This window comes from Hymenobacter negativus, assembly GCF_017571495.1.
Taxonomy (GTDB): Bacteria; Bacteroidota; Bacteroidia; order Cytophagales; family Hymenobacteraceae; genus Hymenobacter; species Hymenobacter negativus.
The window spans coordinates 1-57,671 of sequence record NZ_JAGETZ010000002.1 but is presented as its reverse complement, the minus strand read 5'-3'; the positions used below and the strand labels follow the sequence as shown (position 1 = coordinate 57,671).

Below are 57,671 nucleotides of genomic sequence, written 5' to 3'. Positions count from 1 at the left end.
CGCGAATTCTAAGGTAAAGCCAATTGGTTCTATCGTTTGTCCGGTCGGTTATATGGCGGTGGCGGGCCGCTGGCTTTTCTCTGTATGATGATATCTTTTTTTTCTACTTGTGCGCGCCAGGTGCTAGGCGCGGTGCTGCTACTGGGTCCGGTGCTGGCCCATGGGCAAGGCCGAACCACCGTAGTAGGCGCAGCTGCCAAGACGGCAGCAGTAACGGCAGCGGCCGAAGGTGGCACAGCTACTCTTACCGGACGCGTGAGTGGTCCCACCACCGATTCGGTGGCGGTATCCCTGCGTGAAAACCCGTTGGACCCCAAGGAGAAAGTCTTTCGGGTGCCGCTAAATGATAAAGGCGACTTCAAGGTGGTAGTGCCAGTGAGTGGCGCAACTAAGGCCGACCTGGTGTACGGCGACGACGTAGCACCGCTCTTCCTTGATGCCGGGACCGATATGGATGTGCGCTTTAAGGGCAGCGACATGTCAGGTACCCTGAAATTTAAGCCCAACGACGTGCCTACGGGCCTCGCCACCAAGCTGCGCAACCGTGCGAACCTCACCGAGGAGCAGCGCCACCGCCAGCAGGCTGCCAATGCCAACAACTACTTGGTAGAAGCCGATGCCCAGTTCGTGGAAAATGACGGCTTCCAAGTGCTCCCCGATAACATTCAGCTCTACGAAGCCCCTTTCCTTTCTTTCCTGGAATACCGCCGTAAGCATGAGTTCGAGTTTCTGGAAGACCACGCCGCCAAGCAGTCGTTCACGCAGGAATTTTATAACTACGCCCACGCCGAGGTAGTGTATGCCTACGCCAACGACAAGCTGACCTTTCAGGACCTGCGCGAGCAGGTGGTGAATACCGAAGGTCGCCTGAAAATGGCCCCCGACTATTATAACTTCCTTCGGGAGCCCGGTCTACTCAACGAGCCCAACGCCTTCCAGAGCGAGCTGTACCACGAGTTCCTGCTCAACTATGTACACTTCTCGGTGACGCAGGACCATCACCAGCGCTCCGACCCTGACTTTTACCCCGCTTGTTATGCCCTGGCCAGCAAGAAGCTCACTGGTCCTACGCGTGCCATTGTGCTGGGCCGGGTGCTGCAGGAGTCGTTCCGGTTTGGACACGTGAAGCAGTCGGCTGCCATGCTGGCCGATTTCCGTAACTACGACCCCAAGAACCAGTTTTACCCCACGCTCCAGATGGATTTCGACCGGCACAAGGAGTTTGCCATTGGCGCGCCGGCCCCCGATTTTACTCTGCCCTCCGCCACCGGCGACACCGTGCATCTGCACGACTTTCAAGGCAAGCTGGTGTACATCAACTTCTGGAAAAGCACCAACGGCCTCTGTCTGCGCGACCTGGCCTATGCCCAGGAGCTGATGCGCAAGTTTGAAGGCAAGAACATCACTTTTATCAACATTGCCCTCGATGAAAATGAGCAGGCCTGGCGCTCACTCGTAACCGTGAAAAAACTACCAGGTGTGCAGGTCCGCGTGCCCGGTGGGGGGCTACGCTCGGCTGTGGCCAAAGACTATGCCCTGCAGGAAGTACCCACCTACATTCTGGTGGGGGAAGATGGTACCTTCCTCAACACCAAACCCAAGCGCCTGAGCAGCCGCGCCGCCGTAGACGAAATCAATCAGTCGTTTGGCAAAGCCAGCACCTATACCAGCGCCATCGATTTCCCAGCCACCAAGAAATAATCGGGAGTCACCGCACTTATCATCCTGAGCAACGCGAAGGACCTTATCACGTCGGAGAAGCCGTTAGAACAATTCTAGCGTTAGCTGTTCTCCCGGGGTAAGGTCCTTCGCTGTGTTCAGGATGACCTATTTTTAGCCTTTTGCTGCCTTTCTCGCTACTTTATGTCCGTGCTCACTGATAGCCTCAATGTTTTGTCGAAGGCCACGCCCCTGCGGGTCTGGAACGCCACGCAAATCATTAGTTCCTACATTCTGAGCAAGCTCACGGGCAAGGCGCGGCTGCGGGGCATGCCCATGGCCCTCAGCTTCGAGCCCACCACCAGTTGCAACCTGCGCTGCCCCGAGTGCCCCAGTGGCCTGCGCTCCTTCACGCGGCCTACAGGCATGTTGCCCGCCGATTTATTTAAGCGAACCATTGATGAGGTCGCGAGCCGGCTGTGGTACCTGATATTTTATTTTCAGGGCGAACCTTACTTGCACCCGCAGTTTTTGGAACTGGTGAAGTATGCGGCCGACAAGGGAATTTACACCGCTACCAGCACCAACGCCCACTACCTCAACGACCAGAACGCCCGCAAGACCGTAGAAAGCGGCCTCGACCGCCTCATTATCTCGCTCGATGGCACCACGCAGGACGTATACCAGCAGTACCGCGTAGGCGGCAAGCTGGAAAAAGTGCTGGAAGGTACCCGCAACGTTGTAAAGTGGCGTGAGGAGCTAAAGTCGAGCACGCCTCGCATCATCTTCCAGTTCTTGGTGGTGCGACCCAACGAACACCAGATTGACGATGCTAAGCAGCTGGCCGAAGCTCTGGGCGTAGACGACGTATGGTTCAAAACTGCTCAGATTTACGACCATGAGCACGGCTCGCCGCTCATCCCAACCATCGACTACTACTCGCGTTACCAGAACAACGCCAACGGCACCTGGAGCCTGAAAAATAAACTGGTGAACCACTGCTGGAAAATGTGGCATTCCTGCGTCATCACCTGGGACGGCTTGGTAGTGCCCTGCTGCTTTGACAAGGACGCGGAGTATCGCCAAGGCGACCTCAAGACCGAAACCTTCCGCCAGCTCTGGCGCGGCCCCAAATACCAGCAGTTCAGGAGCAGCCTCCTCAAAGGCCGCGACCAGATTGAGATGTGCCGCAACTGCTCCGAGGGCACAAAGGTGTGGGGGTAAAGGAGGGTTGAGTTAATGCTTTTCCATTAAACCCTCAACTCTCAACCCTTCTCTCCGCTCACGTGCTACTACTAGGAAGCCGTAGCCAAATACGAATAAGTTAAGACCGATTTGCAGACTGAACGAGTCGACGACCAGCATGGCAGTGGCCTGTACGATGATGAAAAAGCAGACGGCTGGGTCGCGTCGGAGGTTGGGGTGGGTGAGAGGCCAGAAGAGAAGTATTAGCAGCAACCCTAGGCCAATTAGCCCGCCACCTAGCAACGCCTCCAAGTATTGGTTGTGCACCTCAATGCGGTTGGCCATTTTCAGGCCAAAGTCATGCCACTCGTATTGGCGCATAAGTGCGGCATGGGTATCGGCTGGGCCTACGCCCACCAGCCAGTGTTCTTGGATAACACTACCAGCGGTTTCCATGGCCGCGAGCCGGCGAGCCAGCGAATAGTTGTTGATGTCCTGGCCATGTGTGTATTGTTCTACATCCCATACCGTAGTGTTCCACCGCTGCCGCACCGATTCGAGCGACTGATAAGCCAACCATGGAGCCACCGCAATCAACAGTAGTAGCCCAAGCCCAATCGCCCGATGTCGCCGTGCCAATAGCCACGCAGCATAAGCCAGCAAGCCAGTATAGAACACCAAGAGCCCCGTGCGATAAGCCAGGATATGCAGCGTGAGCGCCGTGGCAATGGCTGCACCGAGCAGCCCCGCGCGCAGTATGGGGCCCGCTAAGGCATCGCGCCGTAGCAGAAGTGCCCAGAAAAAGGCATGGGCCAACATTATCCCAAATGGAATATGAAAAATACGGGTGATGGCCTGCATGTTCTGGCCAATTCGGATGGCTTCGTTGGCACTGGCAGGGTCCAGCAGGTACTGGCCCATAGTGGCTAGGCCCACGGCTGCGGTACCCAATACAAAGAAGCTGCCCACCACGAGCCGCTGCCAACGTGCCAGCGGCACCGCCAGCGTGAAGGCCAATGGCACGCCCAGCCACGTCAGGCTGCGGTATAGCTCATGGCGCCACACGCCCCACTCACTGGTATATAGGCTACTGATGAGTAGAAAAAAGACGATAGCCACTGCCCGCATGGCCGCTCCATTGCGGTAATAAAGTGGCAGGTCGCGCCGCAAATCGGGGTTCGTCAGCACTGCTAATATGCCAACGATGGGTGCTATGGCCACTAAGGACCGGGCCGCCAGCAGTCCCGCCACACCCGCCAGCGCGGCCAGCCACAACAGATACTGCGAGAGCCGACCGGAAAAATAATAGTGCACGAAAAGAAAGCGAAAAGGACGAACCAGAAGCAAGCAGCATGCCTTGCAGGCATCCCACAAAGTAACCCTCTAAAAGCAAACGGTCATGTTCCAAAGCGGGTGTTTAGTGGAATTGAACGATTTAATTCCACCAAACACCCGCTTTGGAACATGACCTTTGCAGCGCAATCCTAAGCCTGCTACTTGTGGTCCTTGGTCAGGTTCTTACCTAGGTCTTCTACCTTGGTCAGAAACTCCAGCGTATCGGAATCTGCATACACGCCATAGGCCGAGGAGATGGTGCCTTTTACGCCATCGTTGGCTTCAATGGCGTAGAGGATGGACATGTCGTCCGGGTCGCTCTCGCCCTCGAAGCGGTAGAAGTCTACAATGGTTACCTCGTCGGGTGCGTAGCTTTTGTTCGAGTCGTTGCCAATGGTTTGCAGGCGGCCGTCCACGACGTTGAAATCCTGGGTGAAGCCGTCCTTGTTCAGTTTGTTCTCAACGTTGACAAGCGAACGTTCTTCTTCTTTGTCCTGCATAGCGGTGGGGTGTTTGGAATAATGTGAAGCGGAGCGGGTGGGGCTAATACCGGCCGCCCCCGCATCGGCTATACGGAGCCGGGGCGGGGGCGGGTTATATCAAATTCATATAAAAAACGCAGAGGTGCTATACCTCAGCCCAGCGGGCTATTTGGCGGCTGCCCGTGCCTCAATGGTTCGTTGCAGCTGGTCCACATCGAGTTGGCCGCAGGCCCCGCCGCAGCCCTTGGCACAGCCCGCCGCCGTCTTGCTGAAAAATGCCCGGTAGAAAATCCGGCCCACGTAAAAGGCCGCTGCCACAAACAGCGCTCCGATAAGGAGGTATTGGATTTCGACGGAAGTAATAGCGAGCAGCAGCATACCGGATAAACTGCGAAAAGAAGGGAAAAGTTTGGTGTCGCTACTGCCAGAATTCGCCGATGGTCTGCTGCACTTCGGCGTGGATAAGGCGGTTGCTGGCCACTACTTCGCGGCCAAACAGTGGGTCGCCGTCCTGCAAAAATTGCGTAACCTGCCCGCCCGCCTCACGCACCAACAGAATGCCTGCTGCCACGTCGTACGAATTCAGATTAAACTCAAAAAAAGCCTCAAACCGCCCTGCAGCCACATAAGCCAAGTCGACAGCAGCCGAGCCCAGCCGGCGTACGCCGTGGCTGCGACTCATAAACGCGCCGAGGAGTTGCAGGTAACGCTCCATCTTGCCAAAGTCCTTATAGGGAAAGCCGGTGGCAATGAGCGAGCTGTTCAGCTCCGCCACATCGGTGACGTGGATGGGCTGGTCGTTGCAAAAGGCGCCGCCACCGCGCACAGCCCGAAAGCTTTCGTCGCGGTTCACCTCGTGTACCACGCCCACTACTAGTTCGTTGTGGTGCAGCAGCGCCACGCTGATAGCGTACACCGGCAGGCCGTGCACGAAGTTGGTGGTGCCATCGAGCGGGTCAATTATCCAGACAAATTCCTCGGTATGGGTATCGGGTCCAGCAGTGCCTTCCTCGGTAATGAAGCCGGCTTCGGGGAGCAGCTGGCGCAGACCGGTCACAAGGCGGCGCTCGGTTTCCTGGTCCACATAGCTTACGAGGTCATGCAGGCCTTTATGCTCCACTTTGGCGCGGTCGAAAACAGCGGCCTCCTGGCGGATGAACTGCGCGGTGCTGCGGCAGAGGGCAGCAAGGTCGAGGGAGAGTTGGGTGAAATCCATATTGCGCGGCTTCGCAAGGTTAGAAGAGGTTTCGCAAAGTTAAAAATGTCCGTTTTCCCATTTCCGTGAGTCTAGCGAGCCTTAGAATCCTTGCGCACGAAGCCCAACACAACGGCTGCCACCAGCAACAGCACCGCCAGCAGCTGCGCGCCGCGCCCAATCAACTCACCGAAGCGCACGTAAAATGTTGTCTCGTCATTCAAGTGCACGGTGGCGCGGCTGGCAGTCGGAATCCAGGCGGTTTCGCGCTGGATGATTTCGCCCTTCTGATTGATGAAGCCGGTAAAGCCGGTATTGGCCGAGCGGGCGAGGTCGCGGCGGGTCTCGATGCAGCGCAGCTGGCCGTAGCTCAGCAGTTGCCGGTAGCCGGGCGAGTCGTGCCACCAGGCATCATTGGTAACGAGGCCCAGTAACGTGGCGCCGTTATGGGCGTATTCGGCAATGAAGTCGCCATAAATGGACTCGTAGCAAATGACCGGGGCCACGCGCAGGGCCGGCGCATTGGCCGGGGCCAGATACACCGTGCGTTCGGTTTGGCTGCCCACGCTGCCCACGGTGCCACCCAGGTCGATGTGCGAGATGAGGGAGGCCAGCACCGGCGGAATCTTCTCTACACCGGGCACCAGCCGCGACTTGTGATAGAAGGCAATAGGCGCGGTGGCCGAGGCAAAATAAGCCCCTGCGTTGAAGATGTCGTAGTAGCCCAGGTCGTCGCGGTGGCGGGCCGTTTCGCTGGCCGCCTCCTTGCTCGGATACGAGTTGATGGTGGTGATGCCTGTGAGCAGCGCCACGCCCGGATGCCGCGCCAACCACTCACGCACCCGGCGAATTTTGGGGTTGGTTTCGATGGTGTTTTCCCACACCGCTTCCTCTAGGGCCGTCTCGGGCCAGAGCACCAGTCGTGTCTGGGGCGTGAGGTGCTGCTCCGAGAGTTGGAGCATGCGGGTCAGCTGTTCTTCATAAGGGATGAACTTGGGGCCGCCCTCAAACTTCTCCACGTAGGGGTCGAAGTTGGGCTGAATCACAATGACTTCAGCCGTCGGGCCCTTTTCCTGGTATCGGGCCCCAATGAGGTAGGAAATTCCAATGGGCACCACAATGAGCAGTGCGCAATACGCGGTGAACAACGGCCGTCTGACCGATTTCCCCAGAATGGTTAACTGCTCATTATTCACTGCTAACCGGAAGAGCATCAGATTCACAACCCATACCCACCCCGAGCCACCCAGAAAACCGGTGTACTCGTACCACTGCACCCACTGCGGCGCGGCTGCGAAACCGTTGCCCAGCGTGAGCCAGGGCCAGGTGATGTCCCAGTGCAGGTGCAGTTGCTCAAACGCAAGCCAGTAAATGGGCAGCGACAAGTAGCCCCAGCGGTTGCCCAGTCGCTTTTTGGTCTGGCGGAAGGCCATGAGCGGCAAGCACATAAGTAGTGCATTGAGCACCACAGCGGCGATGCCTGCAGCTAGCTCCGCGTAGCTTACCCACCAAGTGGTGAGGGCATTCCAGAGCACGAGCATCAGGTAGGTGCTGACAAATACGCGTCGCTTGCGGGCCCCTTCCAGCGTAAGCTGCCGCTCCATGAGCAGGTAGGGCACCCAGCCGATAAACAGCAGCGGCACCAGCCAGACGGTGGGCCACGGCGACCAGCCACCGGAAAGCAGCAACGCGCCTAACACCGCTAAAATCAACGGTTGCTGGTACCAGCTAGTCGTCGCCGTCGAGGTCGTCGTCGTCGGCAGCGCGGCGGTATCGGTCATCGCGGCCGGGACGGGGCTCGCGGGCAGGTGGGGCAAGGTTTCCTTCGACGACAACGACAATTTCTCCTTTAATAGCGGGCCGGGCCGCGAAGTCAGCCTCCAGGCTGGCCAGCGTACCGGTCACGGTTTCTTCAAATAGTTTGGTAAGCTCGCGGCTGACCGAGGCCGGCCGCGTTGGACCCAGCACTTCGGCCAACTGGCCCAGGGTTTTCACAATGCGGTGCGGCGACTCGTAAAAAATCATGGTCCGGGTTTCTGTGGCCAGTTGTTGCAAGCGCGTTTGCCGGCCCTTCTTCACTGGCAAAAATCCTTCGAATGTGAACCGCTCGGCCCCAAAACCAGATTTTAGCAACGCCGGAACGAAGGCGGTTGGCCCGGGCAGGCACTCCACGCCCAAGCCCCGCGCCAGGCACTCGCGCACCAACAAAAAGCCGGGGTCGGAGATTCCCGGCGTGCCGGCATCCGACACAAGGGCCATGATTTCACCCTTTTCCAGCCGGTCGAGCAGGCGCGGTACCTGCTGGTGTTCATTGTGCAGGTGATAGGAGAGCAAGGGCTTTTTTAGGCCCAGGTGCTGCATCAGGCGGCCACTGGTACGCGTGTCTTCGCAGAGCACAGTACCCACTTCGCCCAGTACGCGGATGGCCCGCAGCGTAATATCTTCCAGATTGCCGATGGGCGTGGGCACGAGGTACAGAACCGTATTAGGCATGGCACAAAGGTAGACGCTTCCCTAACTCTTTATTCCTTGTCCAGCGCAGCATACCGCGTTGCTACTGCGTCAATGGCCTCGGCGAGCCGGTGGTCGCGTTTGGTCACGGTATTGCCGGCATCGTGGGTGCGCAGGCGAAATTCCACCACGTTGTACTCATTGCTGAACCATGGGTGATGGTCGAGGCGCTCGGCTTCGTCCGCTACTGCGGTGAGGAAGGCGAAGGCCGTTTTGAAATCGGCGAATCGGAAGCGGCGGTGGAGGCTGTTATCGGTTTCAATCCACATGGTTTTTGCTATATTTAGCAGCGCTGGATGGACGCGTTGGGAGCCGGCTGATAAAACCCAAACGGGAAATCCAAAGTACACCTTTTCCCGGCTACCTCTTGCCCTCATACCCTTTTACATTCCCATACTCTTAGTAAAATGGCCATCGACCCCAACAACCGCCCTATCCGCGTCATCAACGACGACACCACCAACGAAGAGATGGAGGCCGGCCACCACATTCCCAACGCTGACCCACCCAAAAATGAAGCCGCACGCGGCGGCTTTGGCAACCGGGATGGCAAGGAAGGCTTCGGCTCCGATACCTCGGGTGGCGAAACTGCCGTGGGTGTGAACGAAACCGCCGACAACATGAGCCCGCCGAAGGACAACATGCGTTCCAACGACGAGGGCCGCCCCGACCGGGCCAACCAAGACCTGCCGCCCCTCGACGAGTACACCGATACCATTGTGCCCAGTGGCCGTCCCGTCGATGAACTTGACGCCCACGACTTGCGCCCGGGTGTCGACGAGATGCTAAACCCCAACTCCCGTGTGGGTATGGGCCAGATGGAGCCCCGGCCCATCCAGCCCATCACCGGGACCGATACCAACGCCGAACTCAACGACCCCGACGCCACTGACACGGCCATCGACCAGTAGGTCCCGGCTTGGTAGCTGAGTAAGTTCAGAAGCAAAATCCTTCCACATTTTCCACCTTCTAACCTTCCTTTATCATGCCGTACAAAAGTAATAACACCAACCAGCAGTCCAGTGAAAACCACGGTGCTCCAGCCGGTGAAGGCTTACCCAAAGGGACCGGCGACCTGCCCGTAAACGAGCTGGATGAAGCCACGCAAGCCCGTCTGGAGCAGGAAGCTTTAGATGCGGGCCAGCGCCATCCCAACCGCAACCTCGACAAGCCCGAACTCGACAAGCCATCGTATGGCGGCGGGCACTAGCTCCTCTATATTGCCGAGCTGAAAAAAAAAGTCATGCTGAGCGTCGCCGAAGCATCTGTACTGTAACAGTAACTTGATTTATTGTTGCGGTACAGCTGCTTCAGCGGTGCTCAGCATGACATTTTTTTGCTGTATTATCTCTATTCCATCATAGCATAAATCCCTGTGAGCCGCTACGCCACCACCGACCTGCACGGCTGCCTACACACGTTCCGCCGTCTGGTAGAAGACAAACTGCGCCTCACAAAGCGGGACGAGCTGTACTTGCTGGGTGACTACGTGAACAAAGGCCCCGATAGCCGCGGCGTACTCGACTACCTTATGCACTTGCAAGCTGCGGGCTACCAAGTGCAGTGCCTGCGTGGTAATCACGACCAAGCACTGCTTGATGCCGCTCGTCACCGCTGGCGCTGGGACTGGCTGGGGCCTCGCGGTCGACTCCCTACCCTGCGCAGCTTCGGCGTGTCGCGCCTCTCCGATATCCCAGGCCAATACCTGGAGTGGCTGGCCACTCTGCCCTATGAGATTGAGTTGCCGGATTTTATGCTCGTGCATGCAGGCTACGATTTTGCCCTGCCGCCCACCGAGATGCGGCAGGACTACACCACCATGCTCAATACCAAAAAGTATGTGTACGACCCGTCGCGGTTAGGCGGGCGGCGCCTGTTGCACGGGCATGTACCCACTCCCGTGGCGCAGGTGCGCAGCAAGGCTGCCACGCACCCTGGTGCGATGGGCTTGGATACCGGCTGTGTTTACCGCCACAACGCCGAAATGGCTCATCTCACTGCGCTGAACCTTGATACCTGGGAGATGACACTGGTGCCTAATTGTGAGCCGCCCTATACAATAGGGAAGCGCTGAGTAGCGCTTACTTACCAGCAAAACGAACCCCCACCGCTTTTAATAAGAGATGGGGGTTTTGCATTATGGGTATGTTCTCAGCGAGAGGCTCGTGTTATTGAATGGTTAGTTAATACAGGAAGTTATTGATAAATTATAGAAATAATTATAAATATTGCCGATGCATTTATGTGTTTATGGTACAGTTCAGGTAAACTAATTGGACTGTTGACAATCGAAGATGTGTTTTCAGAAATAGAAAATATTATGGGACAATTGCCTGACAGGTGTATAAACGTGAGTGGAAAATGTGACATAAATAGGACTATGTCTGTGATGAATTGATTGGTCTATTGCGGGCGACAGCATGGAGCTATAAATTTGGTTAACATTATTAAATCCTGTTCCCATATCTATCGAATAATACGCTACTATCCCCAAAGCTATTGCGGGCAATATAATTATCCTGGTGTCGACTCATATCGGTGCCTGACTAAACGAGGTCCTGCTTATCAGGATGACTTTCTGCCGGTTCCCAGCAGGAGCCGGCAGAATCCTTCGGTATCACTCTCACTCACCTTTTCCCTACGCTATATATGAAACACTTATCCTCTGTAAAACCTGACGGCTTTGGTGCAGTGCCCGTCCAAACGTGGCGGGTGCGGCGTAAGCAACTAATGGGTCTGGCAGTCGGCCTGATGCTGCTGGGCAGCCAAGCTGAAGCCGCTGTAATCCTGACGGTGGGTACCACGGGTGGCGCTACCTACCCCACCATCACGGCGGCTCTAGCAGCCGTACCATCACCGCTCACGCAGCCCTACGAGCTACGCCTTCTCGACGCCAACTATGCGGAGAACGTGTTGCTGACCAAGACAGGTACGGCTACAAACACCCTCACCATCAAGCCTGCGGCGGGAGTAAGCCCGGTCATCACCGGTACTCTCACCTTTGGCACGGGCAGCGCTCATACCATCCTCAACGGTAATAACGGCTCGCTCTCGCGGGCCCTCACCTTGCGGCAGCTCAGCACTTCGGTTCCTACACTGGTGTTCAGCGGCGACGCTTCGGACAACCAGGTGCGCGAAGCTGTCGTGCTGGGTTCAAACACGTTGCTGACCAGCGGTGTGGTGGTGGTAGGTAGTGGCCTCACCACTGGCAACGACCGCAACAGCATTACCCAGAGCTTTGTAGGCAATGCCGACCCGGCTCAACTGCCTTCCAACCTGCTGTATGCTGCCACACCTACGGCTGGAAGCGGAGCTAATGACAGCTTCTCGCTGACCAATAGCCAGTTGTTTAACTTCAACTACACCGGAGTACTGGTAGATGCTGGCAACGGCGACCTTTGGGATATCAGCAATAACAGCTTCTACTACAACGTGGCGGCGGTGCCTACTACGGCCCAGACAGCCATCGACTTCAAGCCAGGCAGTACTGCCAACGATGCCACTGTTAGCTACAACGCTATTGGCGGCCGGGCGGCCGGGGCGACGGGTGGTATCTGGGAGAACGTGGGCATCCAGAACTTCCGCGGTATTGTGATGAGCTGCGGCAGCAGCACCGTCATGACCAACGAAGTGGTGGGCAACACCGTGAGCCAGGTGAGCCTGACTGGGGTAGGCAGCAATGCTGCCCTTACGGCCCTTGGCGTGGCTACCGGCCGTGCCGAACTGACTGCCAACGCCGTAACGAACGTAAGCAGCACCGGCACCAGTGGCGTGAATAGCCTCGTAAGCCAGGCCACAACTATCCTGAATACCTTCTCGGTGAGTAGCGGCCAGCTAATGGTAGTGGAAAAAGGCCTGACTGTGGTGCTGGGCAACCTTACCAACGCGGGCATTCTCAACCACACGGGCGGCGACATTCTCATCAATGGCGACTTCGTCAACACGGGAACCTTTGCCCAAACGCTGGGCGATACTGAAGTGAAGGGCGACATGCTGAACAGCGGCCAGTTTACCTGCTCTACGGGCAAGGTGAAGCTTACCGGCGCTAGTGACCAAACCGTGAGCGGCGGCCTCTATTTCAACCTTGAAGTGAATGGCGGCGGTACCAAAACCTTCACCGATGACGCTGTGGTATACAATGGCGTGCAGATGCTGAACGGTATCTTGGCTACCGGCCCGTTCCGCCTCAAGCTTGACAACCTAGCCAACCTGGTTGAGACTGAAACCAGCTACGTATTGGGCCGCGTTGATGTACGCCGTACTCCAACAGTAGGCGTTACCGAGACATTTGGTGGCGTGGGCCTGAGCATGCAGCCGGTATCCGGCTCTGCCATGCCCGGCGCAACTTCGGTGAGCCGCTACACGGGGACGGCTGCTACTGGGGCAGGTTCGCACCAGAGCATTCTGCGCTACTTTGACATCACGCCGACCACTAACAACAACAGCCTAAACGTTGGCCTGACCATCGACTACTTTGCCCATGAACTGAACGGCATCTCGCCTACCAACATGCGCTTCTATAAGTCGACCAACAACGGTGGCACCTGGCAGAACAAAGGCATCACGACGTCCGGTACCAATACGGCCTTCCTGGCCAACGTAACCGGCTTCTCGCGCTGGACGCTGGGCGACATCACCAACCCGCTGCCCGTAGGCCTCACCGCCTTCCAGGCCGAGCGCCAGGGCCTAAACGCCCTCCTCACCTGGAACACTGCTTCGGAGTTGAACAACCGGGGCTTCGGCATCGAAGTATCGCTCGATGGCAAGGTCTACCGCCAAATCGGCTTCGTGGCCGTTGAAGGCAGCGGCACCAGCAGCACCTCCCGCGATTACCGCTTCGTGGACGCCACTGAGGGTAAAGCCGGCGCCCGCTACTACCGCCTCCGTCAGGACGACCGCGACGGCGCCAGCCAATACTTCGCTCCCCAGCAGCTGCGTTTTGACGGTGCCCAGGCCAGCCTGGCTGCCTACCCCACGCAGTTTGCCCAGGACCTGACCGTGGCCCTCAACCACCCCACCGCCACCACTGCTACCCTGCGCCTGCTTGATGGTATGGGCCGCCAAGTGTGGCAGCAGGAGCAGTCCCTCACATCTGGTGCTCCCCTGCACGTGCAGCCAACCTGTGCCGCTGGTAACTACACCCTCACCGCTACGGTGGGCGGGCAAGTATTACGCCAGCGCGTGGTGCGGCAATAGTGAGTGTCTAATATCTGAGTCGTTATCCTATTGAGAAAGTGCTGATTTGATTTTAAGCTATAGTTAGTATTACTATAAAACCCCGGCCACGTATCTGGCTGGGGTTTTTTGTGTGTCAGGTACGGGGCAATGGTGTCACCGTGATACCTCCCAACTAGCGTGAGCTTAGCGTAACCCATGGCTACTTATTGAGCGAGGCTTGGGCCTCGCATAGAACGTCCACGTTTGCACAGAAGTATGGTGCCGATTTGTTGATACCTTCGGTAGAGGAGGCTCAGCCTCTCCATCGTCGTCAGACAAGAGTTGCGTTGCGCTAAGCTTGTGCCAGCACCCAACCAGAACCGAAACCGCTACTGCCCATCCAGTACGCCAGCCACTACGGCCCGTCGCGCCGAGGCACGGTAGGGGTTCAGCGAATCGGCGGCGACGGCGCGGAGGGCGGTGAGGGCAGGGGCAGTTTTCTGGGCCTGCCAGTAGGCCATGCCGAGGTGATAGCGGGCGCGGCGGGCCAGCTCGCCGGTGCTGTCTTCGGTGCCCACGCGGCGGAAATAGAGCTGGGCGGCCTCACCCTGGCCCTCGCGCAGCAGGATGAGGCCGCGTAGGTAGAGCAGGGTGTCGGCGCCCACGCTGGCGGGACTAACGCGGCCCAACGAATGCAGCGCGGCTGGGTAGTGGCCCGACTGGTACTGGTCGAGGGCTTCGGCTAGCAAGGGGCGGCTGTGCAGCAAGCCAGTGGTCACAACCGGGCCGGGGTCGGGCTGGTAGTAGGCGTCCCAGCTACGGGCGGGTCGAGCGGGGCTGGGGCGACTGAAGTACCAGGCGGCCCAGCCAGCTACCACTAGTAGCAGCACGCCGACTGTGCCCCACACCAAGCCGCGCCGCTGGCGCTGCTGGCCCAGGGTTTCGGCGCGGGCCAAGGCGGTGCCGCGCTCGTTCATACGGGCGTCGAGGGCTTGCAGGCGCAGGCGCAGGGCGTCGTGGCCAGCCGCCCAGCGCAGGTCGGCGGTCAGCTGCTCGTAGGCGGCGTGGGCGTCGGCCAGGGTTTCATCCTGCTCAAGGCGCAGCTCAAAGGCTTCCTGCTCGGCTGCGAGCAAGTGGCCGTCAGCGAAGCTTTCGAGGGCATCGAGGTGCTGGCGCAGCACGGCCGGGGGGCGGGCAAGCTCCACGAGCTTGCGTAAGCAACTATTTTTCTGAAGGCGGGCCACGGTGGGGTTAGGGTAGCCCATTTTACCGCCTAGCTTGGCCAGGTTGTAGCCGTTGAAGTAGAAGTAAGTGAATACCTGCTGGCAGTCGGGGCCCAGCTGGTTAAAATGAGTCAGGAGCTGTTGGCGGCGGCTGGCTTCGGCGGCGGGCAAGGGCACGTGGGCGGGCACAGCGGCGGCCAGTCGCTGCTGGGCCATGCCGTATATGTAGGCCCGCACATCATCAGGCATCTTGGTAACGCGACCATCGGCCACTTGGTCGTAGAAGTCGAGTAGAGTGTCTTGCAGCAGCCCGTGCGCCTGCTCCGGCGGCAGCCGGTGCTGGCGCTGGGCCCAGCGGGCAAACAGGTGCCGGCTGCGCTGGTAAAAGTCAATCAGCGACTTTTGGTTGCCGACGCGCAACTGGGCAAGGGATTCGGCAAGGGGCGTGGGCATGGCAGGGGGCAAAGGCACTAGCAAGTAACAACGGAAACGGGGAATTGAAGAAGTGGGAGCGTCTGTTATCCTGGGCATAGCGAAGGACCTTACCCCGTTATAAGCTGTTTGGATTACTGCCAACCGTTATTTGGTGAGAAGGTCCTCCTTTGCGCTCAGGATGAGAGCCCCCTACTCCCCACTTCTCTATCCCCGCATCCCCTATTACCTTTACGCCCATGCAAACAGCCGCCCCCGCCCGTCTCGCCGACACCGCCATTTTCGACCTCATTGCGCAGGAGAAAACCCGCCAAACCCACGGAATTGAGCTCATCGCCTCCGAAAACTACGTTTCGGAGCAGGTGATGGCCGCCCAGGGCTCCGTGCTCACCAATAAGTACGCCGAGGGCCTGCCCGGCAAGCGCTACTACGGCGGCTGCGAAATCGTGGACCAGATTGAGCAGCTGGCCATCGACCGCGTGAAGGAGCTGTTTGGCATCCAGTGGGCCAACGTGCAGCCCCACTCCGGTGCCCAGGCCAACGCCGCCGTGATGCTAGCCTGCCTGCAACCCGGCGACAAAATCCTCGGTTTCGACCTCAGCCACGGCGGCCACCTCACCCACGGCTCGCCCGTCAACTTTTCGGGCAAGCTCTACCAGCCCAGCTTCTACGGCGTGGAGCGCGAAACCGGCCTCATCGACTGGTCTAAAATCAAAGACATTGCCCGCCGTGAGCGCCCCAAAATGATTATCTGCGGCGCCTCGGCCTATTCCCGCGACTGGGACTACGCCGCCCTGCGTGAAGCTGCCGACGAAGTAGGCGCTCTGCTACTGGCTGATATCTCGCACCCCTCCGCCCTCATCGCCACGGGCCTGCTGAACTCGCCGTTTGAGCACTGCCACATCGTGACCACGACGACCCACAAAACCCTGCGCGGCCCCCGCGGCGGCCTCATCATGTTGGGCAAAGACTTCGACAACCCCTTCGGCCTGAAAACCCCGAAAGGCGAAATCCGTCCCATGTCGGCGGTGCTCGACGGCGCCGTATTCCCCGGCACTCAGGGTGGGCCCCTGGAGCACGTCATTGCCGCTAAGGCCGTGGCCTTTGGCGAAGCGCTGAGCGACGATTTCAAAACCTATACCCAGCAAGTAGCCCGCAACGCGCAGGCACTCGCCAAAGGCTTCGTAAGCCTGGGCTACGACATCATTTCGGGCGGTACCGACAACCACCTCATGCTGATTGACCTGCGTTCGAAAGGCATCAGCGGCAAGCTGGCTGAAAACACGTTGGTGAAGGCCGACATCACCATCAACAAGAACATGGTGCCCTTCGACGACAAGTCGCCCTTCGTCACCAGCGGCATCCGCATTGGCTCGGCCGCCGTAACTACCCGTGGCCTGGGCGAAACCGACATGCATCGCATTGTGGAGCTGATTGATGAAACCCTGACTAACCACGACAACGACACCCGCATCGGGCAAGTCCGCCAGCGCGTGAACGCTTGGCTGCAGGACTACCCGCTCTTCGCGTAGCTTTTTACGTAAGGAGAACCAGTTGTCATCCTGAGCGCAGCGAAGGACCTTATCACGCCAGCATAGTTAGCAGAAAGTTCTAGCTGCTGCGAACGTGATAAGGTCCTTCGCTGCGCTCAGGATGACAGCCGGTTTTACCCCTGGCCTTATTCTCCTGATTCCCCTCCGTGCAACCTCAACAACCAAACCGACAGCTGGGCGAACAGCACGAAATGTCCTTCATCGACCACCTGGAGGCCCTGCGCTGGCACATCATCCGGGCGGCTATTTCGGTGGTGGTGTTTGCCACCGGTGCGTTTTTCGCGAAAGACCTGCTGTTTCATGACATCATTCTTGGCCCCTCACGCCCCGATTTTTGGACCTACCGCATGTTCTGCAAGTTTGGGCAGTGGGTGCATGCGCCCGATTTGTGCATCAACGACGTTGGGTTTGTGATTCAGAACCGCGAGATGAGCGGGCAGCTCACCATGCACATCAGCACCTCGTTTATTGTGGGCATCCTGCTGGCATTCCCTTATTTATTCTGGGAAATCTGGCGCTTCGTGAAGCCGGGCCTGTATCCGCACGAGCGGGCCAACTCGCAGGGCGCTGTGTTCTTCGTTTCGATTCTGTTCATTTTCGGCCTGCTGTTCGGCTATTACATCGCGGCGCCGCTCAGTATCAACTTCCTGGCCGGCTACGTGGTCGATGCCAGCATCGAAAACCAGATTGACATGCAAAGCTACCTGAGCACGCTCACCACCATGAGCGTGTCGTGTGCCTTCGTGTTTGAGCTGCCCATGATAGTCTTCTTCCTGGCCAAGGCCGGCATCGTGTCGCCCGAAATCATGCAGACCTACCGCAAGCACGCCATTGTGGTCATCCTCATCATTGCAGCTGTTATCACCCCGCCCGACATTTCGGCCCAGATTATCGTCACCATCCCTATCCTGCTGCTGTACGAACTAAGCATTCACATTGCCCGCGTAGTGCGGCGTGGCGATGCCGCCCGCCTCAACGCCAAGCTGGCCCGCGAGCAGGCGCAAAATGCCGCGCAATAGGCTGTCTGTTAACGCCGGATAGGTTGAAACCCACTAGCTGGCATAAACGAATACTGATAAAGAAAATTGGATTGACTTTGCTGAGGAGGAGATTTTAAAATGGATTTTCTCAGATGTGAATTGTTAGAATCAATTGCTGCGATTTGATTAAGTGTGTTTTTGATAACGTAGTGTTGAGCGCATTCTCACTTTGGGAGAATCCAAAATAGCATTAAAGCGTGATAATGGGCCATTGTGCTTATCTTTGACAAGCACTTAGTAGCTAATTATGACGCGGGCCGGTTTTTTGAGGGTGTGGCTGATGGCCTTTGGGCTATTGCTGGCGTTTGCGCGCCCTCCCGCTACCGCCCAGGGCATGCCCGCCAGCCTCGAAGCGTTGCGCCAAAAACTGGCTACTCGCCTCCCCGATACCACTAGGTTGCGGCTACTCACGGCTATGTGCTATGCGTTGCGCGAAGAGCAGCCCACCCGTGCTCTGCCCTACGGCGAAGCTGCAGTGGCCCTGGCTCGCACCCTGCCCGGGCCGGAGCGCAATACGGGCCTGCTTGCTAGCTTGCTCAGCTTGGCCAGCTGCTATGCCAACCTTTCGAACGGCCCCGAGGCCTTGTCGTTGCTATCAGAAGCCCAATCCCTGGCCCGCGAGCAGAACGACTACGATGCCTTGGCGCGCTCCTACACGGCGCAGGGCAGCGTCTACCACGAGCGGGGCGACTCTACCACTGCCTGGCACCATTATACCCGCGCCCTACAACTCACGCCGCGCCCCGGCGTAACGCCCCGCACCCGCATGAAGCTGTTGGGCAACATGGGCAGTCTGCAGTTTTATCGGAAGCAGTACTACCAGGCTCTGCACTTCGACTCCCTGGCCCTAGCCTTGGCCCGCCGCGAGAGCGACTCGACCGCCGAGGCAACTTACCTTACCAATCTGGCTACCTATCAGATGCGGGTGGGCAACCTGGGCCGGGTGAAACGCCTGCTCACGCAGGCCCTGGCCATTAGCCGGCGGGAACACTCGGTACGCAACCAGGCTAGTCAACTCATCATGTTTGCGATGTATTACATCCAGACCGATGACCGGGAGCGGGCCGGTGCTGCTGTGCACGAAGCCCTGCGCCTAGCCCGTCAAAGTGGCTTCCTGGAGCGCGTACTGGATGCCTACAGTATTCTTTCATCCGAAGCAGCCGAGTCGAAGGATTACCGTCAGGCCTACGAGTGGAACCGCCACTATGTGGAATTGAACGACTCTTTGAACAGCCGCCAGACCCTGCAGGCCCTGGCCGCCGCCCAGGTTAGCAGCGAAACCCAGGAGCGCGCCCGCCGCCTGCGTCAGCTCACGGAGCAGCAGCAGGAGCAGACGCAGCACAACCGCCTGTTAGCTGCCACCGTGGCGGTGCTGGCCTTGGGCCTGCTGGTGGCCGCCTACCTGCACCGCAACCTGCGCCGCAGCCGCTCGGCCCTGGCCGAAAATAACCGTGCCCTGGAAAAAGTATCGGAAGAGCTGCGCCGCGTGGCAGTTTCCAAAGACAAACTCTACGCCATTGTGGCCCATGACCTGCGCGGACCAGTCACGGCCTTTGCGGGTGTCACCAGCCTCATCGACTCCTACATTGCGCAAAATGACCAAGCTGGCCTGGCCCGCCTGCCCGCCATGGTGCGTCAAGCCGCCGACAGCCTTAACCACCTGCTCGACAACGTGCTGAACTGGGCCGTGAGCCAAACCGGTGAGCTGGACTGTCGCCCGGCTCCGCTGTCCGTATCGACGCTTTTTGCCGAATGTCAGGCTCTTTACCAGACCACTGCGGCGGCCAGCTGGCAGCACATCACCATGGCCGCGCCGCCCAACCTGCGCCTGCTGGCCGACCGCAACATGACGCGCACCATCCTGCGCAATCTGGTGGGCAATGCCTTGAAATTCATGCCCGCTGGTGGGCACGTCCACCTCGAAGCCGCGCTCGACCCCGACGACCCCGACATGGTGCTCATCAGCTGCACCGATACCGGGCCGGGCATGAGCGCTACCACCGTGGCCTCGCTCATGAGCGGCCCGGCTCTGCCCGAGCCCACCACCGAACCCAATGCCACGGGCCTCGGCCTGGGCCTGGCCCTGAGCCGGGCTTTCGTGCACCGCCACGGCGGCACGCTCATCATCCAGAGCCGCCCCGGGGCCGGCACCAACGTGACGGTGAGCTTGCCGGTAGCGAAGCAGTAGAGGGCAGTCATTGCGAGTGGTAGGAAGCAATGATTGCCCTCTACTGCTTCCTACCAGATTACCACCCGTGTCGAATCGGGGCGGTAGAGCTTTTGGCCGGGCTTGATGCCGAAGGCTTCGTAGAAGGCCGGCACGTCTGCCATGGGCCCGTTCACGCGGTACTGGGCGGGCGAGTGCACATCGGTGAGGAGCTGGGAGGCCAGGCTTTCATCGCGTACGTGCATCTGCCAGCCTAATGCATAGCCAAGGAAATAGCGCTGCGTGGGCGTGAGGCCGTTGATTTTCTTGCCCTCCTTGTACTGCTGAGTCTTCTTGAAGGCATCGAGGCTGATGACGATGCCACCAAGGTCGGCAATGTTTTCGCCGGCCGTGGCCTTGCCGTTGATGTGCAGCGAGTCGAGCAGGGTGTAGCCGTTGAACTGCTTCACGATGCCCGCCACGCGCTGGTTGAAGCGCTTGCGGTCGTCCTTGCTCCACCACTCGTGCAGGTTGCCCTTGGCATCAAACTGGCTGCCCTCGTCGTCGAAGCCGTGGGTGAGTTCGTGGCCAATGGTGCTGGCTCCAGCGTAGCCGTACACCAGGGCGTCGTCGGCGTCGGCGTCAAGCAGACCGGGCACGGCGAAGGCCGCAGCGGGCAGCACAATCTCGTTGTTGGATGAGTTATAGTAGGCGTTGTAGGTCTGGGGCGTCATGTCCCACTCGGTGCGGTCTACGGGCTTGCCCAGCTTGTTGAGGGCGTAGCTATACTGCCACTGGTTGGCGCGCATCACGTTTTCAGCCAGGGAGGTGCGGTCAATTTTCAGGGCCGAATAATCTTTCCACTTATTGGGATAACCGACTTTAGGGGTGATTTTATGGAGCTTGTCCAAGGCTACTACTTTGGTGGGCGCGCTCATCCAATCCACTTTCTGGATGTGCTCGGCGAAGGCCCTCACCACGTTTTTAACCAGGGTATCGTAGCGCGCTTTGGCTTCGGGCTTGAAATACTCCTTCACGAAAAGCTGGCCCAGGGCATCACCCAAGGCATCTTCCTGCATGTCGAGCACCCGTTTCCAGCGGGGACGTAAGGCCTTGGCACCGCGTAACACCGTGCCGTAGAAGTGAAAGTTCTCGTTCACAAACGCGCTGCTGAGCGTGGGCGCGAACGTGCGCGCCAGCTGCCAGCTGAGGTAGGCTTTCCAGTCGTCGAGGGGGTTGGTTTTGAGCAGCTGGCCGGCCGTCTGGTAAAATTCGGGCTGGCCCACGATGACAGAATCCAGGGCGGGGGCCCCCAGCTGGCCCAGCCAGGTTTTCCAGTTGAGGCCCGGCATGAGCTTATCAAGCTGCGCCACACTCATTTTGTGGTAGTTGGCGTAGGGGTCGCGCAGGGCTTCGAGCTTGCGGGAGGACTTGGCCAGGGTAGTTTCCAAGGCCATTACGCGGGTAGCGTTGGTGGAGGCAGTAGCAGCATCCTGGCCCAATAGCCGGAAGGTGTTGGCGACGTGCTTGAGGTATTCGGCCCGAATATTCTTGGTGCGCGAGTCGGTATTGAAGTAATAGTCGCGGTTGGGCAACCCCAAGCCGCCCTGATTGAGATACAGTGCCATCTGGTCGCTGTTTTTGGCGTCCTGATACACCACGGGGCCAATGAGGGCGCGCACGCCCAGCGGAATTTCGTGGGCGATGACGCTGGGGACCTCGGCCACGGTTTTCATGGCTGCGATGCCGTCCAACTCGGCCTTGAGCGGAGTAGCACCCAGCTGGTTAGCCTTCACCGAATCCATGCCCACGGCCCAGAAATCACCGATTTTCTGCTGGTTGCTACCGGCCGTGGCATTCGCTTTGGCTGCTTCGATGCTGGTTTGGCGCAGGCGGGCGTATACCTCATTCTGCACTTCCTTGCCAATGCCCCAGCTGCTTTCCGAGGCCGGGATGGGGTGGTTACGAAGCCAGGTCCCGTTGGCATAGGTGAAGAAGTCGTCGCCGGGCGCCACGGTGGTATCGAGGGCGGCGTGGAGCAGGTCGGGTTTGCCGTCGGCGTCGGCTGTTTTCAGGGAGTTGGAGTGGCAGCCCGTGACGGCCGCAGCCAGCAGGGGCAGCAGGAATAAGGATTTTTTCATGAAAGCTTGTGGAAGTGATAACGGAACGGACAAAGCGCTGGCTTCGCAACGACAATGTTAGGGCTCAGCCGTTGTATGGCGCTGGTGCCCTACCGCACTTCAATTGCCAGTTGCTGCTGCCGTCCTTGGGCATCCTGTACCAACAGGGTGAAGCGCCCTTTGTCCAGCATTAGGGCCCGGTCTTCCCCGGCACTTTGCAACTCGATAACATCAGCCGGAATGGCCTGCGTGACGTCCTCGCCGGCTCGGTAGGCGCGCACCAGGCACGGAAATCCCACGGTGAGCTGCGGCGCTTTCAGGGTGAAATAGCGGCGGTTGTTGCCAAGGCGCAGCCAGGTGGGGCGGCCGTGCTGGTAGGTAGTAGGCGGAAAGTACACCGAGGCGTCCCACTTCTCTGGATTTTGGGCGCTGTTGAATAAAGCGCCCTGGCTGTCGACGAATACGCTGGGCCCAGTGGCGTGCATCAGCGCACGGTAGGGGTTGTCGAGGGTAGCGTCGGCGTGTTCCAGCAAGTCTACCTGATGGATGGTGAAAGGGTCGAGGCCGGTGTATTTCTTCAGAAAAGCGCCCATAAAGCCGAATTGGCCGTCGCCCACCAGGTTTTCTACGAGGTGGCCGTAGCCGCAGTGCACCACGATTTTGGCCTTCGGGTCTTTCGTCAAAATCTGCTGAATGTTGCGGGCCTGGCCGGTTTCGCGGGCCACCATTCGGGCCATGGGGTCGGGGGCGGCGTCGGGCAAGTGCTCATATGGCACCAGCGTGAAGCCCAGCGCCAGCGCGTACCGCTCCAGGTCGCCGTACTGGGGCTCGATGACGTAGTAGCCGGTGCCTATGACTGGATACTTGCGTTGGTTGAGGCCCGAGTCGGTGCCGGGCCCGTTGGCCAGGTCTTCCAGGCAGAGGTAGCGGAAGCCTTGCCGGTACAGGCCCGCCACTAGGCTGCGCGTGAATACGCGGTTCAGCGGCTGGTAGTGGGCTTCGTTGAGGATGACCAGTTGCCGGTTGGCGGTGCGCTTGAGCAGCTCCCGGTGGGCGTCCACGGCGTGAAAGCGCGCGAAATAGGCGGGGTCAAACTTGATATTGGTGTCGCTTTGCTTACGGCCTTTTTCGTAAGCCGACTGCGCCGCCAGTGTGTGAACGTAGTCGCCAATCTGTGAGAATTGCACGGCGTAGTTCTGGTAGTTCGACCACTCCGGGTCCTGCTGCCATTGCGCTAGGATGGCCCGGGAAGGCTGATAATTCATCTGCTGCGCCCGAACCGAAGTCTGTAGGCCGGTAGCGGCAGCGAGCAGCAAGTAAAACCAACGCGAATCAGGCATAGTAGAGGCCGAGAAAGAAAGGCAACGATACAGCCAAAGCTAACGCCCGGCGCAAGGCCAACCGCACTGGTGCCATCAGGGCTTTTGCCAAAAAGCCGCCGCGTTGCTGGTGTTGTAGAGAGTATAAGAAGTGGCGCCGTCCTGCGTGTTTTTAACGGCAGGCTTTATAGCGCCAACGGTGGCCGGCAGCAGCGTGACGTACTGCAGGGCCTTGGCAGGGCCGCGGGTTTCCAGGTCGTATTGGCTGCTCAGCGGGCATTGCAGCTTGTACAGGTTTTTGGCCATGTATTGATAGAGGTAGTCTTCCTTGGTTTTGGAAACCTTGTGGTTCCAGTTGGCGGTGGGGTTCACCAGCAGGGGGCGGCCGTCGATGAGCCGGGCGCGCACTTCCTCGATGCTGAGCAGTTGGCCCTGTTCATTCATCACGTATGCGTCGTTAGTGGGGTCCATCCAGAGCCATTTTTGCTGGGTGGTAGAGTACACCGCGTTGATGACGTGGCTGTCGTAGTCGGTGCTGTCTTTGGGTAGGCAGCCCACAAAGCGGGCCTTGTAGCCCATGGCCAGGTAGGCTTCGTTGAGGATGGTGGCCAGGCCGCGGCAGTTCAGGCCGCGCTTTTCGGCCCGGCACACGCGCAGCAAGTCCTGGGCGTTGCGCACGGGCGGGTTTTCGTGATTGCCGTCGTGCGGTACCTGCTCGTGCACCCAGTGCAGCAGGTTGATGAAGCGCGCCACCTCGTTGCCTTGCCCGGCAATGGAGTCGAGCTTGTAGGTTTTGCGCAGCGCGGCCAGGTGGGGCTCATCGGCACTTTGGTAGGTGAAGGCGGGCAGCTTGCTCGCTTCGGTTGGGGCGTAGCCTTTGGCCTGCTGCAGCACGTAAATAAAGTCGCCGTGTTCCCGGATGGCGGCCATCTGCTGCTGAAAGTCTTTGTCATTCCGAATCAGGTCCAGGTCGGTGTCCACCTTAGCGTGGCTGTAGTTTTTGTAGCCATTTGCCACGGCGTGCCGAAAGCTAAGCACGGCGTTAGGGCGGTCCTTCAGCAGGGCATAGTAGCAGGCGCGGTTGTAGTCCACGCCAGCCAGGGCCCCGCGAAAAAGCTGCTTATCAGCCGGCCCCAGGGCGTTATACTTCGCCTCCCATTCCGGGTAGCGGCTCAGAATCTGGCGGTATTCTTTAGCCGCTGACAAGTCCTGAATTTCTTTGAAGAAAGTCGCGCAATAGGCATCAAACGCAGCGGTAGATGGGGCCTGCTGGGCGCGCAGAGTCAAGCAGGTTAGCAGAAAGCAGGCAAGGAAGGGTAGGAAACGGCGCATAAGGTTAGCAGCAGAAGTAGGGTGAAGGACAAATTAATAGGCAGCAGATGCACCACAACGGTCTGACGTTGCTTCCTGGTATTTAAGCAACCGCCCTTCTATAGCACCGTTGCCAGCAACGCACAGAAAAAGGCAGGCGCTGCGCGGAAATAGCTTCCACGCAACGCCTGCCTTTTACTTATGGCCAGTCCTTTGGCCCGTTGCTTATAGAATAAACCGCGTGCTCAGGAAGCTGCTTTCCTGCCCGTCCACAATCTCGTTGAGAAGATGCTTGTTGGCGTCAGTTTGCTTAGTGGCCACCACCGTGCGGATGCTGAACGAGCGCAGGGCGTCGTACACCGAGAGGGTGCCTTCGGCCGAATCCTTGCGGCCGGTGAAGGGGAAGGTGTCGGGGCCGCGTTGGCACTGGGCGTTGATGTTCACGCGGCTCACCTGGTTTACCAGCTGGTCGACGAGGCTGGCCACTTCCTCTGATTCGGAGCCGAAGATGCTCACCTGCTGGCCGTGGTCGGAGTCGATGATGTACTGAATGGCCTCGTCGGTGCTGGCAAAGCTGGCCACCGGCACCACTGGGCCAAACTGCTCTTCGCGCCACACTTTCATGCCCTCCTTCACGGGGTAGAGCAGGGCAGGGTACACCAGCGGGCCGCTGGCGGTGCCGCCGCCTTCATTCACCACGCGGGCCCCTTTGGCCTGAGCATCGGCGATAACTTCGGCCAAGTAAGAAGGCTTTTGCGGCTCGGGCAGGGGGGTGATGTTCACACCTGCATCCCAGGGCATGCCGGGTTTCAGCTTGTTGATTTCGGTGCTGAGGCGCTCCACGAAAGCCTCGGCCACGCTCTCGTGGACTAGGAACATCTTCAGCGCGGTGCAGCGCTGGCCGTTGAAGCTGAGGGCGCCCAGTACGGCTTCCTTCACAGCCACCTCCAGGTCGGCGTCGGGCATAATGATGGCGGCGTTCTTGGCATCGAGTCCCAGGATGGCGCGGAGGCGGTTGCTCTTGGGGTGCATTTTCTTGAGCGAATCGGCCACGCGGCTGCTGCCGATGAGCCCCAGCGCATCAATCTTACCCGAAGCCATGAGGGCCGGCACTACGGTGTTGCCGCGGCCGTACACGGTGTTTACCACACCTTTGGGGAAGGCTTCGGTAAAAGCTTGTAGTAGTGGGTAGTGGAGTAGGGTACCGTGTTTCGGAGGTTTGAACAACACGGTGTTGCCCATGATGAGGGCCGGAATCAGCATGCAGAACGTCTCGTTCAGCGGGTAGTTGAAGGGGCCCATGCAGAGCACCACGCCCAGCGGCGAGCGGCGAATCTGGCCGATGATGCCTTCGGTAATGGTGAAGCGCGACGAGTCGCGGTCGATGTCCTTAAGGGCGTCAATGGTGTTGCGGATGTAATCGATGGTGCGGTCGAACTCCTTCTCCGAGTCGGCCGTCGACTTGCCGATTTCCCACAGCAGCAGCTTCACGATTTCAGCCTTGCGGGCCACGATGAGGCGGGTGAATTTCTCCACGGCCGCAATGCGGTCGGCCACGCTCATGTTGGGCCACTCGCCGCGGCCGTGGTCGTAAGCCTGCACGGCGGCATCGAGGGCCTTGAGGGCTTCGGCCTCGTCGAGCAGCGGGTAAGAGCCGATGACGCGGGGCTTGAGCGAGCCGTCGGGCTGGCGCTCAAACATGGGCGAAATGACTTCCTGCGTGGGGCCGGCCCACTTGCGCAACTCGCCGTCGAGCAGGTACTCGCGCTGATGCAGGGGCTCAGGCAGTTGCCAGGCTTCGGGAATAGCCGCCGCGTCGGGCGGGAATAGTTGGGTCAGGTTTTCGGTGGTAACAGACATGCTGAATGGGAAACCGATGGGAAAAAGTGCGGTGCGAACCTACACAACAGCGTATGGGTACGGAAATGTTGGCCGCTAACGCGAGTTGCGGCTGGCTTTCACGGGAACGTTTGCGGACCGCGCATACCCGAAAAAACCGCTATGTTTCCGTTGAAATTATTTTTCCCGCTCATGTCGCTCCACCTGCTGATTCTCCTCAATTTCGCGGTTGCGGCTTACCTCGCCGGCCTTATCTGGACGGTACAGGTGGTGCATTACCCCAGCTTTGGACTGGTGCCGAAGGAGGCGTGGGTGGCCTTCCATACCGCCCACACCCGCCGCATGAGCTACGTGGTGATGGCTCCGATGGTCCTGGAGTTGGGGCTGGCCATCTGGCTGGCCTGGGCCGGCCGCGTAGCGCTGCCCGGTGGCGCGGGCTGGTGGGGGCTGGGCTTGGTGGGGCTGGTGTGGGCAGCTACATTCTTCATCTCGGTGCCCTTCCACAACCGCCTCGAAAAGGGCTTCGACTATATTGCCATCGACGGGCTCACGCGCACCAACTGGATAAGGACACTGGCCTGGACGGCGCGGGCGGCCCTGCTGGGCTGGCTGTTGGTGTAGAGTGCCCACTCCTTATTGAGCACGCCAATTTCCCGCTACTTTTAGCCACATGAAGCACGTGTTGTTTTTACTGCTGCTCCTGGCTGCCGCTCCTGCCTGGGCCCAGCCGCCGCCCATCAGCTACGGGCCCGCCGTGACGGTAGAAGTGGGCCGGGTGCACTGCCTGGTGCGGTTTGTAGAAACGCTGGCCGGCAGCAACAGTGGCTACCGAGGCAGCCGACGAGCTTTTGAGGCCAGCCGCTTCAACACACCCGAAGCCCGGCACTGGCTGCGCCGCTACCAAAGCCTGGACCACGAGCCTGCCTTTGACCGCGACGGCTACCCCGCCGGCCGGCTGGGCAGCATGGGCTCCATCGAACCGAGCTACCTGGCCGCCAGCGCCGACGCCCGAAACCTGGCTGACTTGCAGCGCCGCACCGCAGGCCTGTTGCCCAACGAGGTACTGGTCAGCCTCGACAGCGTGTACCGCTACTTCACGCCCGCTTTCGACACCCTGGCCTGGCAGCCCCACGCAGCCGAGTTGGGCCGGCTGCGCACCGCTTACGCCGACTTTTTGACCAAAAGCCATCTGATGCAGCAGTTTGGCTGGCTGCGCACATTCTACGGCAGTGCATGGCCCGATTCCTTGCCCTACCGCATTTTGCTCAACCCGCAGCTTGACGTGAAACAGGGCGGGGCAGGGCTCACCTTTACCAACCATGCCACCGCCACCGGTAACTTGGTGCTGCTCGATTGCCACCCCGTTTCGCGCGCGTTTGTGGACGGCACAGCCGTTGTGTTTCATGAAATGAGCCACACCTTGTCGGTGCAACAGCGCCTGCGGTTGCAGCAGCAGGTGGAAGGTTGGTACCTGCATCATCCCTCCCCCAACCGGCGTTCGGCCTACAACCTGATGGAGGAAGCCTTGGCCACAGTGGCCGGGGAGTGGATTTATGCCCGGCAAGCCGGCCACCCCGAAAGCGGCGAGTGGTACCACGATGACTACATCAACCGCTACGCCAAGGCCATTTACCCGCTGATGACGGGCTACGTGGAGCGCGGCCAGCGCATCGACAGCCTCTTCGTGAGCCAGGCCATCGGTATTTTCGACCAGACCTTCCCGCAGGCTGCTACGGATTATGTGAACCTGTTTCGCAACGTCCTGTACTGGACCAACGCTGATGATTTCCAAGCAGCCGTGCAGCCGTTTCAGGACCGGTTCCGGAGCACGTTTACGTTTTCGTCCTCGCCCATCCTCAATTCGGTCAAAGCCCTGAGCCGGGCCCAAAGCGGCGAGGTACTGCCGGTCATTCTGGTCACGCGTGAGCATGCCGCTACGCTGCGCTACCTGCGCGCAAACCTACCCGCCCTGCGCCAGCAGCGCCTGCGCCCAGAAAAGAGCTTCCTGCTGAGCACAACTGGCCCCAGCGGCCCAATTATCCTGGTAAATGCGCACGACCCGGCGCAGCTCACCGCCGCCGCGAAGCTACTGGAGCAGCAGGGCCATATGACCCTAAAGAAGCTGCTGCTGCTGAAATAGGGCTGGGCTTGGAGCTGATAGCACCGTCATCAGTGCTTGGGATGACTGGCGCTTGCCTACAGCCGGGCAAAGTGCTCGGCCGCAATTCGAGCGCCCTCATCGGTGCAGATGCCCCGGATGTAGTACAGGAAAATGCTGCGGAATACCTCGCGCATGTTGTAGCGGTCGGGCGGAAATACCTGGGGGTTGAGCAGCAGATTAAGCTGCTCAATCAGTATTTTGGTAACCAACTGGATGTTGATATCGGAGCGAAATAGCCGGCTGCGAATGCCGTCGTTCAGCAACTGCTGGAGTTGCGGGGCCGAGTAGCTGCTCAGGTGTTCCAGCACCGCCTCCCAGGTTTTGGGAAAGCCAGTTTGCAAGTCGACGTAGAACTGCCCCGGCACTGCTGCCAGGTCCCGCAGGCCCAGCTGCAACAGGCCGTAGAGCCGCTCCACGGCCGAAAAATATTGCGCGTACAGCTCGACGTGCTCACGCTTCTGACGTTCCATATCGGCTAGCACGGTGTGGTGTACCAGCAGCTCCCGGCTGGGAAACCGGGCCGTGAGGTCGGCCTCGCTGGTGTGCAGGGCCTGGGCCAGCACCGCATCGGAAGCCGTGTGCAGGCCCTGCTGATAAAAGACCGGAATAGCAGCCTCTAAAGAAGCCGGAGAAAGGGTAAAATCAGGCATAAGCAGGATGCGAAAGGAACCGGCTGCCTCTAACGACGCCAGTCTGCTCCAAGTTCACCCCAAAATTTTAGATGCGAAGGCCCAGCCGGCCACCGCTGCCGCGCCTAGTGCACGGTACCCAGCAGGAAGAAGAACAACAGTTGCGTGAGGTACACAAACGGAGCCAGCGGGTTGCGCTTGGGAAAGCTGGCGCGATTAAACAGCATTTGCAGGATGCAGGCGAAGATGAACCAGTCGCGAAAATTCTGAAACGGGATAATATTGGCCGACCAATGCCAGAAGTCATACGCCCCCGCTACCGGCTCCAGACAGGCATCGAAGCCCACCATGAGGGCGGCGGCCAGCACAATGCGCGCCAACTCGGGCAGCGGTAGGTAGCGGACCAGGATGCCGCACAGATAAGTCAGTACCAGCCAGTTGAGGCCAATCAGGGGCGGCACTCCTTTGAAAGGTTGCTGGTCGAATAGCTTAAAGCCCAGCGTATTGCCGTATGAGTAATGCCCAAAGACCAGCCCGTTGGCATTCACGCCAATAAACTCGACAGCAAAGCCCAGCAGCACCACCGACAGGCAAAATCCCCAGAAACCAGCCCCCGGATTCGGTTGAAACCAGAGCAGCAGCGCGGCCGTGAGGACCAACGTGAGCGGCGTAAAACGCAGGTAGAAATCGGGGTCCTGGGAATAAGCCAGCCCCACAAAACCCGTGAGGTGAAACAGCAGCACCAGGCCCTGGGCCACGCGCAGCCGGCCGGTATTTACGGCCGGTAGCGGCTCGGTATAGTCAACCATATAAGGGAATGAAGAATGAGGAATATCTCGCTGTCATCCCGAGTAGAATGAAGGATGACAGGCGATTACTTTTCACGCCTCATCAATTAAAGAAGAAACGATTTTGGCCGACAGCAGACACAGCGGAATGCCGCCGCCGGGGTGCACCGAGCCGCCGCAAAAGTACAGCCCTTCCAGTTGCCCCGAAAAATTGGGATGCCGCAAGAAAGCCGCCAGCGCATTGTTGGAGGAGCTGCCGTAGAGCGCCCCGCCAAACGACGACGTATCGGCGGCGATGCCCGGCGGCGTCCACACCCGTTCGGCCGCAATCAGGGGCTCCACCGCCGTACCCAGTGCCTGGCTCAGCTTACGGAGCACAGCGGCGCGGGTTTTGCTGGCCAGGGCGTCCCAGTCCTGGCCTTGGTCGTGGGGCACGTTCACCATCACAAACCAGTTTTCGTGCCCAACCGGGGCGTCGGTGGGCGTTTTCTTAGAGGTGATGTTGACGTAAACGGTCACGTCATCAGCCACGGTTCTTTCTTCAAAAATGGCCCGGAACTCAGCTTTGTAGTCTGCGGAGAAGAAGATGTTGTGCAGGTCCAGTTCGGAAAACTCACGCCGGATACCCCAGTAAAAAATCAGGGCCGAGGAAGAGCGGGGCTGCCCAAGGGTGCGTTCGGGTGCTGGCTGGCCTGGCAGCAGGCGGCGGTAGGTGGGTACCACGTCCATGTTGCTCACCACCCGGCCGAAGTCGTACACATCCAGCGCTGTGCGCAGGCCAGTCACCCGCTTTTCGGCGGTTATTATTTCCTCCACGGCCTCGTTGTAGCGAAATTTTACTCCGAATTCCGTGGCTAGCCGCAACAGGCTTTCGGCAATGGCATAGATGCCGCCCTCCGGGTAAAAAGCCCCGATGCCGTGCTCCAGGTGCGGAATCATGCTCAGTGTGGCCGGCGCTTGGTAAGGGTCCGAGCCATTGTAGGTCGCGTAGCGGTCGAAGAGCTGCACGAGGCGCGGGTCCTTTCCAAAGGCATTGGCGTGGCGCTGGTGCATGGTGCCCAGCAGGCCCAGCTGCGGTAGGGCGCCCACAGCTTTCAGCGTTTCAGAACTGAGGTAAGTACCGGCTTTATGCAACGACTTGTGCAGAAACGTGCCCGCCGTGGCATCATACGCCCGGCCGGCGCGGGCCAGAAACCTGGTGACTTCCGCCGCCGGCGTGGCCAGCTTCGCTTCTATTTCCGCCGCAAATTTCTCGGCGTCGGCCCAGGCCGTGAGGCGGGTGCCGTCGGCAAAAAAGTAGTGGGTAATGGGGTCAAGCCGCTGGTAGCGGAAGTACTCGGCGGGCTCGCGTCCGGCCAGCCGGAACAGGTCGTCAACCAGCTGCGGCAGCGTGAAAAGCGACGGCCCAGCATCGAACCGGTATCCGCCTGGCAGCGCAAACTGCTGCATCTTGCCCCCAAACGTGGGCCCCGCTTCAAACACCGTCACGGGGTGGCCCGCCACCGCCAGCCGCACCGCCGTGGCCAGTCCGGCAATGCCGGCGCCGATGATGGCGACGGGCTGTTGTGATGGGGAGATTCTCTTTGCTTTCTTAAACACGGACTACAAACCAACTCACGTGGGGTAGAAGTTTGCCTAGGCTGTGCGAGCCCGCGCTTGGCTTGGAGCGTATCGTTCGTTCATACGCAGTTTTGCAGAGGCCACCCCACTTTACTCTACCGCCAGCACCAGCCCTTTGAGGTACGCGCCTTCCGGATGAAACAGGCTTACCGGGTGGTCGGCTGGCTGGGTGAGGCGGTGCAGGATGCGCGCCGGTCGGCCAGCTTCAATGGCTGCTGCCAATACCGCGCCTTCAAATAGCTCGGGGCTCACCACTTGCGAGCAGCTGAACGTGAACAGCAGCCCGCCCGGTGCCAAGTGCGCAATACCGGCGGCATTCAGGCGCTTGTAGCCCATAAGGGCGGCGTGACGGGCGCCCATGTGCTTGGCAAAGGCTGGTGGGTCGAGTACCAGCAGGTCGTACTCGGCTGAGTGGTTTTTGAGGAAGCCCAGCACGTCATCGGGGTAGGCGGCGTGGCGGTCAGCGTGTTCCGATAGTTCGGCGTTGCGCTCGGTGAGGGCAATGGCCTTCTTGCTGGAATCGACGGAGTGCACCAGTTCAGCGCCGGCTTCCAGGGCGTATACCGAGAAGCCGCCGGTGTAGCAGAACGTATTGAGCACGCGGCGGCCAGGCGAGTAGCGGGCCAGCAAGGCACGGTTGTCGCGCTGGTCGATGAAGAACCCCGTTTTCTGTCCGGTTTCCCAGTCCACGGCAAACAGGTGACCGTTTTCCTGCACCAAGTGCTCGTTGCCGTTGCTTTCGCCGAAGAGGTAGCCGTTTTTGGCATCAGGCACGGCGTTGCCGGGCACAGTTTCGGCACTCTTGTCATAAATGGCGCGCAGCTTATCGCCGAACACCACGCGCAGCGCGACGGCAATTTCGGGACGGGCGCGGTACATGCCCACGCTGTGCGCCTGCACCACGGCCACGTCGCCATACACGTCGATGATGAGGCCCGGTAGGCCGTCGCCCTCGGCGTGGACCAGCCGGAATACGTTGGTGTCGGCGGTACCGGTCAGGCCCAGGCGTTGGCGCAGGGCGTAGGCATTGCCCAACTTGGCTTCCCAATAGTCGGACGTGGGCAGGGTGGCGTTTTCGCCAAAATCCAGCATTCGTACGGCAATGGAGCCGCCGCTCGAAAAGTGGCCCACGCCCAGCAACTCACCATCAATGGCTTCGACGCGCACTGGCGCACCTTCCTGAGGCTCGCCCTTCACGCGGGCAATGGCACCCGAAAACACCCAGGGGTGGCGGCGGCGCAGGCTGTGGTCTTTTCCGTTTTTGAGGACAATGGTGGCAGGATTCAGCATAGGCTGGCAAAGGTACGGCCCGTTGTGTGCGAACTTTACGTTCTGGTTTTCGCTACACTCCTCCCGCAACTCCCACCCATGCCCGCCGACGTATCCATTATCGACTTCGAACCCGTGCACCAACACGCTTTTCGGGCCCTGAACTATGAAGTAAGCTACGAATGGATTTCGCGCTATTTCAGCGCAGAAGCGCCGGATAACCAGTCGCTCGACTACCCGCAGCGGCGCATTGTGGATACTGGGGGCCACATCCTGATGGCCGAGCATAAGGGTGAGATAGTAGGGACGTGCGCCCTGGTGAAAGAGCACGACGGCGTGTATGAGCTCGCCAAAATGGCCGTCGCCCTCCGGGCCCAACGCCTGGGCATCGGCTACGCGCTGGGCCAATGCATCCTGGGCAAGGCCCGGCAGCTTGGGGCCCGCAGCGTAGAAGTGCTGTTGGATGCCGACATGCAGCCGGCGCTGGCCCTTTATGACAAGCTTGGCTTTCGGCCCGCGCCGTTGCGGACCATGCCTTATTACCGGGGCGATACGCGCCTGGTGCTTGATTTATAGAGAAGTAGCTGCGGGTCAGACTCGACCAAACCAGCGCCGGTAAATGGGCCGGCGCCAGGCAAACTGTGCCCACATGGCGGGATAAATCAGCACGTCGAGCAGGCGCGAGGCGGTGCGGTATTCAAGGTCGTCCACAATCACACTGCTGCCGTTCGGACCGGGCTGAATGCGGTGGCGGTGCTGCCAGTAGCGCAAGGGTGGGGGCAATACCTGGCCTTCATCCACAAAAAAATGGGTGCCATCGGGTTCTTGGCCGTCGGCCACAATCAGCGAAGTCCAGGGCAGGCGCTTCACCAGCGTGTCCAGCTCAATTTCTACTCGGTCGCCAGTGTGGCACCCATCGAAGCGCAACACGCGCAGTTTGGGAAATGGGGGCGCCAGCGCTTCGAAGAGCGCACGCGTGAACCCAGCCATTATAACTGAGGGTGACTGAAACACGGCAGTACGGAGCAGAAGGCGCATGCTATACCCAACACCGGATTCTCCGATTGGTTGCGGCAAGCCAATGCAAGTATTGCATATTGACAATATTTTAGGGTAATGCCGGTAGAATCCGCCTAGCTTACCTAGCCTCGACAATTAGAGATATACAGCAGAAGAATTGGGAAAACACACTATGTATATTATGTAAGTAATCTGCTGATTAACAATGCGTTGCTAGATTGTAAATTGGATGAGTATTAATAATTATTGAAATTATTAACATTTTATTTGTAAGAAGTATTATTGCGCTATATTTGCTATCTCACTGGATTATTTCAAAAAAATCAGTGAATACTTAAAAATTGTACAATATGCGGACTCCTCAACAGTACCCTTCTGTGCAGCTAATGCGCCGTTGCGTGGGGTCGCATCCGCCATAGCTGACGAAGTAGATGCAGCAATGGCTCGCAGCTCCATCAGATGCCCTGCCACTTCCGGCACCATCGCCTAGAAGAGAATTCGCTGCGACCAACTAATAGCCACACTACTATTCTCCAAAACCCCCAAAAAGGGGATATCCCGCCCTTTTTTTAACTCTTTTTCACGTATGAAAATACAGCTTCTTTTTCGCCGCATGGCCTTATTGGTGCCGCTGCTCTGCCTGAGCATGATGGTGCAGGCCAGCCACTTCCGTTTCGGTTCCATCACTTATCAAACCACAGGTGGCAACAACCTCACTGCTCAAATCCGGGTTACGGAGGCTTGGCGCGACGACGCGTATGGTGCGCCGCCTGTTTTGGGTCAGGTTGTGACCGTGGATGGGGCCTTGGACTTCGGCGATGGCAACGCCGTTTCCATCCCGCTCACGGTAACTACCGTCGGGGCTGGCTATTTCTATGGCGAGTATGTAACCAGTCATACCTATGCCGCCGCCGGCAACTACACGGTGTCAACCTCTACTTGCTGCCGCATCAGCACACTGGAAAACAATGCCGATGGAGACTTTTACTTTTCTACACGAGTGGTTGCGGGCAGTGCCAACGACTCGCCGGTATCGACGCTGCTGCCCATTATCAACCTGCCTGTGAACCAGGCTGGGGCCAGCTACATGGTACCGTCCAGCGACCCGAACGGCAATACGCTCACCTATTCGGCTGCTACTTCGGCCGACCTGGGCAACATTGACTTTACCAACGCTCCTGGCATGACGGTGAACCCGAGTACCGGTCAGGTAAGCTTCAGTACCGTAGGCAAAACCGTGGGCCAGCTCTATAATGCCGTGGTGAAGGTGTCGGATGGCTCGACAAGCATTATTCTCGACCACATCATCCAGATTTCGGCGACAGCGTCGAATGCCGCGCCGGTGTTCACTGCCCCCACACCGCCCAATGGCACGGTGTATACCGTGACGGCTGGCCAACTGGTGACTTTCGGCGTGCGCGCCACTGACAGCGATGCCGGCGACAACGTGAACCTGCAGGCCGTAGGCGTGCCATCGGGTGCCAGCACGGCCCCGGCCCTGCCTACTTCCGGCAATCCGGTGCAGACTACGTTCAGCTTTACACCCACTGCCGCTCAGGTTGGCAACAACTACGTGATAAGCTTCGTTGCGCAGGATAACTCTGCTCAAACTACCACGACTTCGGTAACTATTCAGGTGCAGGCCAACCCCTGCAACCCCAATGCTAACACACCTACGGCTGCCACAGACAACTTCACGGCTTCGTGCGGCCCCATCACGGTAACACAGGCCCAACTTCTGGCCAATGACACCAGCCCGAACGGTACGTTTCTGGTTGTTGGCAGCGTAAGCGGTGGCACCAACGGCACGGTGGTCGACAACGGCGACGGCACTTACACCTTCACGCCGAATCCCGGCTACGTCGGTCCGGCCAGCTTCACCTACCTGGTTCAGTCGGCCGGTCCCATCTTCCCCGCTCCCGCCACCGGTCACTACTACGAGTTGGTGGGTGCCCCCGGCCTGTGCTGGGATGCCGCCAAAATGGCTGCGGCTGCCCGTACCTACGCTGGCATGACGGGCTACCTGGCTACCCTGACCTCGGCTGCTGAAGTGAACGCCGTGAAGAACCGTAACCCCGGCCAGTTCTGGTTTGGCGCGGCCGACGACGTGACCGAAGGCACCTGGATGTGGAAAACCGGCCCTGAAATCGGCCAGACCTTCTACGCTAGCGGCGCGACGCTGCCCGGCCAATACAGCAACTGGAGCACCAACGAGCCCGATGACTACAAAAATATCTGGCGTCCCATCGGCGAAGACTACGCCCAGATGTTTGGCGCTTCGGGCCTCTGGAACGACCTGGACAACTGTGCAACCGGCGCCAATGTGGTTGGCTACATAGTGGAATACGGTGGCCTGGAAGCTTGCACCCCAGTGCTCTACGCAACCGGCACGGTGAACATTAACGTGACCAACACGGGCAACGGTACGCCATCCATCGTAGCCAACCCGGATGCCTTCAGCACGAGCGCCGGCGCTCCAGTGACTGTGACGGCTGCCCAGCTCATGGGCAACGACACCGATTCGCAAGGTCGTTCGTTGCGTATTTCAAGTGTGAGCGGCGGTACCAACGGCACGGTGGTCGACAACGGCAACAATACCTACACCTTTACGCCTGCTGGCGGCTACACTGGCCCGGCCACGTTCAACTACCTATTGCAGCTTGCTGGTCCCGTGTTTGCCTCAGCCACAACCGGCCACTACTACGAGTTCGTGGCAGATGCCAACCTGTGCTGGACGGCTGCTAAAGCCGCCGCAGCTGCCCGCACTTACAACGGCCTGCAGGGCTACCTGGCTACCATCACCTCGGCTTCCGAAAACGCCCTGCTCAAAGGCCGCAACCCCAACAACGTGTGGTTTGGCGCCGCTGATGACCTGGTAGAAGGCGAGTGGCGCTGGAAAACCGGTCCCGAAGCCGGCCAGCTCTTCTTCGTAGGTACCGGCATGGCAGGCGCTACGCAGCCCGGCCAGTACAGCAACTGGAGTGGGGGCGAGCCCAACGACGACAAGAACACGTTCCGCCCCGGCGGCGAGGACTACGGCCACATGTACGGCAGCTCGGGCCTGTGGAACGACCTGTCGGACTGCGCTGGTGGCAGCGCCACGGCTGGCTATTTTGTAGAGTACGGCGGCTTGGAATCCTGCACCCCGGTGCTCTTCTCCACCGGCACCGTAACCGTGACCGTAGGCCCAACGGCTGCCCGCTCGACGGGCAGTACCAAAGTGACTGCGAGCATTGAAGCAGCCCCGAACCCCAGCAATGGCCAGTTCAAAGTACACCTGGTAGCTGCCAACGAAGCCAAGACCAAGGTTGACCTCTTCGACCTGCAAGGCCGCTACATCAGCACCGTGTTTGAAGGTGCCATGACGGCCGGCGAGCAGCGCGAAGTGGATGTAAACCAGCCTGAGCTCGCGACGGGCCTATACATGGTGCGGATGCAAAACGGCGGCAACGTGAAATACGTGCGCGTCGCCGTGCAGAAGTAACCATAGGATAACCTGCCCGTTGCAGGCAATGCGAAGCAGCCCCGGTCATATTGGCCGGGGCTGTTTTATTGTAGACGGGAAAGCAGCTACACACTTTAGCGAGCCAGCGGCAGCAACGACTACCTACTATTGAAAGCGTGGTTTGGCTCGGTTGGGCCTGCAACTGGACTAAATATGTAGTGTATTATCTTTTTAAACTATTATTATTCAATTCTGTGCCCCAACTTGCATACACTTGTATGCTTCTGTGATAGAACTTGATTTTCCTGTGTCATGAAAAAGTTTAGAAACCTGATTATCGCTCCTTGCGGCAACTCTTCCACGCTGTTTGCAACGGACTGGCTCAATGACAAAGCGGCGAAAGAGTTCGACGTGTGCCTGATGTTCTATCATGCTAACATCGATGATGCTTCGCGCTACGAAGGCGTGGAGTACTTCTATCACCTGAAGGATTTTAAGTACCGCATGCTGCATCAGCTGCTGACGACGGAAGCGCCGCAGCTGCTGGCCGATTACGACTACTTCTATTTTCTCGACGACGACATTGCCATCGGTACGACTGCCATCAACCGGCTGTTTGAGCTGAGCCGCACGTTTGGCACCTGGGTGTCGCAGGCTGCGCTCTCGCACAATTCCTTTTGCAGCTGGCCCATGTTCAAGCAAAATCCGAACTGCCTGCTGCGCTACGTTGGGCAGGTAGAAGTGATGGCACCCTTATTTAGCCAGGAAGCACTGCGCAGGTGCCTGGGCACCTTCAATGAGAATAAGTCATCGTGGGGCCTTGACTCGGTGTGGTCCAAAGTGCTGGGCTACCCGCCCGCCAAGCTGGCCATTTTTGATGACGTCATCATGGAGCATACGCGGCCTGTGGGCGGCGGCGAACTTTACAAGAAAATTCAGGCCGACCCCTACGAGGAGTGGGAAACTGTCACCCGGAAATACGATGCTATCAAGAACAACTTTGTGGAGTGCGGCCGGTTGGAGTACGTCAATAACCAGCACAACGCAATGCGGTTCAAGGGCTATAAGTTTAGCGAAAAGTTAGACAAGCTCAAGCAGCGGATTCGGGACTACGACGTGATGTCGCGGGTGCGCCGCCGGCTGGGCAGTCCCACCCCTGCTTAAGGCAGGCTGGTGGAAGACTGCAGTTGGTCGAGGCGGTTGAGGATTTCCGCGTCGTGGGAGGCGTCAAACTTGCGGGCAAAAAAGCGGGACGACGCCAATAGGTCGGGCAAGTCCGCAGTTGTGAGAATCTTGGGACTAGCCCCACCGCTCGACCAGTCGATGTAGCGCAGGTTGTCGTTGGTGATGGTGCTGGCCAGCGGCGAGTTGAGCAGGATGGAGTGCACCAGAAACTCATCGGAGCCCCAAGTAAGCCAGGCGAAGCGCCGCAGCTCGGGGTGGGCATCTACGAAGTCGATGGCGTAGGTAGCGCACGCCCGGCTGATGGTGTACCAGCCGCCCATGTTGCCGCCGTAGAGCTTGGGGAACAGCGGCACCGTGCGCGATGGCAGCACCAGGTTGAGCAGCCGCTGCACTAGGTAGCGGCCCGGAAAGCGAAACTCGGTGAAGTGATACTGCGCCACACGGTTGCGGTTGGCCTGCCACCAGGGCGAGTCGTCGCGTTCGTATTCCAAAAAGGTGCAGCCCATGTGCTGTGCCAGGTAATCGTGCAGCATCGGAATTGGTTTGATGGGGTAGTCCTCGCCGCTCAGCACGTTCAGGAAATCGTAGTCGGCCGTTTGCAGCATCTCCCGCAGGCTTTCCAGAGCAGCTAGCGTGAGGCTATAGCCACCCCATTTCACGTTGAACCGGTGCGTGATGAAACGCACCTGCGGCAAGGCTGCCAGCGCGGCGAAAGGGGCATAGTCCGTTTTCTGGTCGAGGTGAATGAACACGTCGGCCTGCGGATGGGCGAGGGCTCGTATCAGGCGTTCGAGCTGCGCGGGGCCCTTGTGGGCCATAATCAGGTGAGCGATACGCATGCGAGATTAATGAGAATCCTGGCTGGAATTAAGGTCAACGGTTTTGCCAGAAAGGCGAAAAACCAACGTCCGAATCTCCCAGAAGCCGGTGGCCAGAATTTCTTTGAGCGTAATGGGGAGGTGTTTTTTCAGGTGTAGGTAGCCATACACGAAGCCCGCGAGCGCCGTGGGAAAAGTGGCCAGTGCCACGCCATATATGCTGTGGAATATAGTGATGGCCGTGATGTCGCCCGCCACATTGAAGGCCAGCATCACGAATACCTTGATGAGGTTGAGGCGGGGCTGGTTCACAACGTCGAGCGTGACGCCCACAAACCGGTCGATTGGGAAGAGAATGGCCACGGCCATGCCGATGCGCAGCAGGTTGGCCGCTTCGGTGCCCTGGTACTTGGTGCCGCCAATGAGGCGCACGGGGATATCGGCCAGCAGAATGGTGCCCAGAATAACCGGAATGAAAGCCCAGGTGAGCATGCCCGCATTCTTGCGCAGCAGGCGGGCCACCTCCGGTAGCCGGCCCTGATTGAAAGCCGCCGACAGCGACGGAATGGCCGTGGCCAGAAAGCTGCGCAGCGGAATCTCGATGATTTCCATGAAGCGCTGGGCCAAGTTATACACCGCCAGCGGGGCCGGGCCCAGCAGGAATTTGATGATGAACGTATCGGAGCTGCGCAGCAGGTAGGAGCCCACGTAGCTGCCCACGCTATACTTGCCGAAGTGACTAAGCTCGCGCACGCAGGCGCTGCTGCTGCGGGCCAGCGACGACAGGTGCGCCCAACCCAGCACCAGCATGAGTACACTGGTGAAAGCGGATGCCACTACGTAGCAATACACCACATTGATGAGCGTAGCCGTGTGCATGAGCATTAACACAATAATGCCCAGCACGAACAAGCCCTGCGACAACAGCCGGATGTATAGAATGCGGTCGAAGCGCATTTCGGCCTGCATGGCGCAGGCCGCCATGAAATAAGGCAGCGTGACTACCAGCACCACCCCAAACCAGCGTAGGAGCAAGGTCGTTTCCGGGTCGGCGGAGTGCCCCAATAGCAGCCAGCCCGCTAGGTTGAGCAGGCACAACGCGCCGGTGATGTAAAACGAAATGGTCCAGGCCGAGCCAATAACTTCGGCAGCACGCTCAGGGGTGGCCCCAGAGCAGGCCCGGATGAACGCCGTAGTCAGAAATCCTGACCGGAATGCATCGGCCAAGCCCACCGTGGTGATGAAGTAGACCCAGGCCCCAAGCTCCTGCACTGGCAACGCCCGAAAAAGCAGCGACACCGACACAATACTCATGGCCGACACCGTGAGGTTGCCGGCCAACGATAGCACGTGGTTGTTACCCAAGTAGGCGTAAAGTTTAGGCCAGGGAATATTTCTCATGTTTGGAAGGAGGGCGGAATGAGGCTACTGGTAGCGTAGCATAAAAGGAGCGGGTACCAAGCTGGCTCAGGGTGCTGTGGCGCGCTGGGCTTTGGCCCAGGCCGCCGGCTGCCGATTACGGAAAAACCGGTTGGCGCCCAGGAATACGGCAACGTTCATCATGGTAAAGTAAAGCGGCACCAGCAGCGGCCCGGCCGGCCGGCCCTGCGCGGCGCGCCACCAGCCCAGCGCCGCAGCCCCGTAAAACAGTGCCTGCCCCGCCAGTAGGAGGCTATAGAGGCCGCCATAGGCCAGCGCCAGGGCGGCATTGAGGGGCAGCAGCAGCGCCAGCAGCAGCGGCGTAAGGCTCCAGCGCAGCACCCGGTGCGAAACGTACAGGAATGCCACTACCGGCTGCCGCAACGGGTTGAACAATGAAAGCAGACGGGACATGGCCTGCCAGCCGCCCGCGCAGATGCGCACCTTGCGCTCCCACTCGTCCTTGAGCGAGAAGGACGGTGGCTCCATGGCGTAGGCTTCGGGCTCGTAGACCACGCGGAAGCCGGCATCCACGATGCGCATGGACTGCACGAAGTCGTCGAGAATAGTATCGGCCTCCAGTGGCTTAAATAGGCTGGTGCGAAAGGAAACCAGCTCACCGGCCGCGCCCATCAGGCTGTAAATGTCCGAGTCGCAGCGTTTCAGAAACGACTCGTATTTCCAGTACATGCCCTCGCCCGCGCCGGAAGCCGTGCCGTCGTTCAGCACCCGCTTCTCGCCCGATACGGCACCCACGGTAGCATCGGCGTAGTGGCGCACCAGGTTGCGCACAGCCTCGGGGTTGAGCACGGTGTTGCAGTCCGTGAAGATGACGAAGGGTGTGGTCACGTACCGGATGGCCCGGTTTTCGGCCATCGACTTGCCGGCCCGCTCGGGCGTGTGCAGGTGCTGCACTTCCGCAAACTCCGCCAGCGCCTCAGCCGAATTATCGTTCGAGCCATCGGTGATGAACAGTAGGCGCAGCTTATCGGCGGGGTAGTCCAGGGCCTGGCAGTTGCGCACCTTGTCGGCCAGAATCGCGGCCTCGTTGTAGGCCGGCACCACCAGGGTCACTTCCGGCTCGAAAGTGGGTGCGGCCGGCCGGCGGCCGCGTACCGCTGCGGCCCACACCCCCACCAGCACCGCGTAGCCCGCATATGTGTACAGGACGATGGCCAACGCCATCCAAAACGTAGTAATCAGCATAATATTCGGATTATTAGTTAGATAGCCGGGCGCTCTTCGGGTTTTCGTGCCCGTTCCCACTGCCCAGTAGTGGCATCGTACTGCTTGAGCACGCGGGCCGGGTTGCCGCCCACCACCGAGTAAGGCGGCACATCTTTGGTCACCACGCTGCCGCCGGCCACCACGGAGTGCTTGCCAATGCGTACCCCCGCCATAATCACGGCGTTGGCACCAATCCAGACCTCGTCTTCCACCACAATTTCGGCCGTCGTACAAGGCTGGTCTTTGATGGGCCGGCTGATGTCGAGGTAGCCGTGGTTCAGGCCCGAAAACACGACATTCTGGGCAATAATGACGTCGTTGCCAATGGTGAGCGGGCCAATCAGCACATTGGCGATGCCCACGAAGGACCGCGCCCCAATGTGCACGGCACCCATGCTGTTGTTTACGGTAGCGTATTCTTCAATCACGGCCTCAGCACCCAGCGAAAACGGGTTGAAGGGCACCACATCGAGCCGGGTCCGCCACTGCACCCGCGAGCGTCGGCCGTATTGATGTCGAAACGGATTCACCAGCCAGCGCACCCATAGCCGGGGACGCGCCTGGCCGGGTACCAGCAGCAGGTACAGGACCAACTGCTTGAGGTGAGGATTTTGTTTGATGCGGTCGGCGAGCATGAGTTGAAACAGGCGGTGAGCGGCCGCGAAAGAGGAGATAGAATAGAAAAGAGCGGGCAACAAAAACGCGGCTTAGCCGGCCGCTACCAGCACTTCTTCGTACACGCGGCGGACGTGCCGGGCCGTTTCGAGCCACGAGAAGTGCTGCACCCGCTCGTGGCCCAGCGCCACGAGGGCCGCCCGAGCCGCCGGGTCGTTTTGCAGCTCCAGAAGAGCCGCCGCGATGGTTTCGGGCCGGAAGGGGTCAACCAGCCGGGCGGCCCCGCCCGCCACTTCGGGCATCGACGAGGTATTGGAGGTAATTACCGGCGCCCCGCAGGCCATGGCTTCCAGGATGGGAATGCCGAAGCTTTCGCGCAGCGACGGGTACAGAAATACCTCGGCCAGGTTGTAGATGAGCGGCAATTCCTGGTTGGGCACGTAGCCGCAGAGCACGATGTCGGCCCGCAGTTCGGGGGCGTTAATCTCCTGTAGGGTAGCCGTTAGGGCTGCCTCTTTGTAGTCGAGCATCACCAGCTTCAAATCCAGCTGGCCCTGCTGCTTGAGCTGGGCCAGGGCTTGCAGCACGCCGCGCAGGTTCTTCTTGGGGTCGGTGTTGGCCAAAAAGAATACGAACCGCTCGGGCAACTTGTACTTGGTGCGGGTGGCGGCCAGTGCCGCCGCGTCGGCAATGGGCCGAAACTGAGCGCCCGCACTGTTGTATACCACTTCCACGTGGCCGGCCACCTCGGGCAGGCGCTGCACAATGCGCGCCTGCTCGAAGGCCGATACTGTGAGCACGCGCTGGCAGTGCGGCACCACGCGGGGCACGTTCCAGCGGCGGTAGAGGTTGCCGGCCCGTTGGTACCAGCTCCCGCGTCGCAAGTCCATAGGTTCGAGGTAGATGATATCGTGCAGGGTGAGCACCAGCGGCACACCGGCTCGCAGCGGCGCCGTGTTGCTGGTGCAGTGTAGCAGCTGCACCCCTGCCTGACGGGCGGCCCGGGGCAGCATCACCTGCTCCCAGTAGGGGTAGGGGCTGCCGGGTACCTCCACCACGTGGAAATTGGGGGCCGAGGGCAGCACCGCATTGTCAGAATCAGGCTTTACAAAAATGAAATACTCATTCTCATGGTCAATCTGCTGTAGGTGCTTAATCAACTCCAGCGCCACGATGTCCATGCCGTGTTTGTGCGACCGGAACAGCCGCTGGGCCTCAATTCCGATGCGCAGAGGTGAGCGGCCAGTCCGTGGCGGCGGAGTGGCAAGGGGCAGGGCAGCGGCGGTGGAAGTTGACATAGCAGGAGAAAAAAGGCGGAATAGCGCCAGTGAAACAGGAGCTGGCTAGGCAGCTTTTTGGGCGTCGCGTAGGGCGGCGTAGAGGGCCTGCACGCTGGCTTCCCAGGTGTGGCTGCGGGCAAATTCGATGCGGGCCTGCCGGCGAGCGGGGTCGTTTTCGGTGAGGGCGAGGCCCAGTAGGTGCAGCCACTGCTCGGGGCTGGTGGCCAGGTACACGTGGTCGGCAAAAAGCTCCATGGTGCGGGTGGCAGTGGCCACCACCGGCTTGCCCATGGCCAGGTACTCGTCAATCTTGAGCGGGTAATTGCCCACCGTGAGCTGATTAATTACCTGAAAATTAATGCACACGTCAAAGTACTGCAGGTAGGCGCCCAAGTCCACCGGGTCTTTGCGGCCCAGAAAATGCACGTTGGGCAGCTCGTGCAGGGCGCTCTGCCGAAAGTCGTCGTCTTCGGGCCCCACCAGCACGAAGCGCCATTGCGGCCGCTGCCGGGCCAGGCTCAGCAGCAGGTCAATGTCGAGCCGGCTGCCCGTGAGAAAGCCCGTGTAGCCGATGATGGGCCGCGAGATGCCGGCCAGGTCGGCGGGCACGGGGTGGGCGGCTTCGGGCCGGTAGTGGGCCAGCACGCAGCCCTGCCCGATGTCGTAGCTGCGGGGCGTGTACTGGCGGGCATAGTCGGTGAGGTAGGCCGAGTTGGCCGCTACCACGTCCACCTGCCGCATCAACTGGGGCTCGACCCAGGTACCGTGCCGTTGGAAATAGGGCACAGCTAGCATGTAGTCGCGCAGGTAATACACACTGGTGCGCGGGGCCAGCAGCTGCTTCAGCTCCAGGCCCTGAAAAATGAGGCCGTCCTGCAACAGCGTGTACGAGTCGAAGCTTAGCTTGCGGACGGCCCGCACAATGCTACCGGCCAGCAGCCGGCTGTTCCAGCGGTTCAGCGCGTTAAAAAGGTCGCGCGAGGCCAGCCAATTGATGGACAGGCCAATGATGCCGGGCGTGAGCACCCACACGTTGGGCTCGACCTGCACCAGGCCGGGCCGCCGTCCCAGCATGATGCGGAGTCGGTTTTTTACCTCGGGCTGGCCAAACCCTTTCAGCATAGTGTTCACATCCAGGGGCATGTTCACGAACAGCACCCGGTTGTCCTTCGCAAATTCCTTCGCCAGGTTTTTAGCGTTGAAGCCAATGCCAGTGTCCCAGTTTTGCTGGCATAGCATGACGATATTCTGGTCCTTCATAGTACGGGTATCGGGGAAGGCAATATTATCGGCGTGCACCGGCCCGCAGGCCAGCGCGCACACCCAAAATCAGGCAGGCAAGAGCAGGTAAGAAAATAATTTCCCAAGGCATAGCGGTAGTGTTCTAAAGGAAATAGCAGGAGTCAAATTGTTGGTTATAAATCATCTGGGTAAAGCTTCGCTGTTTGATTCCTGCTGCTTTAACCAACCTTCATCGGGAAGGCGCATGAGGCGTGTGCATGAAGGAGGTGCGCGCCCGGCGAATTTGCAGCAGGGCCAGCACCATCGCGCCAAGCGCCACCGGGAGGTGCAGCAGCGCGCGTCCCACCTGCCAGGTGTAGAGGCGCGCGGGCAGCGACAGCAGCAACGCCGCCGCCGTGCCGCCCAGCAGCCCCAGCCAGAACCCGGAGCCCGGCCCGCCCGACCACAGCAGCGACAGCAGCAGCAACACGCCCAGCACCCCCAGTAGTAAAATGCGCGGCAGTAGCGCCGACTGCACAATTTTATCCACGAAATCGAGGTTGCCCTTGCCCAGCTGGCGCAGGCCTTCGCCAAAATATTTTACCAGAAATTCCTGCTGCGTCGCCAGCCAGCGCGTGCGTTGCGTGGCAAACACTTGGGAGTTCGGGATTTTCTCGTCGTACACGAAGGCATCGGAGAGGTAGGCGATTTTGTGGCCGTCGCGTAGCACCCGAAAGTCCAGCTCCTTGTCCTCGCCGGGTGTTTCGCCCACGTCCTGCAGCAGCTGATGCAGGTAGCCGTAGTCGAAGGCCATGCCCGAGCCAATCAGGGCCGACGACATGCCGAGATTGACGTGGCCCTGCCGGAAAATATGGTTGTTGATTTCCTCATTACAGGCATCGAGCACGGCAAAAGGTGAGTCGAGCTTTTTGGCGGTGCGGTGGCCCTGCACCACCCGGTAACCCGCCGCGAAGGCTGCATCGACCTGGGTCAGAAAGCCGGGCGCCATCACGTTATCCACGTCCAGAATCACGGCCACGTCGTAGGCCTCCGGGGGTAGCGTATTCAGAGCCGTGAGCAGGGCCTGCCCCTTGGTACTCTTCACAAAGCTGACTTCGACCACGCCCACGCCCTGCTGCCGGAGCGACTGCACGGTGGCGGGCTGCAGCTTATCGGCAATTACCTGCACATCGGCCCGGCCCGCGTAGGCGTGCTGGGCGGCGGCCGGGCCGGTTTCCAGAATCACTGCATCGGCGCGGTAGCTGGGTATGAGCACGCACATGCGGTGGGTGGGCATGGCCGGAGCCGCCGGAGCGGGAGCGCGCCGCCACCGCCCAACAATAGCAAAGAGCAGCAGGTACAGCACATTCAGCAGCAAAATGCCCCCAATGAGGTACAGCAGCAGGTTAACGAGTGAGAAGAGAATACTCATGAACAAAAAACAGGGGCGCTCCGGAAGAGCGTAAGAAATAGCTACTGAGCGGCTGGGCGAAGCTTGCTGCACCCGGCGCTTTAGCGCCAAACGATAAAAAGCGTGGCTGAAAGGCTACTGAGGCAGGAAATGGTTTTGGTGAATGTTGTGCCCCTGGGTGTGCCAGCGCAGGCCGCGCCAAAGGGCATCGAGGTGGTCCCATTGCCGCCGTAGCACCAGGAGCAGGCTGTGTTTGGGCACGGCCACCGACAGGAAAAACAGCAGCCCGCTCCACCGTTTCCAGCCGTGCGAGTTGCGCCGGATGTAAAGCAGGCGGTTGCGGTTCAGGTAGTAGGTGCGCAGCACCGAGCCCTGGCCCACCGACACCGATTCTTTGTGGTACACCGTGGCTCCAGCCTCGTAATAAGGCAGGTAGCCCATGCGCTTTATCATCTCGCACCAGTCCAGCTCCTCGTAATACAGGAAGTAGACTTCGGGCATGAGGCCGGCCTGACGAATGACGTCTGTAGGCACCATCATGGCAGCCCCGTGGATGAGGGCCGTGGTCTGCGAGGTGTTGTACTGACCAGTGTCGGGCTCCATGTAGCCCTGCACAAAGCCCCGGCCCGTCCAAGGGCTAATGCCTTTGCAACCAGCGTACTGAATCAGGCGGTTTGCGGTGCCGTAGTAGATGATTTTGGGCGAAACAATGCCCACGCGGGCGTCGCGCTCGAAGGCAGCCACCAGCGGTTCGAGCAGGTGGGGCACTACTTCGGTGTCGTTGTTCAGAAACAGGCAGTACTTGCCCTTCGCCACCCGGATAGCCAAATTGTTGCCCCCGGCAAAGCCTAGGTTCTCGGTGGAGCGGATGAGCTGCACCTCCGGAAAGCGCTCGGCGATGATGCCCGGGTCTTCGGTTGGCGAGGCGTTGTCCACCACTAGCACCTCGTAGTTGGGGTACGTGAGCTGGCGTAGCGAGGCCAGCATGGCGCAGGTAACCTCCGCCTGGTTGTAGTTGATGGAAATAATGGAAACCAGCGGCTCAGACACGGGAAACAGGTTTTAAGGCGGGAGTATCCAGCTCGGGACCAACGAAAACCAGCACCCACGACACGTAGAGTATCATGCACGAAGGCATCTGGTTCATAATCTCGTTGCCGTAGCTGGCCATAAGAATGCCGGCGGCCCCGGCTGTGAGGGCCAGCAGCTTCTGTCGCAGCAGCGGGTCGCGGATGCGCCACACAATGCCGGCGCATTTGCCCAGAATGAAAAGCATGATGCCAAACCACACCACGAAGCCCACGATGCCGTAGCTGCCCCAGATTTTGACGTAATAGCTGTCGGGTGGGATGGTAGACAGGAACTGGCCGGGGTTGTATTTCTTGCCCCATTCGCCCATTACGCCCACGCCCCCGCCAAACGGCCGGGTCGAGAGGTATTCGCGCAGCTTGGCTTGGTTGGTGAAGCGAACTTGCAGGGACGCGTCCTCCGGGTTGAGGGCCGAGCGCATGCGGTAAATATCAGGGTTGCTGTCGCCGATGTTGGTGTATTTCAACACCATGAAAGCCCCGATGGCCAGCATGATGCCGAGCAGCAGCACCTTCAGCTGCTTGCTGAGGGCTAGGTAGACAAACGCACCCACAATAATCACAAAGAAGGCACTTCGGGTACCCGAAATCAGCATGCCGTAGAGCAGCAGCAGCGCGGCCACTGCCAGCAGCAGCTTCTTGGTCCAGGAGAAAGGCCCCAGCGCTAATATGCCGCAGATGAGGGCGATGTGGGCTTGAGAGCAGCCAAACTGAGCCGCTTCGCTGTAGTTGGAGAAAACGCGTAGCCGCCCCCAGATGATGTGCGTTCCGGCCGCGCCGGCATCCAGCCAGCGCTGCTCCATACCATCTACCCCGACGAACTTTTGCTTGAGGCCATACAGCGTTCCAAAGACCGAAAAGCCGATGATGAGGTAGAGAAACAGGTTGAGGTCGCGCCGCTGCCGAAACACCAGAAAGCCCAGCGGCACCACCAGCAGCCAGAGCAGCGCACTGCTCCGGATTTCGTTGAGCCAGCCCTGAAAGCTAGCCCCGGCCGGGTTGCCCAGCTCCAGCACATTGATGACAAACCATGCCAGCGTGAGCCCGCATAGGTCGTTGTGAGTGAAGCGCCAGTTGGGCGGCGTTTTGCGGTAAAAGATGGTGGCCAGCCACGTCAGCACCAGCAGTCCTTCCATGGCCAGGCCCACCGGTACGTCTGTCACATGCCGGCTCAGGTAGTTGTTCAGGAAGCAGTAGCAGATGAAGCTGACGTACCCTACCCGCGGCGACCAAAAGGTGGCCACCACCAGCATGGCCAGCAGCGGCCCCGCCAGCAGCAGGCCGGGCACCACTTCGCCCCAATGCCCCGCCAGCCAGCCAATGCCCAACGCGCCCGCCAGCCCCACCGGCAGCAGCCAGCGCGAGTGAAGCAGGGTTTGAGAAAAGTGCGGTGAGGTTCTCACAAGTTAGCTGAACAGGTAATAATTAAGTTGGTAGTCAGAAGCAAGTAGCCTAGCCATTCAGTGCCGTTTCACAATTCGTCGTCTGACTACTGAATGGGCGTTAGACTTTGGCTGTCAGCGTTAAAAAGCTAACAGCGAGGAATAACTAGCAACGGGTAGCTTAGGCCAGCACCGCTTCGCCTTCGTGCAGGGCCACGCCCGACAGTACCACTTCGACCGGAGCCGGTGTGGCAGCACGCAGGCGTTCCACGGTTTGGTGGTCGGTGAGGCGCCAGGCTCGGGTAGCGGGCACGGTCAGGAACACGAGGTTTAGCTGCCGCAGGATGCCCACGGGCAGGGCTTCTTCGCGCAGGGCGGGGAATTCTACAAACACCACTTGCACATCGGGCGTGCTGAATTCGGGCATTTGCTTGGGCATGGCGTTCTGAATCAGGTCGTCGAGCTGCCAGGCGTGCACCGCTGCGGCCTCTGACGGGTAAAAAAGCGAGGGTGCTTCCACGTTGGGGTCTAGCGCCTGGCCGTCGGGATACAGGGCCAGGGTTTGCACGCCCATTTCGTGGCAGCGTTGGGCTAGTGCCTGGCACAGGGTGGTTTTGCCCTCCTGCCGCTGCACGCTGAACACACCCACCACAAAGGGCTGCGGGGCAGGTGGCGTGTTGGCTTTCAATAGGATATGCCGTACCAGCTGGTCGAGGCTGCGTTGCTGTGAGGCCTGGAGCAGCGCCACGGGCCGGGCGTGCACATCCAGCACCATGCCGGCCACCGGCAGCCCAGTGCGCCGTTCCGCCACCAACGGGTTGCGCAACGACTTGTCCAGGAAGCCCAGACCCAGCACCAGGCCGGCCACAAACACGAAGCCACCCACGCCGCTCAGCAGCACCAGCACCAGCAGCTTGCTGGTTTTGGGGCGGGTGGGCAGGTTTGGCGGGTCAATGATTTTGAGGTTGGCCGTGAGCTGCGTGTTTTGCTGCGACGACTTGCTGTTGTTCAGGCTGGTGAGGGCTGATAGGTAAGCCTTTTCCGATAGGTCAATTTCGCGCTCGATGCGCTTGAGGGTAGCACCCAGCGGGGCCATGCGCTGGTATTCGCGCTCAAACTCCTGACGGCGGCGGTTCATCACGGCCAGCTTGGCGCGGGTCGATTCCACGAGTACCATGTCCTGCACCCACTCGCCCAGCAGCTCCTTATTGGCAATGCCTTCGGTGGAGGTACTGCGGGTGTAGTAGTTGTCAACGTTTTTCTGGATGCTTTGGGTCGTGCGGTCAGCTTCGGCTTGCAGGGCCTTGGCCTTGTCGTCGGTGCCCGCCTGGCGGTTGAAGAGCTGCTGGTCGGCAATTTCGGCGTTCAGGCGGCTGAGCTTCTGGCGCTGTTCCAGCACCTGGCGGCTGCTGAGCAGCGCGGCCTCGCGCCCGCCCAGCTTGCGGTTCACCGCATTTAGAGAAGCCAGTGCCCCAGCGTATTGCTGGTTCACCTGCGTCAGCTCGCTGAGCAAGGCTTCTTTTTCGGTGGCCACGTTTCGCGACTGCTCATCGTAATTAATGATGTTGTTGTCACGGTTGAAGGTCAGGTTCTCGGCTTCGGCCTTGGCCAGCCGTTCTTTGGCCCGCTTTACTTCGTTCTCGTAATACGTTACCACCGAGGCGGTTTGCCCCTCGCGCAGGTTTTTCGACTGTTCCAGAAACACCTGCGTCACCAGCGTCAGCGTGTAGCGGCAGATTTCCGGATTATAGCTCTCGTATTCCAGCCGCACCAAGTCGCTCGACCCAATGTGCGACGCAGTGAGGTGCGACAGTGCCGTGAGCGAATACGTCGCGTTGGACGAGTTTAGGAGCTGGTAAAGCGCATTGGCGTTGTCGGCGCTGGCATAATGCCGCACGTTTTCTAGGGTAGCGGCCTCGGTAGCGCCCATTAGCTGGCGGCGCAGGCCCGGCGAGATGCTTTCCCGCAGGTCCTCAAAAGCTTCCGTGTTCAGCAGGGCCGGGTCTTGCTGCGTTTGCCATAAGTGGTTGGTCAGCAGCCGGAAAATAACTTCCTCTTTGGTCGAGCGCGCCGTAATCAGGTTAACCAGGTTGTCGAACGCGTTATTTGTTTTGTTGTAGTCGGACTCGGCATTGCCCGTAAGTGTGTAGCCCGAGGCAATACCCGTATAAATCGTCGTGTCGGAACCGTACGTTTTGGGCAGTTTCCGGCCAAAGAAGTACGTTGAGGCGCTGAGTACCAATGGCACCAGCAGCAGCAGCAGCCACTTGCGGGCCAGCAGCCGGAACACATCGGATAAACTCATTTGGCAGTCATTAAAGTTGAAATTTGAGCACCCACTACTTCCTCCAGCAGCAAAAAGGCGGTGTCGTACTGGTTGCGGGCAGTTTCCTGGGCCACGCTCATGTCATTGAGCTGCGCATTGGCCGACGACAGCTCGGTCAGCGTCATCTGGCCCTGCCGAAACTGCTTCTCCGCCAGCCGGTAGGTGGTCTGCACCGTCACGTAGGATTCCTGACGCAGGTTGAGGACCTTCCGGGCCAGCAGCACATTCTGATACAGGGAAATAATGCGCTGACGAAGCTGGTTTTCCTGCTCCTGGCGCATGGCCTCGGTGCGGTCCACGCTCAGCACCTGCTTTTTTACCAGGTTGCCCTGGGTTACTATCCGGTCGATGGGCAACGACACCGTTACGCCGGTAGAGTAGCGGCCCGAGCTATAGGTTGCGAATTGGTTGGGGTTGCCCGGGTCGGCCAGCGCAATGCTGGTCAGGTTGCCGTAGGTGTAGCCAGCCCCCAGTGCCACCCCCGATAGGATGCTTTTTTTAGCTATTTTAACTTCTTGTTGCCCAATACTTTTTTCAATCTCCATCGCCTTCAGCGCCGCCGAGTGCTGAATAGCGGCGTTCATCAGCAGTGGCAGGGCCATGGCGGGCGACTCAAAAAAAACAGTCTGCCAGCCTTCGTTCGCGGGCGCAGGCTTGTTTTGGCCGAACGCCACAGCCGTGTGCAAGGTCAGCACAAAGCTGCCTAAAAGCTTTTTTATCATACATTCTCTTTCTGAAATAAAGCAGGAATCGTACGGAAAATTATTTCAATATCCTTCTTCATCGAGTAATCCCGGGCGTATTCATTGTCAAGCTCTTTGCGCTCTTCTTCCGACATGTCGCCGCCTTTGCCACGCCGGCTCACCTGCCACAGACCCGTGATGCCGGCCGGGGCAATGAAGCGCCGCGAGTGGGCATCGGTGAGCAGTTGCTCGGCCTCGTAGAGGGGCAGTGGGCGGTTGCCCACTAGCGACATGTCGCCCCGTAGCACGTTGTAGAGCTGCGGCAGTTCGTCGATGCTGGTATTGCGCAGCAGCCGGCCAATGCGGGTAACACGCGGGTCGTTGGCAATTTTGAGAAAGGCCGGGGCAGCAGTAACCTTGCGCAGCTGGCGGTATTGCTGCTCACAAATCAACTGGCCACGCTGGTCTACCAGCTGTTGCTGGCAGCCCGTGCCGGCGGCCGTGCAGATGGCGCACAACTCCGAGGTAACGGGTAGCGTGGCGTTGCCCGACGAGCCGCTGGTCTGGTACTGGTTCAGGTTTTTTACCGAGTTCAGCATCTGGTCGGCATCCGAGCGCATCGAGCGCAGCTTCCAGAACTTAAACACCCGGTAGCCAGCCCCTACGCGGTAGGAGTAGTAAAAAACCGGTCCCCGCGATTCGAGCTTGATGAGAACCGCCAGTACCAAAAACAGGGGCGACAGCAGCACCAGGGCCGCTCCGGCGCAGAGCACATCCATAATGCGCTTGCCAACTGGCATGCGCAGCTCGTCATAGGGGCTGGGGGCGTCGACAGGTTGCGTGCGGTGGCGGGCCAGGAAATACAACCGCGTCAGCATGCGCTCGTGGTCGGCGCTGGGCGAGAAAATCTCGCTGCCGCCCGACTCCAGCAGCAACGCCCGCACGGCGCCCGTCAGTGGAGCATCGGTTAGCCACAGCACGGGCTGCGGGAGGTGCAGCTCCTGCTTCAGCATGCGCACCAGGCTGATACCTAGGTTAGAAGCCGGCGCGGCCGCATTGAGCACCGCTGCAAAGCCTGTTGGCTTTTCGGCGTAGTGGGTCAGAACCTGCGTAGGGGTGGTGGCCACCAGCACATCCAACTCTTGCTCAAATTCCTGCTGAAAGCGACCAGCTGCCTCCGGGTCGGTGGTCAGGTAGAGCACCGCAATTTTGCCAAGGGTCGCTTTCATATCCGTATTCGGTGAAGAATGTTTTGGATGCGTAAGCTCAACTCTTCGGGATTGAAGGGCTTCACTAGGTAGTCGTCGGCACCAAGCTTGAGGCAGAGGATTTTGTTAGCCGTGCTGTCTTTGCCCGACAAAATAATGAGGCCTACATCGCGGTGTAGACTGCTGGCCCGCAACTGCCGGATGAAGTTCGGACCGTCCATGATGGGCATATCATAATCGGCCACAATGGCGTCGGGGCTATTCCCCTGTTCCAGCCATTCCATAGCTTCCAGGCCATTCGATTTCAGCACTACCTCAAAGTCTGAGGCAAAATAATGAGCCAATATGAGGCGGATGGACGGTTCGTCGTCGACAACTAATAGTTTTTTCTTCATGACCTCGATGATTGGCAAGTAGTTAGAATAAAAATTGAGTAATCTGATGCAGGTTATAAAGCGCTATTTATTACTCATTCTTTTCAAATGTATGCGCCAAATTGAATTACCTCAAAAAAATATTGGCTCTGTGCAGCTATTCTGCTAAAAATCCTAATGCCGCCTCTCACAACCACTTAGCCATTCTAAAGCAGTTGAAAACACGCGATATCACTAAGGATTAATCGTTAAGTAATATGCCATGCGCGCAGCATCGCGAATATATAGTAAATCAATTTACCCTCTTTTTAATTAATTGCTTTAACCGCGCATCCTAGGTTCGCGAGGCCTCCCTTCCGATTCACCGGCCCGCTATACGGGCAACTTTCTACAATGGCTGCGACAACTGGGCCAATTCTTCTTGAAATAGGGCGCAAAACTGCTGTGTGGCCTGGGCCACGGCTCCCACCAACTTCTGCGCTTCGCTAGCAGATGGCTGGTTTTCAGCCAATTCTTCTAGTCGTTTGAGATGCTGGGTTTCGGGCTGAATGTTGAGGCTGCCGAAGGTGGATTTCAGGCTGTGGGCCTCCCGGGCCACGGTTTTCCAGTCCTCCACTTCCAGGGCCGCATGCAGCGACTGCATCTGGTCGGGCACCCGGCTCACAAACATTTCCAGGATTTTACGCACGAAATCGGTATCAGTAGCCAGCTTGCCCAGCAGCAGGAAGTCGTAGTGCAGGCTAGGGTCGGCGGGCAGCAGGGGTGACTCTGGCACCAGTTCCACCGCCACCGCTGGGGTGGCGTCCTCGGCAGGCCGATGGCTCACCCGCGCCAGCATTTGGTAGAGGGCCTGCTCGGTATAGGGCTTGATGAGGTAGTCGCTGAAGCCCAGTGCTTGGCAGGACTCCGCATTCACCCGAAAAGCATCAGCTGTAAGGGCAATAACGGGCGTGTAGCGGTTGGGGCCAGCCGTGGCCCGTAGCCGGCCCGTTGCTTCGATGCCATCGAGCTGTGGCATCTGTATGTCCATCAAAATCAGGTCGTATTGATTGTTTAGGGCCTTGGCCAGGGCTTCCTCGCCGTTCTGGGCCATATCCACGTTCACCTGCCACTGTCCCAGCATCGATACGGCGATGAGCTGGTTCACGCCATTGTCTTCGGCCAGCAGCAAGCTCAATCCCTGCAATGAATTGGTGGGTATTGGACTGGAAACTTCCTGAATTATATGCTCTTCGCTCAACCGGTAGGGAATGGTGAACGAAAAACAGCTCCCCTGGCCTAACGTGCTCCGTACCCCAATATGCCCGCCTTGCAGCTCCACCAAGTTCTTGCAGATGCTCAGCCCCAGCCCAGTGCCGCCGTACAGCCGCGGAATGCTGCTGTCGGCCTGCCGGAAGCTCTTAAACACCTGCCCCAGATTGCCCTCGCTGATGCCAATGCCGGTATCGGCAATGCTGAACGTAACGGGCAGGTCCTGGCCGTGCCGCCGACTGGCATCCACGGTAATGGTGATGGAGCCGCGGTTGGTGAACTTGATGGCGTTGCTGATAAGGTTGACCAGCACTTGGTGCAGCCGGAAGGGGTCGCCCTGCGCCAGGGGGATATGGTCGTTTAGGCCAATGATATTCAGTATTAATCCTTTCTCATCAGTTTTAAAAGCCAGTGAGCGCACGGCCGCCTGCACGGTTTTGGCAATGTCGAATGGAATGCGCTCGAGGCGGATTTTCCCGGATTCAATTTTTGAGAAATCCAGGATGTCATTGATAACGACCAGCAGGTTTTCGGTGCTGGACTGAATCATGTCCACGTAATCGGCCTGCTCAGCCGATAGGGGCGCTTTTTTCAGCAGTTCGGCCAAGCCCATTACCCCGTGCAAGGGCGTGCGGATTTCGTGGCTCATGTTGGCCATGAATACCTGTTTGGCGCGCACCGACTCTTCGGCTATTTGGTAAGCCCGTTTCAAGTCGGTGATGTCGGACGAGAACGTGAGCAGGTAGCGCGAGCCATCGGAGCGCACCAGCGGGCTTTTGGTAGTTGAAAACCACAGCACCTGGCCGTTGGTGAGGTAGTAGCACTCCTCGAACGACACGGCGGTACCGGCTTCCATATTGGCATGGGCCGCAGGTGGAGGCGGGGTAGCGGGGCGAGATTCCGGCGGTGCCTGCTGGTTGAGGAGTTGCACGTAGGTTTCGTTGGCCAGAATGAGGCGCCCGTTCTCATCCTCTACATACACCAGGTTGGGGCTGTTGTCAATAACCTGGCGTACTAGGCCCTGCTGGTCTTCCAGCTGCTGCTCGGTGTATTTGAGCTGGCTCACCACTTGGGCCAAGCTGCGGGCTTCTTCGGTGGAGGGCGCGGGCGTAGCCGCCGTTAGGGCGGCCAACTGCGCCCGCAGCTTGGCCACCTCAGCCTCGGCCGCCTCCCGGCGCAGGCGCTCAGCCGCTAATGTTACTTTAAGGCTCATAAAACGAGGAAAAAAGTAGGCCGGTAGCGTGCTCGGTAATATTCGTGCGAAATATGATAAAAAGCAAATAAAGCTAATTTTTGCTGGTTTCCTCCCACCCTGTTGCCCGTGTCTGCACCGTAGTTGAGTATGGCCATCCGTAGCTTTAAGGCGTCCTGTTGAGTATCACCCCACTGGGCTTTCGTCTTAATTTTCCGCGCCATGCCGTTTACCTTTTCGCATCCCGCGTTGGTAATTCCTTTACTGCGTACGCAACGCCGCTACCCCTGGATTTCAACCACTGGATTGATTACTGGAAGCATTGCGCCCGATTTCGAGAAGTTCTTCCGTCTTCACCTGGCCAGTGGCTATAGCCACACGGTGCCGAGCATTTTGTATTTCAGCTGCCCGGTGGCGCTACTGTTGGCGTTCGTGTTTCATCTGGTGGTGCGCCGGCCGCTGCTGGCGCACTTGCCGTCTGGGCTGCACCAGCGGCTGGGACGGTTCATCAATTTCAACTGGCTGGTCTATTTTCGGCAACACTACGGCGGCGTGCTCTTGAGCGTTGTGGTGGGGGCCGCTTTGCACCTGGCCTGGGACAGCTTCACCCACCGCGGTGCGCTCATGACGCGGCTGGTGCCAGTCCTGCGGGAGGACGTATGGTTGGGCGGCTGGCATGGGCAGGTGTTCGATGTGCTGGCGATAATAAGCACGGTGGGTGGGGCGCTGGCCATTGCCATTGCCGTGTGGCAGATGCCCACCCGGCCGGCCGGGCGGCCCGCCACATCAGCCGCCATGGCACAGTATTGGGGACTGGCAGCGCTGGTAGCCGGGGCTCTTGCTGGTGAATGGGTGCTGGCCGTTGACCCGGAATTTATGAATGGCAGCATTGCCCTTATCTCAGCCATGTTGCTGGGCGTGCTGGTCTCCTCTATTTATACCAACCGAAAAAGCCTGGCTCACGGGCGGCCTTGAGGCTGCTGGCGTGAACCAGGCTTTTTTAACGAATCCAGACTGCGGGCTGCTTAGCGGGCGATGTAGCTCACACGTTGGTTTACCACTTCATTGCCGGTCGTGAGGCGCACTAGGTAGGTGCCGGTGCTTAGTCCGGGAGCGTCGAGAGTCACGCGCTGGGGCGTGCCGGCCGTTGCATCGCCGGTATACAGCTTGCGCACCCGCTGGCCCTGCAGATTGAACAGCTCCACCATCACCGCCCCACTCTTAAGCGTGTTGAATTCAATGGTGGCGTTCGAGCTGAATGGATTGGGGAATACGCTGAGCTCGGTGCGGCTCAGGCTTGAGCCGGTGGTAGAGCTGCCGTTCGTAGCCGCTACCCCGCGCGCCGCCGTTGTAGCGAATGGGATGAGGTTGTTGGCAGGAATGGGTTCGAGGCGGGAGCCGTCGGGCAGGCGCCAGGCCACGGCCACGTAGCCCGGGCCCCAGCTCTGCTTGTGGACGGCCTCGACGTAGTAGCAGGTGCCGGCGGCCAGGGTGACGGGGGCCGACTGCTGGCTGGGGTAGCGGGCAAAGTCGCGGTTGGAGGCCGTCCAGC

The 57,671-nt window shown here is 59.3% G+C and carries 47 protein-coding genes; 15 read left to right on the top strand and 32 right to left on the bottom strand.

Going from position 1 to position 57,671, the window contains the following annotated elements; all coding sequences use genetic code 11:
* Positions 1 to 84: 84 nt before the first annotated feature.
* A complete protein-coding gene (locus tag J4E00_RS04505; RefSeq protein WP_208173842.1) occupies positions 85 to 1,701 on the top strand; it encodes a TlpA family protein disulfide reductase in 1,617 nt (538 codons plus the stop codon).
* Positions 1,702 to 1,863: 162 nt separating this feature from the next.
* Complete coding sequence (locus J4E00_RS04500) at positions 1,864 to 2,883, top strand: SPASM domain-containing protein (RefSeq protein ID WP_208173841.1); 1,020 nt, start codon at positions 1,864 to 1,866, stop codon at positions 2,881 to 2,883.
* Between the two features lie 12 nt (positions 2,884 to 2,895).
* Here the strand turns inward: J4E00_RS04500 and J4E00_RS29965 are convergent, their stop codons facing one another.
* The 7 genes from J4E00_RS29965 to J4E00_RS04465 form a co-directional block, all read right to left on the bottom strand.
* Positions 2,896 to 4,158, bottom strand: a complete 1,263-nt coding sequence (locus J4E00_RS29965; protein WP_208173840.1) for an O-antigen ligase family protein — start codon at positions 4,156 to 4,158, stop codon at positions 2,896 to 2,898.
* 179 nt (positions 4,159 to 4,337) lie between these two features.
* Positions 4,338 to 4,679 (bottom strand): hypothetical protein, encoded by a 342-nt coding sequence (locus J4E00_RS04490; RefSeq protein ID WP_208173839.1) that lies wholly within the window; start codon positions 4,677 to 4,679, stop codon positions 4,338 to 4,340.
* Between the two features lie 147 nt (positions 4,680 to 4,826).
* A complete protein-coding gene (locus J4E00_RS04485) occupies positions 4,827 to 5,039 on the bottom strand; it encodes a hypothetical protein (RefSeq protein WP_208173838.1) in 213 nt (70 codons plus the stop codon).
* A 40-nt stretch (positions 5,040 to 5,079) separates the two neighbouring features.
* Positions 5,080 to 5,877 carry an inositol monophosphatase family protein gene (locus J4E00_RS04480; RefSeq protein ID WP_208173837.1) on the bottom strand — a complete coding sequence of 266 codons (798 nt, stop codon included), beginning with the start codon at positions 5,875 to 5,877 and terminating at the stop codon, positions 5,080 to 5,082.
* Between the two features lie 71 nt (positions 5,878 to 5,948).
* Positions 5,949 to 7,637 carry an apolipoprotein N-acyltransferase gene (gene lnt / locus J4E00_RS04475; protein WP_208173836.1) on the bottom strand — a complete coding sequence of 563 codons (1,689 nt, stop codon included), beginning with the start codon at positions 7,635 to 7,637 and terminating at the stop codon, positions 5,949 to 5,951.
* Complete coding sequence (gene rsmI, locus J4E00_RS04470) at positions 7,585 to 8,349, bottom strand: 16S rRNA (cytidine(1402)-2'-O)-methyltransferase (protein WP_208173835.1); 765 nt, start codon at positions 8,347 to 8,349, stop codon at positions 7,585 to 7,587. Before rsmI ends, lnt begins: the two co-directional genes overlap by 53 nt.
* Positions 8,350 to 8,378: 29 nt before the next feature.
* Positions 8,379 to 8,636, bottom strand: coding sequence for a 4a-hydroxytetrahydrobiopterin dehydratase (locus tag J4E00_RS04465; RefSeq protein ID WP_208173834.1), 258 nt, complete (start codon positions 8,634 to 8,636; stop codon positions 8,379 to 8,381).
* Between the two features lie 138 nt (positions 8,637 to 8,774).
* Between J4E00_RS04465 and J4E00_RS04460 the strand changes: the two genes are divergently transcribed.
* From J4E00_RS04460 to J4E00_RS04445, 4 genes are all read left to right on the top strand, one after another.
* A complete protein-coding gene (locus J4E00_RS04460) occupies positions 8,775 to 9,278 on the top strand; it encodes a hypothetical protein (RefSeq protein ID WP_208173833.1) in 504 nt (167 codons plus the stop codon).
* A 74-nt stretch (positions 9,279 to 9,352) separates the two neighbouring features.
* Positions 9,353 to 9,577, top strand: a complete 225-nt coding sequence (locus J4E00_RS04455; RefSeq protein ID WP_208173832.1) for a hypothetical protein — start codon at positions 9,353 to 9,355, stop codon at positions 9,575 to 9,577.
* A gap of 165 nt (positions 9,578 to 9,742) precedes the next feature.
* Positions 9,743 to 10,441 (top strand): metallophosphoesterase family protein, encoded by a 699-nt coding sequence (locus J4E00_RS04450; protein WP_208173831.1) that lies wholly within the window; start codon positions 9,743 to 9,745, stop codon positions 10,439 to 10,441.
* Between the two features lie 575 nt (positions 10,442 to 11,016).
* Positions 11,017 to 13,563 carry a hypothetical protein gene (locus tag J4E00_RS04445; RefSeq protein WP_208173830.1) on the top strand — a complete coding sequence of 849 codons (2,547 nt, stop codon included), beginning with the start codon at positions 11,017 to 11,019 and terminating at the stop codon, positions 13,561 to 13,563.
* Between the two features lie 350 nt (positions 13,564 to 13,913).
* Here the strand turns inward: J4E00_RS04445 and J4E00_RS04440 are convergent, their stop codons facing one another.
* Positions 13,914 to 15,200, bottom strand: coding sequence for an RNA polymerase sigma factor (locus tag J4E00_RS04440; RefSeq protein WP_208173829.1), 1,287 nt, complete (start codon positions 15,198 to 15,200; stop codon positions 13,914 to 13,916).
* Positions 15,201 to 15,418: 218 nt separating this feature from the next.
* Between J4E00_RS04440 and glyA the strand changes: the two genes are divergently transcribed.
* The 3 genes from glyA to J4E00_RS04425 all read left to right on the top strand — a co-directional run bounded on the left by glyA (position 15,419) and on the right by J4E00_RS04425 (position 19,960).
* A complete protein-coding gene (gene glyA / locus J4E00_RS04435) occupies positions 15,419 to 16,711 on the top strand; it encodes a serine hydroxymethyltransferase (protein WP_208173828.1) in 1,293 nt (430 codons plus the stop codon).
* Between the two features lie 167 nt (positions 16,712 to 16,878).
* Entirely contained in the window at positions 16,879 to 17,751 is an 873-nt protein-coding gene (gene tatC / locus J4E00_RS04430; protein WP_317196591.1) for a twin-arginine translocase subunit TatC, read from the top strand.
* A gap of 301 nt (positions 17,752 to 18,052) precedes the next feature.
* Complete coding sequence (locus tag J4E00_RS04425) at positions 18,053 to 19,960, top strand: ATP-binding protein (RefSeq protein WP_208173827.1); 1,908 nt, start codon at positions 18,053 to 18,055, stop codon at positions 19,958 to 19,960.
* 50 nt (positions 19,961 to 20,010) lie between these two features.
* On the opposite strand, the gene J4E00_RS04420 is transcribed toward J4E00_RS04425, so the two are convergent.
* The 4 genes from J4E00_RS04420 to J4E00_RS04405 form a co-directional block, all read right to left on the bottom strand.
* Positions 20,011 to 22,059 (bottom strand): M13 family metallopeptidase, encoded by a 2,049-nt coding sequence (locus tag J4E00_RS04420; protein ID WP_208173826.1) that lies wholly within the window; start codon positions 22,057 to 22,059, stop codon positions 20,011 to 20,013.
* An 89-nt stretch (positions 22,060 to 22,148) separates the two neighbouring features.
* Positions 22,149 to 23,378, bottom strand: coding sequence for a hypothetical protein (locus J4E00_RS04415; RefSeq protein WP_208173825.1), 1,230 nt, complete (start codon positions 23,376 to 23,378; stop codon positions 22,149 to 22,151).
* Positions 23,379 to 23,453: 75 nt separating this feature from the next.
* Positions 23,454 to 24,689 carry a TPR end-of-group domain-containing protein gene (locus J4E00_RS04410; protein WP_208173824.1) on the bottom strand — a complete coding sequence of 412 codons (1,236 nt, stop codon included), beginning with the start codon at positions 24,687 to 24,689 and terminating at the stop codon, positions 23,454 to 23,456.
* Between the two features lie 204 nt (positions 24,690 to 24,893).
* Positions 24,894 to 26,528 (bottom strand): NADP-dependent glyceraldehyde-3-phosphate dehydrogenase, encoded by a 1,635-nt coding sequence (locus tag J4E00_RS04405; RefSeq protein ID WP_208173823.1) that lies wholly within the window; start codon positions 26,526 to 26,528, stop codon positions 24,894 to 24,896.
* Positions 26,529 to 26,699: 171 nt separating this feature from the next.
* On the opposite strand from J4E00_RS04405, the gene J4E00_RS04400 reads away from it, so the two are divergent.
* Together J4E00_RS04400 and J4E00_RS04395 are read left to right on the top strand one after the other, a co-directional pair.
* Positions 26,700 to 27,128: a hypothetical protein gene (locus J4E00_RS04400; protein ID WP_208173822.1), complete on the top strand. Its 429-nt coding sequence runs from the start codon at positions 26,700 to 26,702 to the stop codon at positions 27,126 to 27,128.
* Positions 27,129 to 27,177: 49 nt separating this feature from the next.
* Positions 27,178 to 28,647, top strand: coding sequence for a hypothetical protein (locus tag J4E00_RS04395; protein WP_208173821.1), 1,470 nt, complete (start codon positions 27,178 to 27,180; stop codon positions 28,645 to 28,647).
* 56 nt (positions 28,648 to 28,703) lie between these two features.
* Here J4E00_RS04395 and J4E00_RS04390 read toward each other — a convergent pair whose 3' ends face one another.
* The 4 genes from J4E00_RS04390 to J4E00_RS04375 form a co-directional block, all read right to left on the bottom strand.
* Complete coding sequence (locus J4E00_RS04390) at positions 28,704 to 29,318, bottom strand: TetR/AcrR family transcriptional regulator (protein WP_208173820.1); 615 nt, start codon at positions 29,316 to 29,318, stop codon at positions 28,704 to 28,706.
* Between the two features lie 104 nt (positions 29,319 to 29,422).
* Complete coding sequence (locus tag J4E00_RS04385) at positions 29,423 to 30,106, bottom strand: carotenoid biosynthesis protein (protein WP_208173819.1); 684 nt, start codon at positions 30,104 to 30,106, stop codon at positions 29,423 to 29,425.
* A gap of 72 nt (positions 30,107 to 30,178) precedes the next feature.
* Positions 30,179 to 31,684, bottom strand: coding sequence for a 1-hydroxycarotenoid 3,4-desaturase CrtD (gene crtD / locus J4E00_RS04380; RefSeq protein ID WP_317196590.1), 1,506 nt, complete (start codon positions 31,682 to 31,684; stop codon positions 30,179 to 30,181).
* Positions 31,685 to 31,795: 111 nt separating this feature from the next.
* Positions 31,796 to 32,995, bottom strand: a complete 1,200-nt coding sequence (locus tag J4E00_RS04375; protein ID WP_208173818.1) for a class I SAM-dependent rRNA methyltransferase — start codon at positions 32,993 to 32,995, stop codon at positions 31,796 to 31,798.
* 78 nt (positions 32,996 to 33,073) lie between these two features.
* Here J4E00_RS04375 and J4E00_RS04370 point away from each other — a divergent pair, with 78 nt between their 5' ends.
* Complete coding sequence (locus J4E00_RS04370; RefSeq protein ID WP_208173817.1) at positions 33,074 to 33,550, top strand: GNAT family N-acetyltransferase; 477 nt, start codon at positions 33,074 to 33,076, stop codon at positions 33,548 to 33,550.
* A gap of 15 nt (positions 33,551 to 33,565) precedes the next feature.
* Here the strand turns inward: J4E00_RS04370 and J4E00_RS04365 are convergent, their stop codons facing one another.
* Positions 33,566 to 33,964 (bottom strand): SRPBCC family protein, encoded by a 399-nt coding sequence (locus J4E00_RS04365; RefSeq protein WP_236049477.1) that lies wholly within the window; start codon positions 33,962 to 33,964, stop codon positions 33,566 to 33,568.
* Positions 33,965 to 34,580: 616 nt separating this feature from the next.
* Between J4E00_RS04365 and J4E00_RS04360 the strand changes: the two genes are divergently transcribed.
* Together J4E00_RS04360 and J4E00_RS04355 are read left to right on the top strand one after the other, a co-directional pair.
* The gene (locus J4E00_RS04360; RefSeq protein WP_208173815.1) at positions 34,581 to 37,478 is read left to right on the top strand and encodes a cadherin-like domain-containing protein; all 2,898 of its coding nucleotides are present in this window, start codon (positions 34,581 to 34,583) and stop codon (positions 37,476 to 37,478) included.
* A 273-nt stretch (positions 37,479 to 37,751) separates the two neighbouring features.
* Positions 37,752 to 38,603, top strand: a complete 852-nt coding sequence (locus tag J4E00_RS04355; protein WP_208173814.1) for a DUF707 domain-containing protein — start codon at positions 37,752 to 37,754, stop codon at positions 38,601 to 38,603.
* Here J4E00_RS04355 and J4E00_RS04350 read toward each other — a convergent pair.
* From J4E00_RS04350 to J4E00_RS04285, 14 genes are all read right to left on the bottom strand, one after another.
* Positions 38,600 to 39,463 (bottom strand): beta-1,6-N-acetylglucosaminyltransferase, encoded by an 864-nt coding sequence (locus J4E00_RS04350; RefSeq protein WP_208173813.1) that lies wholly within the window; start codon positions 39,461 to 39,463, stop codon positions 38,600 to 38,602. The genes J4E00_RS04355 and J4E00_RS04350 overlap by 4 nt on opposite strands.
* A gap of 6 nt (positions 39,464 to 39,469) precedes the next feature.
* Complete coding sequence (locus J4E00_RS04345; protein ID WP_208173812.1) at positions 39,470 to 40,843, bottom strand: oligosaccharide flippase family protein; 1,374 nt, start codon at positions 40,841 to 40,843, stop codon at positions 39,470 to 39,472.
* Positions 40,844 to 40,909: 66 nt separating this feature from the next.
* Positions 40,910 to 42,067 carry a glycosyltransferase family 2 protein gene (locus tag J4E00_RS04340; protein ID WP_208173811.1) on the bottom strand — a complete coding sequence of 386 codons (1,158 nt, stop codon included), beginning with the start codon at positions 42,065 to 42,067 and terminating at the stop codon, positions 40,910 to 40,912.
* A gap of 17 nt (positions 42,068 to 42,084) precedes the next feature.
* Entirely contained in the window at positions 42,085 to 42,723 is a 639-nt protein-coding gene (locus J4E00_RS04335; RefSeq protein WP_208173810.1) for an acyltransferase, read from the bottom strand.
* Between the two features lie 72 nt (positions 42,724 to 42,795).
* Positions 42,796 to 44,001, bottom strand: a complete 1,206-nt coding sequence (locus J4E00_RS04330; RefSeq protein ID WP_236049476.1) for a glycosyltransferase family 4 protein — start codon at positions 43,999 to 44,001, stop codon at positions 42,796 to 42,798.
* A gap of 45 nt (positions 44,002 to 44,046) precedes the next feature.
* Positions 44,047 to 45,243 (bottom strand): glycosyltransferase, encoded by a 1,197-nt coding sequence (locus J4E00_RS04325; protein ID WP_208173809.1) that lies wholly within the window; start codon positions 45,241 to 45,243, stop codon positions 44,047 to 44,049.
* Between the two features lie 211 nt (positions 45,244 to 45,454).
* Positions 45,455 to 46,636: a glycosyltransferase gene (locus tag J4E00_RS04320; protein WP_208173808.1), complete on the bottom strand. Its 1,182-nt coding sequence runs from the start codon at positions 46,634 to 46,636 to the stop codon at positions 45,455 to 45,457.
* 114 nt (positions 46,637 to 46,750) lie between these two features.
* Positions 46,751 to 47,665 carry a glycosyltransferase family 2 protein gene (locus J4E00_RS04315; RefSeq protein WP_208173807.1) on the bottom strand — a complete coding sequence of 305 codons (915 nt, stop codon included), beginning with the start codon at positions 47,663 to 47,665 and terminating at the stop codon, positions 46,751 to 46,753.
* A complete protein-coding gene (locus tag J4E00_RS29960; protein WP_208173806.1) occupies positions 47,658 to 49,106 on the bottom strand; it encodes an O-antigen ligase family protein in 1,449 nt (482 codons plus the stop codon). The genes J4E00_RS04315 and J4E00_RS29960 overlap by 8 nt, the downstream gene beginning before the upstream one ends.
* Before the next feature lie 160 nt (positions 49,107 to 49,266).
* Positions 49,267 to 51,390 carry a GumC family protein gene (locus J4E00_RS04305; RefSeq protein WP_208173805.1) on the bottom strand — a complete coding sequence of 708 codons (2,124 nt, stop codon included), beginning with the start codon at positions 51,388 to 51,390 and terminating at the stop codon, positions 49,267 to 49,269.
* Entirely contained in the window at positions 51,387 to 52,133 is a 747-nt protein-coding gene (locus J4E00_RS04300) for a TolC family protein (RefSeq protein ID WP_208173804.1), read from the bottom strand. The genes J4E00_RS04305 and J4E00_RS04300 overlap by 4 nt, the downstream gene beginning before the upstream one ends.
* A complete protein-coding gene (locus J4E00_RS29955; RefSeq protein ID WP_208173803.1) occupies positions 52,130 to 53,323 on the bottom strand; it encodes a sugar transferase in 1,194 nt (397 codons plus the stop codon). The genes J4E00_RS04300 and J4E00_RS29955 overlap by 4 nt, the downstream gene beginning before the upstream one ends.
* Positions 53,320 to 53,697, bottom strand: coding sequence for a response regulator transcription factor (locus J4E00_RS04290; RefSeq protein ID WP_208173802.1), 378 nt, complete (start codon positions 53,695 to 53,697; stop codon positions 53,320 to 53,322). The genes J4E00_RS29955 and J4E00_RS04290 overlap by 4 nt, the downstream gene beginning before the upstream one ends.
* A 367-nt stretch (positions 53,698 to 54,064) precedes the next feature.
* On the bottom strand, positions 54,065 to 56,140 hold the full coding sequence (locus J4E00_RS04285; RefSeq protein ID WP_208173801.1) for an ATP-binding protein: 2,076 nt from the start codon (positions 56,138 to 56,140) through the stop codon (positions 54,065 to 54,067).
* Between the two features lie 201 nt (positions 56,141 to 56,341).
* Between J4E00_RS04285 and J4E00_RS04280 the strand changes: the two genes are divergently transcribed.
* Entirely contained in the window at positions 56,342 to 57,094 is a 753-nt protein-coding gene (locus tag J4E00_RS04280; RefSeq protein WP_208173800.1) for a DUF4184 family protein, read from the top strand.
* Positions 57,095 to 57,144: 50 nt separating this feature from the next.
* On the opposite strand, the gene J4E00_RS04275 is transcribed toward J4E00_RS04280, so the two are convergent.
* The coding region (locus J4E00_RS04275) for a T9SS type A sorting domain-containing protein (protein ID WP_208173799.1) at positions 57,145 to 57,671 on the bottom strand (527 nt) is incomplete at its 5' end.

What these genes read in the sequence shown, in the direction of transcription:
- J4E00_RS04505 (WP_208173842.1), top strand. Translation starts at nt 85, where the DNA reads ATGATGATATCTTTTTTTTCTACTTGTGCGCGCCAGGTGCTAGGCGCG.
- J4E00_RS04500 (WP_208173841.1), top strand. Translation starts at nt 1,864, where the DNA reads ATGTCCGTGCTCACTGATAGCCTCAATGTTTTGTCGAAGGCCACGCCC.
- J4E00_RS04490 (WP_208173839.1), bottom strand. Translation starts at nt 4,679, where the DNA reads ATGCAGGACAAAGAAGAAGAACGTTCGCTTGTCAACGTTGAGAACAAA.
- J4E00_RS04485 (WP_208173838.1), bottom strand. Translation starts at nt 5,039, where the DNA reads ATGCTGCTGCTCGCTATTACTTCCGTCGAAATCCAATACCTCCTTATC.
- J4E00_RS04480 (WP_208173837.1), bottom strand. Translation starts at nt 5,877, where the DNA reads ATGGATTTCACCCAACTCTCCCTCGACCTTGCTGCCCTCTGCCGCAGC.
- lnt (WP_208173836.1), bottom strand. Translation starts at nt 7,637, where the DNA reads ATGACCGATACCGCCGCGCTGCCGACGACGACGACCTCGACGGCGACG.
- rsmI (WP_208173835.1), bottom strand. Translation starts at nt 8,349, where the DNA reads ATGCCTAATACGGTTCTGTACCTCGTGCCCACGCCCATCGGCAATCTG.
- J4E00_RS04465 (WP_208173834.1), bottom strand. Translation starts at nt 8,636, where the DNA reads ATGTGGATTGAAACCGATAACAGCCTCCACCGCCGCTTCCGATTCGCC.
- J4E00_RS04460 (WP_208173833.1), top strand. Translation starts at nt 8,775, where the DNA reads ATGGCCATCGACCCCAACAACCGCCCTATCCGCGTCATCAACGACGAC.
- J4E00_RS04455 (WP_208173832.1), top strand. Translation starts at nt 9,353, where the DNA reads ATGCCGTACAAAAGTAATAACACCAACCAGCAGTCCAGTGAAAACCAC.
- J4E00_RS04445 (WP_208173830.1), top strand. Translation starts at nt 11,017, where the DNA reads ATGAAACACTTATCCTCTGTAAAACCTGACGGCTTTGGTGCAGTGCCC.
- J4E00_RS04440 (WP_208173829.1), bottom strand. Translation starts at nt 15,200, where the DNA reads ATGCCCACGCCCCTTGCCGAATCCCTTGCCCAGTTGCGCGTCGGCAAC.
- glyA (WP_208173828.1), top strand. Translation starts at nt 15,419, where the DNA reads ATGCAAACAGCCGCCCCCGCCCGTCTCGCCGACACCGCCATTTTCGAC.
- J4E00_RS04425 (WP_208173827.1), top strand. Translation starts at nt 18,053, where the DNA reads ATGGCCTTTGGGCTATTGCTGGCGTTTGCGCGCCCTCCCGCTACCGCC.
- J4E00_RS04420 (WP_208173826.1), bottom strand. Translation starts at nt 22,059, where the DNA reads ATGAAAAAATCCTTATTCCTGCTGCCCCTGCTGGCTGCGGCCGTCACG.
- J4E00_RS04415 (WP_208173825.1), bottom strand. Translation starts at nt 23,378, where the DNA reads ATGCCTGATTCGCGTTGGTTTTACTTGCTGCTCGCTGCCGCTACCGGC.
- J4E00_RS04410 (WP_208173824.1), bottom strand. Translation starts at nt 24,689, where the DNA reads ATGCGCCGTTTCCTACCCTTCCTTGCCTGCTTTCTGCTAACCTGCTTG.
- J4E00_RS04405 (WP_208173823.1), bottom strand. Translation starts at nt 26,528, where the DNA reads ATGTCTGTTACCACCGAAAACCTGACCCAACTATTCCCGCCCGACGCG.
- J4E00_RS04400 (WP_208173822.1), top strand. Translation starts at nt 26,700, where the DNA reads ATGTCGCTCCACCTGCTGATTCTCCTCAATTTCGCGGTTGCGGCTTAC.
- J4E00_RS04395 (WP_208173821.1), top strand. Translation starts at nt 27,178, where the DNA reads ATGAAGCACGTGTTGTTTTTACTGCTGCTCCTGGCTGCCGCTCCTGCC.
- J4E00_RS04390 (WP_208173820.1), bottom strand. Translation starts at nt 29,318, where the DNA reads ATGCCTGATTTTACCCTTTCTCCGGCTTCTTTAGAGGCTGCTATTCCG.
- J4E00_RS04385 (WP_208173819.1), bottom strand. Translation starts at nt 30,106, where the DNA reads ATGGTTGACTATACCGAGCCGCTACCGGCCGTAAATACCGGCCGGCTG.
- J4E00_RS04375 (WP_208173818.1), bottom strand. Translation starts at nt 32,995, where the DNA reads ATGCTGAATCCTGCCACCATTGTCCTCAAAAACGGAAAAGACCACAGC.
- J4E00_RS04370 (WP_208173817.1), top strand. Translation starts at nt 33,074, where the DNA reads ATGCCCGCCGACGTATCCATTATCGACTTCGAACCCGTGCACCAACAC.
- J4E00_RS04365 (WP_236049477.1), bottom strand. Translation starts at nt 33,964, where the DNA reads ATGGCTGGGTTCACGCGTGCGCTCTTCGAAGCGCTGGCGCCCCCATTT.
- J4E00_RS04360 (WP_208173815.1), top strand. Translation starts at nt 34,581, where the DNA reads ATGAAAATACAGCTTCTTTTTCGCCGCATGGCCTTATTGGTGCCGCTG.
- J4E00_RS04355 (WP_208173814.1), top strand. Translation starts at nt 37,752, where the DNA reads ATGAAAAAGTTTAGAAACCTGATTATCGCTCCTTGCGGCAACTCTTCC.
- J4E00_RS04350 (WP_208173813.1), bottom strand. Translation starts at nt 39,463, where the DNA reads ATGCGTATCGCTCACCTGATTATGGCCCACAAGGGCCCCGCGCAGCTC.
- J4E00_RS04345 (WP_208173812.1), bottom strand. Translation starts at nt 40,843, where the DNA reads ATGAGAAATATTCCCTGGCCTAAACTTTACGCCTACTTGGGTAACAAC.
- J4E00_RS04340 (WP_208173811.1), bottom strand. Translation starts at nt 42,067, where the DNA reads ATGCTGATTACTACGTTTTGGATGGCGTTGGCCATCGTCCTGTACACA.
- J4E00_RS04335 (WP_208173810.1), bottom strand. Translation starts at nt 42,723, where the DNA reads ATGCTCGCCGACCGCATCAAACAAAATCCTCACCTCAAGCAGTTGGTC.
- J4E00_RS04330 (WP_236049476.1), bottom strand. Translation starts at nt 44,001, where the DNA reads ATGTCAACTTCCACCGCCGCTGCCCTGCCCCTTGCCACTCCGCCGCCA.
- J4E00_RS04325 (WP_208173809.1), bottom strand. Translation starts at nt 45,243, where the DNA reads ATGAAGGACCAGAATATCGTCATGCTATGCCAGCAAAACTGGGACACT.
- J4E00_RS04320 (WP_208173808.1), bottom strand. Translation starts at nt 46,636, where the DNA reads ATGAGTATTCTCTTCTCACTCGTTAACCTGCTGCTGTACCTCATTGGG.
- J4E00_RS04305 (WP_208173805.1), bottom strand. Translation starts at nt 51,390, where the DNA reads ATGAGTTTATCCGATGTGTTCCGGCTGCTGGCCCGCAAGTGGCTGCTG.
- J4E00_RS04300 (WP_208173804.1), bottom strand. Translation starts at nt 52,133, where the DNA reads ATGATAAAAAAGCTTTTAGGCAGCTTTGTGCTGACCTTGCACACGGCT.
- J4E00_RS29955 (WP_208173803.1), bottom strand. Translation starts at nt 53,323, where the DNA reads ATGAAAGCGACCCTTGGCAAAATTGCGGTGCTCTACCTGACCACCGAC.
- J4E00_RS04290 (WP_208173802.1), bottom strand. Translation starts at nt 53,697, where the DNA reads ATGAAGAAAAAACTATTAGTTGTCGACGACGAACCGTCCATCCGCCTC.
- J4E00_RS04285 (WP_208173801.1), bottom strand. Translation starts at nt 56,140, where the DNA reads ATGAGCCTTAAAGTAACATTAGCGGCTGAGCGCCTGCGCCGGGAGGCG.
- J4E00_RS04280 (WP_208173800.1), top strand. Translation starts at nt 56,342, where the DNA reads ATGCCGTTTACCTTTTCGCATCCCGCGTTGGTAATTCCTTTACTGCGT.